The sequence below is a fragment of the Sphingomonas sp. BAUL-RG-20F-R05-02 genome, assembly GCF_022662305.1.
In the GTDB taxonomy this organism is placed as follows: domain Bacteria; phylum Pseudomonadota; class Alphaproteobacteria; order Sphingomonadales; family Sphingomonadaceae; genus Sphingomonas.
Genome location: NZ_JAKNQH010000016.1, coordinates 1 through 55,427 on the forward strand (window position 1 = coordinate 1; position 55,427 = coordinate 55,427).

At 67.9% G+C, this 55,427-nt stretch carries 41 protein-coding genes and 1 pseudogene; 23 read left to right on the forward strand and 19 right to left on the reverse strand.

Features of this window, described 5'->3' with window-relative positions:
* A partial coding sequence (locus tag L8F97_RS19205) for a DUF5110 domain-containing protein (RefSeq protein WP_242153903.1) occupies positions 1-210 on the forward strand: 210 nt, incomplete at its 5' end.
* A 96-nt stretch (positions 211-306) separates the two neighbouring features.
* On the opposite strand, the gene L8F97_RS19210 is transcribed toward L8F97_RS19205, so the two are convergent.
* Genes L8F97_RS19210 through L8F97_RS19220 form a run of 3 tightly spaced genes read right to left on the reverse strand, consistent with a single transcriptional unit; the run spans position 307 to position 6,175 of the window.
* Complete coding sequence (locus tag L8F97_RS19210; protein ID WP_242153905.1) at positions 307-1,728, reverse strand: efflux transporter outer membrane subunit; 1,422 nt, start codon at positions 1,726-1,728, stop codon at positions 307-309.
* The gene (locus tag L8F97_RS19215) at positions 1,725-4,916 is read right to left on the reverse strand and encodes an efflux RND transporter permease subunit (protein ID WP_242153907.1); all 3,192 of its coding nucleotides are present in this window, start codon (positions 4,914-4,916) and stop codon (positions 1,725-1,727) included. Before L8F97_RS19215 ends, L8F97_RS19210 begins: the two co-directional genes overlap by 4 nt.
* A complete protein-coding gene (locus tag L8F97_RS19220) occupies positions 4,913-6,175 on the reverse strand; it encodes an efflux RND transporter periplasmic adaptor subunit (RefSeq protein WP_242153909.1) in 1,263 nt (420 codons plus the stop codon). Before L8F97_RS19220 ends, L8F97_RS19215 begins: the two co-directional genes overlap by 4 nt.
* A gap of 89 nt (positions 6,176-6,264) precedes the next feature.
* Here L8F97_RS19220 and L8F97_RS19225 point away from each other — a divergent pair, with 89 nt between their 5' ends.
* Both L8F97_RS19225 and L8F97_RS19230 read left to right on the forward strand, forming a co-directional pair.
* Positions 6,265-6,939, forward strand: coding sequence for a response regulator (locus tag L8F97_RS19225; protein ID WP_242153911.1), 675 nt, complete (start codon positions 6,265-6,267; stop codon positions 6,937-6,939).
* Between the two features lie 10 nt (positions 6,940-6,949).
* Positions 6,950-8,263 carry a sensor histidine kinase gene (locus tag L8F97_RS19230; RefSeq protein ID WP_242153913.1) on the forward strand — a complete coding sequence of 438 codons (1,314 nt, stop codon included), beginning with the start codon at positions 6,950-6,952 and terminating at the stop codon, positions 8,261-8,263.
* A gap of 15 nt (positions 8,264-8,278) precedes the next feature.
* Here L8F97_RS19230 and L8F97_RS19235 read toward each other — a convergent pair whose 3' ends face one another.
* Both L8F97_RS19235 and L8F97_RS19240 read right to left on the reverse strand, forming a co-directional pair.
* Positions 8,279-10,024, reverse strand: coding sequence for a hypothetical protein (locus L8F97_RS19235; RefSeq protein WP_242153915.1), 1,746 nt, complete (start codon positions 10,022-10,024; stop codon positions 8,279-8,281).
* A complete protein-coding gene (locus L8F97_RS19240) occupies positions 10,021-11,526 on the reverse strand; it encodes an NAD(P)/FAD-dependent oxidoreductase (RefSeq protein ID WP_242153917.1) in 1,506 nt (501 codons plus the stop codon). The genes L8F97_RS19235 and L8F97_RS19240 overlap by 4 nt, the downstream gene beginning before the upstream one ends.
* A 115-nt stretch (positions 11,527-11,641) precedes the next feature.
* Here L8F97_RS19240 and L8F97_RS19245 point away from each other — a divergent pair, with 115 nt between their 5' ends.
* The 5 genes from L8F97_RS19245 to L8F97_RS19265 all read left to right on the forward strand — a co-directional run bounded on the left by L8F97_RS19245 (position 11,642) and on the right by L8F97_RS19265 (position 16,439).
* Positions 11,642-13,243, forward strand: a complete 1,602-nt coding sequence (locus L8F97_RS19245; protein WP_242153919.1) for an alpha-amylase family glycosyl hydrolase — start codon at positions 11,642-11,644, stop codon at positions 13,241-13,243.
* A 2-nt stretch (positions 13,244-13,245) separates the two neighbouring features.
* The gene (locus L8F97_RS19250) at positions 13,246-14,256 is read left to right on the forward strand and encodes a glycosyltransferase family 4 protein (RefSeq protein ID WP_242153921.1); all 1,011 of its coding nucleotides are present in this window, start codon (positions 13,246-13,248) and stop codon (positions 14,254-14,256) included.
* A 159-nt stretch (positions 14,257-14,415) separates the two neighbouring features.
* Positions 14,416-15,402, forward strand: coding sequence for an SDR family oxidoreductase (locus tag L8F97_RS19255; RefSeq protein ID WP_242153922.1), 987 nt, complete (start codon positions 14,416-14,418; stop codon positions 15,400-15,402).
* A gap of 11 nt (positions 15,403-15,413) precedes the next feature.
* The gene (locus L8F97_RS19260; protein ID WP_242153924.1) at positions 15,414-15,929 is read left to right on the forward strand and encodes a DUF4142 domain-containing protein; all 516 of its coding nucleotides are present in this window, start codon (positions 15,414-15,416) and stop codon (positions 15,927-15,929) included.
* A 243-nt stretch (positions 15,930-16,172) separates the two neighbouring features.
* A complete protein-coding gene (locus tag L8F97_RS19265; RefSeq protein WP_242153926.1) occupies positions 16,173-16,439 on the forward strand; it encodes a hypothetical protein in 267 nt (88 codons plus the stop codon).
* 127 nt (positions 16,440-16,566) lie between these two features.
* Here the strand turns inward: L8F97_RS19265 and L8F97_RS19270 are convergent, their stop codons facing one another.
* From L8F97_RS19270 to L8F97_RS19290, 5 genes are all read right to left on the reverse strand, one after another.
* A complete protein-coding gene (locus L8F97_RS19270; protein WP_242153928.1) occupies positions 16,567-17,424 on the reverse strand; it encodes a serine hydrolase in 858 nt (285 codons plus the stop codon).
* A gap of 377 nt (positions 17,425-17,801) precedes the next feature.
* Positions 17,802-18,236 carry a pyridoxamine 5'-phosphate oxidase family protein gene (locus L8F97_RS19275; RefSeq protein WP_242153930.1) on the reverse strand — a complete coding sequence of 145 codons (435 nt, stop codon included), beginning with the start codon at positions 18,234-18,236 and terminating at the stop codon, positions 17,802-17,804.
* A 114-nt stretch (positions 18,237-18,350) separates the two neighbouring features.
* A complete protein-coding gene (locus L8F97_RS19280; protein WP_242153932.1) occupies positions 18,351-19,559 on the reverse strand; it encodes a hypothetical protein in 1,209 nt (402 codons plus the stop codon).
* A gap of 196 nt (positions 19,560-19,755) precedes the next feature.
* Positions 19,756-21,354 (reverse strand): DUF389 domain-containing protein, encoded by a 1,599-nt coding sequence (locus L8F97_RS19285; protein WP_409929064.1) that lies wholly within the window; start codon positions 21,352-21,354, stop codon positions 19,756-19,758.
* On the reverse strand, positions 21,344-22,306 hold the full coding sequence (locus L8F97_RS19290) for a mechanosensitive ion channel family protein (RefSeq protein ID WP_242153936.1): 963 nt from the start codon (positions 22,304-22,306) through the stop codon (positions 21,344-21,346). Before L8F97_RS19290 ends, L8F97_RS19285 begins: the two co-directional genes overlap by 11 nt.
* A gap of 246 nt (positions 22,307-22,552) precedes the next feature.
* Between L8F97_RS19290 and L8F97_RS19295 the strand changes: the two genes are divergently transcribed.
* Together L8F97_RS19295 and L8F97_RS19300 are read left to right on the forward strand one after the other, a co-directional pair.
* Positions 22,553-25,597 carry a ligand-binding sensor domain-containing diguanylate cyclase gene (locus tag L8F97_RS19295; RefSeq protein WP_242153938.1) on the forward strand — a complete coding sequence of 1,015 codons (3,045 nt, stop codon included), beginning with the start codon at positions 22,553-22,555 and terminating at the stop codon, positions 25,595-25,597.
* Positions 25,598-25,677: 80 nt separating this feature from the next.
* Entirely contained in the window at positions 25,678-26,505 is an 828-nt protein-coding gene (locus tag L8F97_RS19300; protein WP_242153941.1) for a protein phosphatase 2C domain-containing protein, read from the forward strand.
* Here L8F97_RS19300 and L8F97_RS19305 read toward each other — a convergent pair.
* From L8F97_RS19305 to L8F97_RS19320, 4 genes are read right to left on the reverse strand one after another with little or no spacing between them, the layout of a single operon-like run.
* A complete protein-coding gene (locus L8F97_RS19305; protein ID WP_242153943.1) occupies positions 26,502-27,506 on the reverse strand; it encodes a serine hydrolase domain-containing protein in 1,005 nt (334 codons plus the stop codon). The genes L8F97_RS19300 and L8F97_RS19305 overlap by 4 nt on opposite strands.
* Positions 27,503-28,996 carry a permease gene (locus L8F97_RS19310; RefSeq protein WP_242153945.1) on the reverse strand — a complete coding sequence of 498 codons (1,494 nt, stop codon included), beginning with the start codon at positions 28,994-28,996 and terminating at the stop codon, positions 27,503-27,505. The genes L8F97_RS19305 and L8F97_RS19310 overlap by 4 nt, the downstream gene beginning before the upstream one ends.
* 9 nt (positions 28,997-29,005) lie before the next feature.
* A complete protein-coding gene (locus tag L8F97_RS19315; protein WP_242153947.1) occupies positions 29,006-30,262 on the reverse strand; it encodes a dipeptidase in 1,257 nt (418 codons plus the stop codon).
* Positions 30,259-33,303: a TonB-dependent receptor plug domain-containing protein gene (locus L8F97_RS19320; protein ID WP_242153949.1), complete on the reverse strand. Its 3,045-nt coding sequence runs from the start codon at positions 33,301-33,303 to the stop codon at positions 30,259-30,261. Before L8F97_RS19320 ends, L8F97_RS19315 begins: the two co-directional genes overlap by 4 nt.
* A gap of 298 nt (positions 33,304-33,601) precedes the next feature.
* Here L8F97_RS19320 and L8F97_RS19325 point away from each other — a divergent pair, with 298 nt between their 5' ends.
* The 7 genes from L8F97_RS19325 to dacB all read left to right on the forward strand — a co-directional run bounded on the left by L8F97_RS19325 (position 33,602) and on the right by dacB (position 43,214).
* Entirely contained in the window at positions 33,602-35,983 is a 2,382-nt protein-coding gene (locus L8F97_RS19325) for a penicillin acylase family protein (RefSeq protein WP_242153981.1), read from the forward strand.
* Entirely contained in the window at positions 35,980-37,569 is a 1,590-nt protein-coding gene (locus tag L8F97_RS19330; RefSeq protein WP_242153951.1) for an N-acyl-D-amino-acid deacylase family protein, read from the forward strand. Before L8F97_RS19325 ends, L8F97_RS19330 begins: the two co-directional genes overlap by 4 nt.
* A gap of 92 nt (positions 37,570-37,661) precedes the next feature.
* Positions 37,662-38,699, forward strand: a complete 1,038-nt coding sequence (gene dgcN, locus L8F97_RS19335) for an N-acetyltransferase DgcN (RefSeq protein WP_242153953.1) — start codon at positions 37,662-37,664, stop codon at positions 38,697-38,699.
* On the forward strand, positions 38,657-39,649 hold the full coding sequence (dgcA, locus tag L8F97_RS19340; protein WP_242153956.1) for an N-acetyl-D-Glu racemase DgcA: 993 nt from the start codon (positions 38,657-38,659) through the stop codon (positions 39,647-39,649). Before dgcN ends, dgcA begins: the two co-directional genes overlap by 43 nt.
* Positions 39,646-40,893 (forward strand): dicarboxylate/amino acid:cation symporter, encoded by a 1,248-nt coding sequence (locus tag L8F97_RS19345; protein WP_242153957.1) that lies wholly within the window; start codon positions 39,646-39,648, stop codon positions 40,891-40,893. The genes dgcA and L8F97_RS19345 overlap by 4 nt, the downstream gene beginning before the upstream one ends.
* Positions 40,894-40,905: 12 nt before the next feature.
* On the forward strand, positions 40,906-41,790 hold the full coding sequence (locus tag L8F97_RS19350) for a LysR family transcriptional regulator (RefSeq protein WP_242153959.1): 885 nt from the start codon (positions 40,906-40,908) through the stop codon (positions 41,788-41,790).
* The gene (dacB, locus tag L8F97_RS19355) at positions 41,787-43,214 is read left to right on the forward strand and encodes a D-alanyl-D-alanine carboxypeptidase/D-alanyl-D-alanine-endopeptidase (RefSeq protein ID WP_242153961.1); all 1,428 of its coding nucleotides are present in this window, start codon (positions 41,787-41,789) and stop codon (positions 43,212-43,214) included. Before L8F97_RS19350 ends, dacB begins: the two co-directional genes overlap by 4 nt.
* A gap of 6 nt (positions 43,215-43,220) precedes the next feature.
* Here the strand turns inward: dacB and L8F97_RS19360 are convergent, their stop codons facing one another.
* The 4 genes from L8F97_RS19360 to L8F97_RS19375 form a co-directional block, all read right to left on the reverse strand.
* Complete coding sequence (locus L8F97_RS19360; RefSeq protein ID WP_242153962.1) at positions 43,221-43,949, reverse strand: GntR family transcriptional regulator; 729 nt, start codon at positions 43,947-43,949, stop codon at positions 43,221-43,223.
* A 6-nt stretch (positions 43,950-43,955) separates the two neighbouring features.
* The gene (locus L8F97_RS19365; protein ID WP_242153964.1) at positions 43,956-44,846 is read right to left on the reverse strand and encodes an N-acetylmuramic acid 6-phosphate etherase; all 891 of its coding nucleotides are present in this window, start codon (positions 44,844-44,846) and stop codon (positions 43,956-43,958) included.
* 15 nt (positions 44,847-44,861) lie between these two features.
* The gene (locus L8F97_RS19370) at positions 44,862-46,427 is read right to left on the reverse strand and encodes a sodium:solute symporter family transporter (protein WP_242153966.1); all 1,566 of its coding nucleotides are present in this window, start codon (positions 46,425-46,427) and stop codon (positions 44,862-44,864) included.
* Between the two features lie 73 nt (positions 46,428-46,500).
* Positions 46,501-49,212, reverse strand: a complete 2,712-nt coding sequence (locus L8F97_RS19375; protein ID WP_242153968.1) for a TonB-dependent receptor plug domain-containing protein — start codon at positions 49,210-49,212, stop codon at positions 46,501-46,503.
* Between the two features lie 214 nt (positions 49,213-49,426).
* Between L8F97_RS19375 and L8F97_RS19380 the strand changes: the two genes are divergently transcribed.
* Genes L8F97_RS19380 through L8F97_RS19395 form a run of 4 tightly spaced genes read left to right on the forward strand, consistent with a single transcriptional unit; the run spans position 49,427 to position 52,645 of the window.
* Positions 49,427-50,476 carry an SIS domain-containing protein gene (locus tag L8F97_RS19380; RefSeq protein WP_242153970.1) on the forward strand — a complete coding sequence of 350 codons (1,050 nt, stop codon included), beginning with the start codon at positions 49,427-49,429 and terminating at the stop codon, positions 50,474-50,476.
* Positions 50,473-51,618 carry an N-acetylglucosamine-6-phosphate deacetylase gene (gene nagA / locus L8F97_RS19385; RefSeq protein WP_242153972.1) on the forward strand — a complete coding sequence of 382 codons (1,146 nt, stop codon included), beginning with the start codon at positions 50,473-50,475 and terminating at the stop codon, positions 51,616-51,618. The genes L8F97_RS19380 and nagA overlap by 4 nt, the downstream gene beginning before the upstream one ends.
* On the forward strand, positions 51,615-51,782 hold the full coding sequence (locus L8F97_RS19390) for a hypothetical protein (protein WP_242153974.1): 168 nt from the start codon (positions 51,615-51,617) through the stop codon (positions 51,780-51,782). The genes nagA and L8F97_RS19390 overlap by 4 nt, the downstream gene beginning before the upstream one ends.
* Complete coding sequence (locus tag L8F97_RS19395; protein ID WP_242153975.1) at positions 51,779-52,645, forward strand: BadF/BadG/BcrA/BcrD ATPase family protein; 867 nt, start codon at positions 51,779-51,781, stop codon at positions 52,643-52,645. The genes L8F97_RS19390 and L8F97_RS19395 overlap by 4 nt, the downstream gene beginning before the upstream one ends.
* A gap of 30 nt (positions 52,646-52,675) precedes the next feature.
* Here L8F97_RS19395 and L8F97_RS19400 read toward each other — a convergent pair whose 3' ends face one another.
* The gene (locus L8F97_RS19400) at positions 52,676-53,560 is read right to left on the reverse strand and encodes a LysR family transcriptional regulator (protein ID WP_242153977.1); all 885 of its coding nucleotides are present in this window, start codon (positions 53,558-53,560) and stop codon (positions 52,676-52,678) included.
* Between the two features lie 106 nt (positions 53,561-53,666).
* Here L8F97_RS19400 and L8F97_RS19405 point away from each other — a divergent pair, with 106 nt between their 5' ends.
* Positions 53,667-54,533, forward strand: a complete 867-nt coding sequence (locus L8F97_RS19405; RefSeq protein WP_242153979.1) for an SDR family oxidoreductase — start codon at positions 53,667-53,669, stop codon at positions 54,531-54,533.
* 293 nt (positions 54,534-54,826) lie between these two features.
* Positions 54,827-55,427: pseudogene (locus L8F97_RS19410) on the forward strand (transposase); the annotation flags it as partial.

The following is a 55,427-nucleotide window of genomic DNA, read 5'->3' on the forward strand; positions in this document are numbered from 1 at the left end:
CTGGAGAGCATCCGCGTCTATCCCGGCCGCGACGCGAGCTTCACGCTGTACGACGATGACGGCGTGACCAACGCCTATCGGAATGGCGGCGGCACATCCGCGACGCTGCATTGGGACGATGCGACCAAGCGGCTTACCGCGTCGGGACGGCTGCCGACCGGTCAGGACGCGGCAAAGCTGGTGCAGGTGGTCCAGCCAGACGCCCGCTGAGGCGAAGCGGCCGGCGACCGCCGGCGTGTCGAGCGCAAGATTGTGAGCGGCAGGCGGCGGCTCGAGGTGCGTCGATGGCCGATAGGCCAACGCCGGTCAGCGGCTCCCCACGCCACCGCCTGCCGCCTGGAACAACGCGACCGTATCGGTCAGCCGCGCCGCACGCGCCTGGATCACCAGCGAGCGTGCCTGTGCGTCGGTGCCGGTCGCGTTTAACAGCGCAAGCGTGCCGACATCACCAAGCGCCAGCTGGCGGCGAATGAAGGTGAGCGCGCGGGAAGAAGCATCGCCCGCGTGCGCCGCCGCGTCGAGTGCATCCGCGTCCGTGCGCAAGCCGGTCAGTGCGTCCGAAACGTCGCCGAACGCCTGCAACACGGTCGCGCGATACTGCGCCTTCGCGCCATCGAGCGCGGCCTCCGCGGCGTGCTGCTGATGCCGCAGCGTGCCGGCATGGAAAATTGGCTGAGTCACGCCGCCGAGCAGCGCCCAGAACGGATTGCCGCTCTGGAAGATGTCGAACAGGTGCTGTGCCGCGCCGCCGGCCTGCGCGCTCAGCTGGATCGCGGGCAGCCGTGCCGCGATCGCAACACCGACATCGGCGGCAGCGCCTTCCAGTTGGGCGCGGGCCGCGCTCACGTCGGGCCGCCGCGCCACCAGATCGGAGGGGAGCAACAGCGGCAGGTCGTGCGGCAGCGTCAGTGCGGATAGCGCCGGCAGCGGCGGCAGCGGCGTTCCGGCCGCCCGCCCGATCAGCGTGCCGATCACGACGCGCTGGTGCGCCTCGGCACGGATCAGGGCCGGCAATGCGCTCTGCGCGGTGGCGAGCGCCGCCTGCTGCGTGGCGATGTCGGCGGCACCGACCGCGCCGAGCTGCTGGCGCCGCAGCAAGGTCGCGAGGATATCGCGATTGACCGCCACGCTGGTCTGTCCGGCGGCGATCTGATCGGCTAGCGCGGCGCGCTGGATCACCGCCTGGACGAGGTTGGCGATCACGGTGGTGCGGGCCGCGTCCAACCGGTGCCGCGCAACGTCCGCCGCCGCGCGGGCCGAACGGATGCGCGCACCTGTGCCGCCGAACAGATCGGGATTGTAGCTGACCGTGACCTGTGCGGTGTGGAGCGTGTAGAGCTGCTGGTTCTGGTCGGCGACAGCGGGCGACAGCGCGTTCGACACCCGCACGCGCTGCGCCTGATAGCTGAGATCAGCCTGCGGGAGCCGACTGCCTGCGGTTCCGGCCGCCTGTTCCCGCGCCTGCCGGAGCGTCGCGTCGGCGACCGCGATATCCGTGGCGTGCGTCTGCGCCTCCGCGACAAGCGCGTCGAGATCGCCGCTGCCGAAGCTGCGCCACCACTCGGCGGGGACCGGCATCGGTCGCGCGACCTGCTCCGGCCCCTGCGCCGGCGCGAACGCCTGCGGCGCGGTGACCGGCGGGAGGGTGACGGGCGGCAGCGGGTTGCGCGGACCGAGCGTGCAGGCGCTCGCCGACAACGCGAGCAGGCTGGCAAGAGGACGCTTCATGCCAGGATCTCCCCGGTGTCGGGTTCGTCATGCGGATGATGCCCCACGTCGCGGCCGTGTGCGCCGCGATCCTCCGGCGGCACCCGTCGCGAGAAGATGTCGATGAGCACCGGCAGCACCAGCAGGATCAGGATCGGCGCGAGCGTCATCCCACCGACCACGACCAGCGCGAGCGGCTTCTGCACCTGACTGCCGATGCCGTTCGACAGTGCGGCGGGCAGCAGCCCGATCGCGGCGACCAGACAGGTCATCACCACCGGGCGCAGGCTGTGCTTCACCGTCGTGGCGAGCGCGCTCTGACGGGTGTTGCCCTCGTCGATCGCATGGTTGAACGTGGTGACGACGAGGATGCCGTCCATCACCGCGATGCCGAACAGCGCGACGAAACCGATCGCCGAGGAGATGCTGAACGCCGTGCCCGACACCGCCAGCGCGAGCACGCCACCGATGATCGCCATCGGGATCGCCGAGAATGCCAGCAGGCTGTCACGGATCGAGCCGAAGTTGCCGTACAGCAGCAGCAGGATCAGCAGCAGGCTGATCGGCACCACCACCTCGAGCCGGGCGACCGCATTGTTGAGGTTGTCGAGCTCGCCCGCCCATTCGAGGTGATAGCCCGACGGCAGATGCACGCTGCGGGTGATCTCCGCCCGCGCCTGCTCGACCGCGCCGCCGAGATCGCGCCCGCGCACCGAGAACTTGATCGGGATGTAGCGCTCCTGATGCTCGCGGTAGATGAACGACGCGCCAGACGTCAGGCGCACGTCCGCGACTTCGGAGAGCGGCACCTGGATCGTGCCGGTGCCGTTCGGGGCCGGCGCGCCGATGGTGATGCGGCGGATCGCATCGATGCCGTCGCGCTGTTCCGGGCGCAACCGCACCACGATCGGGAAGTGGCGGTCGGTGCCCTTCTCGTACAGGTCGACGGTGGATTGCCCGCCGATCGCGGCGGCGACGGTCGCGTTGACGTCATCCGGCGTCAGACCGTAGCGCGAGGCGCGCGCGCGATCGACGTCGATCCGCACCGTCGGCTGGCCGAGCGACTGGAACACGCCGAGATCGACGATACCCGGCACCTTGGCCATGCGGTTCTTGATCTGGTCGGCATATTTCTCCAGCGTTTCGAGATCCGGGCCGAACAGCTTGATCGAATTGGCGCCCTTCACGCCCGATGCGGCCTCCTCCACGTTATCTTCGATGATCTGCGAAAACGAGAAGTCGACACCGGGAAATTTCGCGGACAGCCGCTTCGACATTTCGTCGGTGAGCGTTTCCTTGGTCACGCCCGCCGGCCAGGTGCCGAAGGGTTTGAGCGGCACGAAATATTCGGCGTTGAAGAAGCCGGTCGAATCGGTGCCGTCATCCGGGCGGCCATGCGCGGACAGTACCGCCTCGACCTCAGGATAGGTGGCGATGATGCGCCGCACCTCATTCACCACCGGCTGACCCGCCTCCAGACTGATCGAGGCGGGCAACGTCGCGCGGATGTACATGTTGCCTTCTTCGAGGTGCGGCAGGAACTCGATACCGAGCGTGCGCATGCCCAGCATCGCCGCCCCCAGCAGCAGCAGCGCGCCGCCGACCGCAAGCACGCGGTTGCCGAGCGCGAAGGCGGCGGCGGGCTCGTACGCGCGGCGCAGGCGCGCCACCACCCGCGTCTCGACCTCGGACAGTTTGTCGGGCAGCAGCATTGTCGCCAGCACCGGCGCAACCGTGAAGGTCGCGATCAGGCCGCCGCTGATCGCATAGGCATAGGTCTTCGCCATCGGGCCGAAGATGTGACCCTCCACGCCCGTGAGCGTGAACAGCGGCAGGAAGCTCGCGATGATGATCGCGGCCGCGAAGAAGATGCCGCGGCTGACCTCGCTGCTCGCCCCCAGCACCGCCGAGAAGCGCGTCGCCATCGTGTAATGGCCGCGCCCGCTTTCGACATGGGCGGAGCGTTCGACCATGTGGCGGAAAACGTTCTCCACCATGATGACGCTGGCATCCACCACCAGCCCGAAATCGAGCGCGCCGACCGAGAGCAGGTTGGCGCTCTCGCCCTGGATCACCAGGATGAGGATCGCGAAGGCGAGCGCGAACGGGATCGTCGCGGCGACGATGATCGCGCTGCGCAGATTGCCGAGGAACACCCACTGCAGCACGAAGATCAGCACGATGCCGGCGACGAGATTCTCCAGCACGGTATGGATGGTCAGCTCGATGAGGTCGGAGCGATCGTAAATCCGGTCGAGGTGGACGCCCGGCGGCAGGATGCCGGAATCGTTGATGTCGGCGACTTCCTTCTGCACCGCCTTGATCGTCGGCATCGACTGCGCGCCGCGCTGCATCAGCACGATGCCCTGCACGATATCGTCCTGATCGTTATAACCCGCGATACCGAGCCGGGGCGCGTTGCCGATCACGACATGCGCGACGTCCTTGATGAGGATCGGCTGCCCATTGGCGGTGCCGACCAGCGCGTTCTCGATTCCCGCAACCGACTGGATCAGGCCGACGCCGCGCACGATCGCCGCCTGCGATCCGAAGTTGATCGTCTGCCCACCGACGTTGCCGTCGCTCTTGGACAGGGCGGCCAGCACCTGCGGCACCGTCATGCCGTGCGCGGCCAGCCGGTCGCTGTCGATCACCACGTCATAGGCGCGCAGCTTGCCGCCCCAGCCGGTCACGTCGATCACGCCGGGGATGCGCTTGAAGCGACGTTGCAGCACCCAGTCCTGCAAGGTCTTGAGGTCCATTACCGAGTATCCCGGCGGACCGGTCAGCTTGTAGCGGTAAATCTCCCCGACCGGGCTCGTCGGCGACAGCGTCGGCTGCGCACCGCCCTGTAGCGGCGGGAGCTGCGACAGGCGGTTGATGACCTGCTGCTTGGCCTGATCGTTGGTGAAATCGTAGCTGAACTGGATCTTGATGTCGGACAGGCCGAACAGCGAGATCGCGCGGATCGCGGTGAGGTGCGGGATACCCGCCATGCCGACTTCGATCGGGATGGTGACGTTGCGCTCCATCTCCTCGGCGGAGAGGCCCTGCGTCTGGGTGATGACCTCGACCATTGGCGGCACGGGGTCGGGATACGCCTCGATGTTGAGGTTGTAGAACCCGATGCCGCCTGCCAGCAGCATGGCGGCGAAGATGCCGACGATCAGGACGCGCGATCGCAGCGAGAACGCGACGATGCGGTTCACGCGCCCAGCCCCGCCTCGTTGACGAACAGCGCGCCGGTCGTGACGATCCGCTCACCCGCGCTCAGTCCGCTCTGGATGACGACCTGTCCGTCCTGCTCGTCGCCTGCGACGACGCTGCGCGACTGGAGCAGGCCATCCGGCCGCACCACCCACACACGCGCCGAATCACCTTCATGGATCACGGCGGCGGCCGGCACACGCAACGCTTGCCCCGCCTGCGGCCGCTGGATCGAGAAGCTGGCGAACATCTCGGGCTTGAGCGCGCCACCAGGGTTGGCGATGGTCGCGCGCACCGGCAGGCGGTGCGTCTGCGGGTCGAGCGCCGCGCCGATCAGGTCGATCGTCGCGTGGAAGCTGCGGCCGGGGAGCGCCGGCGTCGTCACCGTCACCTCGTCGCCAAGGTGAACCGCGCTGGCGTCTCCCTCCGCGACCTGCGCGATGAGCCACACGCGCGAGGGGTCGGTGATCGTCATTACCGGTTTGTCGCCGCCCTGCGAGACGAACTGCCCGGCCGACACGTCGCGCGATGCGATCAGCCCCGCGATCGGCGCGTGCAGCGTGGTGCGGTCGTGGATGCCCGACACCTCGCCCGCGCCCTCGAGCTTGTCGATCTCGCCGGCCGACTTGCCGAGGATCGAGAGCTTGTCGCGCGCCGCGCCCAGTGCCGCGGCGGCGGTGCGAGCGGTCGCCTGCGCGGCGATCAGGTCGGTCTGCGCCTGCTGATAATCCTTCTGCGCGCCGCCTGCCGTCTCGAAGATCTGGCGCTGGCGTTCAGCATTGCGCGTCGCCGTGGCGAGTTGCGCCTGCGCGTTCTGGAACGCGGCCCGCGCCGAGAACAGCCCGCTGCGTGCATCGACGAAATCGCCGGTCTTGATGAGCAGCAGCGGCTGGCCCTGCTTCACATATTGCCCTGCGTCGGCCAGCACCTGAACGACCTGCCCGGAATAGGGCAGCAGCACCGGCGTGCTGCGATCGCCATCGACACTGATCGCGCCGCTCGCCAGCAGATGCGCGTCCGATGCCTGATAGCCGACCCGGATCGTCGCCATGGCCGCCATCTGGTCGTGCGTCGGGCGGAAGGTGCCCGGCGGCGTCGTGACCGGCACGACCGGCGCGGGGCGGGTCAACGCGGCGACGATCATCCAGACGATGGAGATCGCGACCACGGCGCCGACGACGATGCCCAGCCAGCGCAATTGGCCGGCGCGGGACAGGGTTGGAGCAGCGGGCAAGGATTGAGGCGTTGGAGAAGCGTGCATCGGTCGCCCTGTTCGGGATGGACTCGCGCCGCTAGGCCGACTGGCTTACAGCACGCTTACATTTTATGAAGCGTCACGAAATCGACCAAATGCGGATCCTGCTTATCGAAGATGAAGAGGCAGTGGCGGCGGCGCTCGGCGCGGCGCTGTCGCGGCGTGGCATCGCGGTCGACCGGGCGCGGAGCGCAGCGGAGGCGGAGGCGTACCTCGCCGCGATCGACTATGCCGCCGTCCTGCTCGACCTCGGCCTGCCCGACGCGGACGGCATGGATCTGCTCGTCCGCATGCGCGCGCGCGGCGATACCCGGCCCGTGCTGGTGCTGACCGCGCGGGGCTCGATCGACGCGCGCATCCTCGGCCTGACCGAGGGCGCCGACGAGTACATGGTCAAGCCGTTCGATGTCGACGAACTCTACGCCCGGCTGCTGGCGGTGCTGCGGCGCCGCGACGGCTATATCGGGCGTTGGCTATGCTGTGGGGGTCTTCGCTTCGCGGTCGACAGCCGAGTGGCGTATGTCGGCGAGACGCCGCTGTCGCTATCGGTGCGCGAAACCGAACTGCTCGAACTGTTGCTGCGCCGCGCCGGCCGCGTCGTGCCCAAGCGAATCGCGGAGGATCAGTTGTTCGGCCTCGACACCGATCTCGGCTCCAACGCAATCGAAGTCTATGTCCACCGCCTGCGCAAACGGCTGGACGAAGCGGCGACCGGAACCCGCATCGAGACGGTGCGTGGCCTCGGATATATGATCGTCCCCGCATCATGAAGGCGGCCCGATGAGGATCGCCGCACCGCGATCGCTGCTCGCGCAGTTCGTGGTGCTGCACGTCGCGGTGGCCGTGGTGGCCACGGTCGTGCTGCTGTGGAGCGCGACGACGTTGCTTCACCAGACCGCCGACCATTTCCAGCGCAACCTGCTGCGCCAGCAGGTCGAGATCGTCGCCGCCGCCCGCCAGCGCGGCGAACGGATCATCTCGCCCACGGTGTTGAGCGCCGGCATGGCGGTCACCGTGATTGACCGTTATCGCCATATCGATGGCGCCAGCGGGCCGGCGCGACCCGACGTCCTCGCCGCCGCACCGCTGAGCCACCACCCGCGCTTCTTTCGGCACGGTGATGTCGAAGGGTTCAGCCAACCGGTGGGCGGCGGCTGGATCGTCGCCTCGCAGGACGACACCGATCCGCAGGTGGTGACCGACGATATCGTGCGCAGTTTCCTGAAGCGTTTCGCGCTGATAACCGTGCCGATCGCCGCGCTGGTGCCGCTGATCGGCGTGGTGCTCGCCCGCCGCCTCACGCTGCGCATGCGCAGCGTGTCCGCGATCGCCGCCGCGATCGGGCCGTCGTCTTCCGACATCCGCCTGCCAATCGGTCTGCTGCCGCTGGAGGCAGAGCCGCTGGCGGAGGCGACCAACGCCGCGCTCGACCGGCTGGCCGACGCGTTGCACGTGCAGACAGCCTTTGCTGCCGACGTTGCGCATGAGCTGCGCACGCCACTTGCCGTGATCCGCCTGCGCGCCGACGCGATCGAAAACCGCGCTGTGCAGGGCGAGATGATCCGCGCGGTCGATCGCGCCGCGCGCGTCATCACGCAGTTGCTGGTGCTTGCCGAACTGGAGCAGCCATCGGCGCTCGGCATGACGCCGGTCGCGCTCGATCGCCTCGCCGAAAATGTCGTGGCAGACCGGGCGCCGGCGATCTTCGCGGGGCAGCGGACGATCGCGCTTGAGGCAGCGGCAAACGTGCCGCCAATCGAAGGTTACAGCGAGGCTATCGCACTCGCGCTTCAGAACCTGATCGACAACGCCACCAAATACACACCCACCGGCACCGCGATTGTCGTGTGTGTCGGGCCGGGCGCGCAGTTGAGCGTCAGCGATGATGGGATCGGCGTACCCGACGCGCACCTGAGCCGCCTCAAGGACCGCCTCTGGCGCGGCAGCCCGGAGCGCATCGAAGGCTCCGGCATCGGCCTGTCGATCGTAGACCGGATCGCGCGGGCCCATGGCGGCGGTCTTGCGGTGGAACGCGGACCGGGCGGTACGGGTCTCACCGCCCGCATCACGCTCTTCGGCGAGCCGGCGGCCTGATCCGGCGTAGCGACGCTATCTGACCACTTTCCAGACCAGCACCGGCGAGTTGCGGATGACGACCGGGCGCAGCCAGGGGAAGGTATCGCCCCGTTCTAGTCTTGCCCAAAATCCGTTCGGGGCGAACTGCTTGTACATTTCCGTCTCGTTCGGCCCCGGACAGCCGACCACGTAGGACGCGCCGCTCTCCAACACCCAGCGGTGCGCCGTTGCGGGATCGGCCATGAACGTCGCCATCGCCCGCTCAATCGCGGCAAGATTGCGGTGGTATCCGCCCGCGATCGCGCTGTGCGTCGTCGTGGCGAGGATTTGCGGGGTGATATCGACGGGGGCGAACAGCCTGGCGGTGGGAAGCGCGGCGAGATCGGCAATCTCATGGAGTCCATCGCAGGGCGGGCGCGTCAGCGCGGCCGAAGGTGCCCCGCGCACCGTGGCAGCGGGCGCAAACCCGAACAGCGCGGCCGCCGCCAACCCGGGGGTCGCCGCCAGCAATGCGCCCGCCGTCGCCGCGATCCGCTTCGGCAGCATCCTTACTGCGCGCGCGCGCGTCAGCATCGCATGCAGCGCCCATGCGCCACCCGGCAACGCCAGCGCGTTGGCGGTCGCGCCGGTCCGGATCACCAGCAGCGACAACGCGAAAGTCGAAGCCGCCAACGCCAGCAGCATGGTCCAGCGGATCCGCGCCTCGCCCGTGCTTGCGCGCCACGCGAGCACGCCCCCGATCAGGCCGGTGATCGGGAAGCCTACCGTCATGGCCGCCCAGGATGGAACCTGCTTCCAGACCGGCAGGCCCTCCGCCACATTCTCATACCAGAAGCGCCGAACGAACGGGTCGAGCCCCGCGAACGGCCCCCTCAGACATTGCGGGCTGATCGCAGCCAGCGTCGCCAAAGCGGCACCACCCGCCGCGGCCAGCATGACGAGGCGCACGATCAGCGGCATGCGGTACGGCAGCATCGGCACCGTCGATCCGATCGCGGCGATGGCCAACGCGGCGATCCAGGCGGGTGCGATGGCGTCACACGCGGGGCTGAACATCGCCGGCCCGCGCGTCGCGACGTGGAGGAGCAGGGTCAAGCCGGCCAGCGTCCAGATCGCGACCAGCGCCTGCTCGCGGCGGGCGGGCACGAGCGCACCGGCAAGCATCGCCACGCCGAGGATCGCGGCGGTGACCGGCAGGCCTTCCAGCGAGATGGTGAGGAGGACCGCCAGCGCCAGCCCCATCACCGCGCCGGACCGCCGGTCCGGTCTGCCGACCAGCGCGACCACGGCGAGCAGCGCGAACGCGATCTGCCAGCCGTGATGGTCGATCCGCAACGGACGAAGCTGATAGAGGAGCGGCACCGACAGCGGTGCCAGCAGAACGGCGGATTTCGCCTGCTCCATGCCGCTCAGCCGTCGGGTGAGTTCCGCGCCGAGCGCCATCACCGCCAGCAACGTCAGCAGCGGCACCGTCGTAGCCGTGATGCGGGTCGACAGCGCCTGCCCGAAGACCGGGTCGAGCAATACCATCATCAGCGCGAGCGGCAGATCGACCAGCCGCGACCAGTGCATCGCGAAATGCCCGTCCCACAGCCGGCGCTGGCTGACATCCCACCAGCTCTGGCCGCCAAGCCAGTCACGGACCTGCGCCAGCCGCATGGCGTCGTCTGGATCAGGGAACCACAGGTGCGCGATCGCGCGGGCCGACACCAGCACCAGCACCGCCGCCGCCAGCGCCCAGCCGGCGAGGACCACCGGCCAGAGCCGTTCCCGCGTCATGCCGCGCGGCGGGCCGGAACGTGCCGGACGCTGGCCAGCGCGGCGACCGCGCCCTCGTTGCCGGATTCATGATATTCGGCGTCTTCGTTGACGTTCCAGATGTCGTAGACGCGCGCGCCGTGCGCAATGTTCTTGACCGTCAGCATCGCGGTCATCATCGCATGGTCCTGGTTGTTGTAGCGGTGCATGCCGTTGCGTCCGACCATGTGGAGCGTGGGGTAGCGATCCTCCAGATCCCGGCGCAACGCCTCGACGTTCTCACGATAGGCGTCGTCATAGACCGGATAGGCCTTCTCCTGCCGTACCACTACGCCGCCGGTCACCGTCTCCGGCTTGGCCAGTCCGAGCTGATCGAGTTCCCGCGTGGCGAGCGCGACGAGGTCCGCGTCCGACGCATTCCACAGCCCGTCGCCCTCGAAACAGAAATATTCGAGGCCGACGCAGGCGATGGTGTCGTCCGGCACCATCTCGGGCGACCAGCTCCGGAAGTTCTGTACGCGACCGACCTTCACCCCCTCCTCGTGGATGTAGATCCAGTTGTCCGGGAACAGGTCTTCGGACCGGATCATGAGCGCGACCGTCAGGAAGTCGCGGTAGCTCAGGTCCATCGCTGCCGGGATGCTCGCCGGGGTGGGCTGGACACGCGCCGCCAGTTCCCGCATCGGCGCGGAGGAGATGACGTGGGCGGCGTTGATGGTGACGGTCTGGTCCTCATGCGTCGCCTGCACGTTCCAGCGCTGCGTCGCGTCGTCGAACCGCAATGCCTTCAGGGCATGGCCCATCAGCACGCGGTTGCCGCCCGCGACCACCCGGTCGCGCGCCGCGTCCCACATCATGCCGGGGCCCTTGCGCGGGTAGCGGAAGCTCTCCAGCAGCGTCTTGGTCGCCATGCCGTCATTCGGTTTCTTGTTAAGGCGCAGCGACCGTTTCAGGCCGTCGATCACAGCCTTGCCCAGGCTCAGCCCCTTGATCCGCTGCGCGGCCCAGTCCGCCGACATCTCGTCGCACGGCATGCCCCACACCTTCTCGGTATAGGTCTTGAAGAAAATCGAGTAGAGCTTGTGGCCGAACTGGTTGACCACCCAGTCCTCGAAGCTTTTCACGTCCTTCTTCGGCAGCAGCCGCGCCTTGGCATAGCTCGCGATGCACAGCGTCGAGGTCCAGATGCCGAGATTGAACAACGCCTCGAACGCGCGCAGCGGATAGCTGTAGAATTTGCCGCCATAGAAGATGCGGCTCATCCGCGGCCGCTCGATAAAATCGTCCGGCAGGATCTCGTTCCAGAGATCGACCACTTCCCGCGACTTGGAAAAGAAGCGGTGTCCGCCGATGTCGAAGCGGAACCCCTCGTGTTCGACGGTACGGCTGATGCCGCCGACATAGACCGGGTCCTTCTCGATCACGACCACCGAGAAACCGAGCTTGGTCAGCTGATAGGCGGCAGTCAGCCCGGCCGGCCCCGCGCCGATGATCGCCACGTCGACAGCATGGTCGCGGTGCATGGAACGCCGTCTCCTGTGTGAAACCCACGTGCGGCTATGCCAACCAAACCCTAAACTGCGGTTAACCACAGGCGCCGCAGGTGTGCGAACCCGCAAAACCGCGTAGGACACGCCGATGCAGCGACAGCGGACCGATTGCCCATGGTGGCAGCGCGGGGTGATCTACCAGATTTACCCGCGCTCTTTTCAGGACAGCAATGGCGACGGCGTGGGCGACCTCGCCGGTATCGAGGCGCGGCTGGATTATGTGGCGACCCTGGGTGTCGACGCGATCTGGCTGTCGCCGGTCTTTCCTTCACCGATGGCGGATTTCGGGTATGACGTGGCGGATTACTGCGGGATCGAGCCGATGTTCGGCGATCTTGCCGCGTTCGACCGCCTGCTTGCGGGCGTGCACGCGCGTGGGCTGAAGTTGCTGCTCGATTTCGTGCCGAACCACAGCTCCGACCAGCACCCGTGGTTTGCAGAAAGCCGCGCCTCACGCGACAGCGCGAAACGCGATTGGTACATCTGGCGCGACCCGGCGCCGGGCGGCGGGCCGCCCAACAACTGGATCAGCGATTTCGGCGGGTCGGCGTGGGAATGGGATGCGGCGACCGGGCAATATTACCTGCACGCCTTCCTGAAGGAACAGCCCGACCTCAACTGGCGCAAGCCGGCCTTGCGCGCAGCGATGATGGATGTGCTGCGCTTCTGGCTGGATCGCGGCGTGGACGGCTTCCGGATCGACGTGCTGTGGCACATCGTCAAGGCGGAGGGCTTCCCCGACAACCCCGTCAACGTCGACTGGACGCCGGACCGGACCGAGCGCGACCGCCTGATCCAGCGGCATTCCACCGATCAGCCGGAAGCACACGCCATCTCGGCGGATTTCCGCGCGCTTGCCGACAGCTATGGCGAGCGGGTGCTGGTCGGCGAGATCTTCCTGCCGAACGATCGCCACGCGCGCTGGTTCGGCACGCCCGAGCGCCCGCAGGTCCACCTGCCCTTCAACTTCCAGCTCATCGAGAACCGGTGGAACGCCGCCGTGCTGCGCCGGGTGATTGCGGACTACGAGGCGTCGTTGCCGACACATGGCTGGCCGAACTGGGTGTTCGGTAGCCACGACGCGCCGCGCATCGCCGCACGAATCGGCGATGCGCAGGCCCGTGTCGCGGCGATGCTGCTGCTCACGCTGCGCGGCACGCCCACACTGTACCAGGGTGACGAGATCGGCATCGGCGACGTCCCGATCCCGCCGGAGCGCGTCCGCGATCCGCAGGATCTGCGCCAGCCCGGCCTCGGCATCGGTCGCGATCGGTCGCGCACCCCCATGCCGTGGGACGGATCACCCTTCGCCGGGTTCAGCGCTGTCGAGCCATGGTTGCCGCTCAACGCGGACTGGCCGACGCGCAATGTCGCCGCACAATCGGACGATCCGGATTCGCTGCTGACGTTGTACCGATCGCTCCTGACGCTGCGCCGCGCGCAGGATGCGCTTTCGATCGGGAAGTTTGCGCTGGTCGACGCGGACGAAGACGTGCTCGCGTTCGAGCGGTGGCATGGTGACGACCGGTTGCTGGTCGCGCTCAACCTCGGCACGCAGCGGCGGCGCCTGCCGCTGCCGGCGCACGGCGCGATCGGCGCGGTGCTCGCCTCGACCTTGCCGCCGCGCGTGCTTGACGGATCGCTCGCCCCCGACGAAGGGCTGGTCCTGCGGCTGGAGGAGGCACGCTGACCATGCGTATCGCAATGCTGGCGCCGATCGCATGGCGCACCCCGCCGCGCCACTATGGCCCGTGGGAACTCGTCACCAGCCTGCTGACCGAGGCGCTGGTCGCGCGCGGCGTGGACGTGACGCTGTTCGCGACGCGCGACAGCGTGACCGCCGCCACGCTCGACGGGGTCGTCCCCGCGCCGTACAACGACGATCCGTCGATCGACGCGAAGGTGTGGGAATTCCGCCACCTCGCCCATCTGTTCGATCAGGCGGACCGGTTCGACCTGATCCACAACCAGGCGGACTTCCCGGCCCATGCCTTCGCGGGGCTGGTCCGCACGCCGATCGTGACGACGATCCACGGGTTTTCGTCAGACCGCATCCTGCCGATGTATGCGCCGTACCAGGACCGGGTGCACTATGTCGCGATCAGCGATGCCGACCGTCATCCGGCATTACGCTACGCCGCGCGCATCTACCACGGCATCCCGATTGGCGATTTCCCGTTCGATCCGGTCGGCAGCGACGACCTGTTGTTCTTCGGACGCATCCACCCCGACAAGGGCGCGGCCGAGGCGATCGCCGCCGCCCGCGCGAGCGGTCGCGCGCTGCATCTCTACGGCATCGTCCAGGATGCCGGCTATCACGAACGCGAGGTTGCGCCGGCGCACGACGGCGCCACCATTTGCTATTACGGCGCCGTCGGCGGCGAAACGCGTGTACGCGCGCTCGGCCATGCCCGCGCGTTGCTGCACCTCATCAATTTCGACGAGCCCTTCGGTCTGTCGGTGATCGAAGCCATGGCCTGCGGCACACCGGTGATCGCCACCCGGCGCGGGTCGATGCCCGAGCTGATCGAACACGGCGTAACCGGCTTCCTCGTCGATGATGTCGCGGGTGCCGTCGCCGCCATCGACCGGATCGGCGAGATCGACCGCGCCGCCGTCCGCCGCGCCGTTATCGCGCGCTTTTCGGTCGAGCGGATGGCGGACGATTATCTCGCCCTGTACCGGCAGATCCTCGGTACATAGGCGCCAATTTTCCGGTCGGTGTGTGGGCTGAGCAGTCACCCGTCCTCGCGTGATCCGACCGTCCGGTTCCATGATCAAAGTTATTCGCGGCTCCCACCGCCAGCCGCGCAACCGACCCGCAAGCACGTCGTTGTTACCGGTAACTTGAGGGATGCTGCCATGACCGATACGACGAGACGCCAAGTGATGAGCGGGGCCGCAGCGCTTGGTGCCGCAGCAACCATTGCCGCACCAGCCGCTGCACAGGACGCGGCGAAACCGCGTGGCGGCAAGCAGGACCCGCGCAGCAAATACCCCAAGCCCCCCTTCAAGTCGCAGTCGCAGCCCTGGCCGGGACTCGCCAGCCGGATGGACCCGCGACCGGACCACGGTGAGACCAGCTATGTCGGCAGCGGCCGGTTGCGGGGGCGCAAAGCGCTCATCACCGGCGGTGATTCCGGCATGGGTCGCGCCGCCGCGATCGCCTATGCGCGGGAAGGCGCGGACGTCGCGATCAATTACTTGCCCGAGGAAGAGCCCGATGCGCGCGAGGTGGTCGACCTGATCCGCCGCGCCGGCCAGAAAGCTGCGCCGCTGCCCGGCGATATCCGCTCGGAGGCGTTCTGCAAGCAACTGGTCGACCGCGCGGCAAGCGCGCTGGGCGGCCTCGACATCGTGGTCTGCAACGCCGCGCGGCAGCAGTCCATCCCCTCGATCCTCGACCTCACCAGCGAGGAATTCGACCGGACGATGAAGACCAACATCTACGCGCCGTTCTGGATCATCAAGGCGGCGTTGCCGCATCTCGAACCCGGTTCGGTCATCATCGGCACCACGTCGGAGCAGGCCTACGATCCCTCGCCCGATCTTTACGCCTATGCGCAGACCAAGGCTGCGACGATGAACTATATCAAGTCGCTCGCCAAGCAACTCGGACCCAAGGGCATCCGTGTGAACGGCGTCGCACCCGGGCCGATCTGGACGCCGCTGCAAATCTCGGGCGGCGCACAACCGGGCAAGGTCGTGACGTTCGGCGCAACCGCACCGCTCGGCCGTCCCGGCCAGCCGGCGGAGCTTGCCGGCATCTACGTCCGCTTGGCCGAGGATGACGGCAGCTACACCACCGGCAATATCTACGGTGCTGGCGGCGGCCAGGGACAGCCATGAGGAGCATCGTTATGCGAACCCCCGCCATGCTTGGCGCGGCGACGCTGGTCATGTTCGCCGCTCCGGCCGGCGCGCAGGCATCGGGCTCGGCGCAGACGCGCAACTACGTCGCCGCCGCCGGCCAGTCGGATGCGTTCGAGATGCTGGAGGCGGACACGGCGCTTGCCCAGAGCAAGGACCCCAAGGTTCGCGCGTTCGCGCAGCAGATGCTGAAAGATCATGCTCAGCTCAGCCAGACACTCGGTCAGGCGGCCGCGAGCGCGGGTGTGGCGCCCCCGCCGATGATCGTAGGCGCCGATCAGGCGCCTCTGCTTGCGGCGCTGCAAAGCCTGAACGGTGCCGACTTCGACCATGCCTATTGGCAGCATCAGGCGCTCGCGCATCGCTCCGCGCTGACGGTGACGCAAGATTATGCGACGACCGGCGACAACACGTCTGTGCGTCAGGCCGCCGCGTCCGCAGTGCCGATCATCACCGCGCATCTCGCCATGGCCAAGCAGATGGAAGCGCAGTCCGGGGGACAATAAGATGTCCTGGCGAGCGCCGTTGATATGGCGCTTGGCAGGCCGGAATGCCTAGGCGATCGGCGGCGCTGCGTTCGTGCCGGTAATCTTCCTCCTCGCCACAGTAGCGGGCAAGGCGGTGCTTGCGCAGGCGTAGAGTACAGCCATCTGTCTCGCGGAACTGGGCGTACTGCTGGATGCGAGCGGCATCAGGTCGGCATGCGGCTGGACTGACCGGCATGCGTTGAAAGCCGCTGGAGACCCGACATGACAGAGACGACCGTATTGCAGCTTGGCATCCGACGATCAGCGGAGATGGCCGCACTGTTCATGATCGGCGACGGGCTGTTGGGTTTGCTGCAACCGGAACGTCATGTGGACCTCTGGAGATCCGACATCAGCGCCGTGGACGTTCTGGTGCGCCCGTTTGCCGGCCACCCTACACGCCGCCGTGCCTACGGGCTGCTACAGATCGGCGCAGGTATCCTCCTTGCATCCGCCCTGACGCGGCGGGGAAGCGATGCCGACGGCTAACTTGGGCTGACCTCCATCGTTGCCAAGGCGGGCCGCCGTTTGTAGCTGCGATTATGTACGCACGCGTCGCCCGGCCGGCCGCGCCCGCACGGTTCGCCTGCCGATCAGCGAGACGACCCGGCACCCATCACCGCATTCGCATGAAGAACGACAGCGCGCTGCGGGCGCTGTCGGCAAAACTGTCGTAGATCATGCGAGAAACCTCGGCGATGCCGGGCTGGCGGTCACGTCCACCACGCGCGAACACCGCGACCGCCACGCGGTGCCCGTCCGGCATGGTGATGAACCCGACGTCGTTGGTGACCCCGTCGAGCGTGCCGGTCTTGTCCTCGACCAGGGTACCGGCGGGAAGCAGGGCGCGGATGCGGCGCGTACCCGTTGCGCACCGGCTCATCAGGTCGAGCAGGAAGCTGCGGCTCTGCGCACTGAGGACAGTGCCGCTGCTGAGCTTGTTCAACAGCGCGACCATGGCGACGGGCGTGGCGACATCCCTGCTGTCGGCAAGATGGCCGTGTTCGCGCAGCAATTGCGCGATCGTCCGGTCTACCCGGATGCCGGTCAGCCCGTGCGAGGACAACCACTGCTGGACGACGACCGGCCCACCCACCGTGGCGAGGATCTGATCAGCCGCGTAATTGTTACTGTGCACGATCATCTGATCGAGCACTTGCGCGGCGGGGCGGCCGGAGATCATGTCGGCGAGGCTGCGTCGGCCCTGATCGACCTCGGTGAGGTAAGCGGCCGCGATGGCGAGCTTGACCGTACTCGCCATCGGGAACGGGACCTCGCCGTTGACCGCGACGATCGAGCCGTCGCGAAGATCGAGCGCGGCGATGCCGTATTCGCCGGAGCGCCCAGCCACCAGCATGCTCAGCTCGCGTTCGAGCCCGGTCAGATGTGGAGAACTTGCCGCCGCCGGTGCCGGAACGAGGAGGCTTGCCGCCATACCGGAAAGAAGCAGGCGGGAAAGCAGCGGTACGCGCATCAATCGTCCTCGAGTATTGCCCTTCAGCGACGTACTTATGATAGCTCGAAAACGTGAACACGTCATTTGCATGCCACCGAAGTGCGACCAACCGTTGGTCGCAGGCCTGTCCGACAGACAGGGCTATGCGCCCCATTATACCGAACACCGCGTGGCCATCGCACGACGATCAGAAACAGGCGCTGTCTCGTGCCGATGCCGAGCATCCGCAGTGACCGTCAGGCGCAGAGCAACGCTGGCATGCACTCGCTGCTCATCACCGGCGTCGAGGATTGCCGATGGTGAAGCACCCGCGCGATCAGAATTTGGTCGGGATGCTGGTTCGTGATCGGCGCAACGGACTTCCGCGACACCACGCGAAAGTCCGTTCAGGGCCTCTAGATGGCGATTTCGCCCTCGTCGCCGCCGTCCCAATAGCGGATCGCCTTCGCTTCGACACGGATCATCACCACGCCCGGTGTATCGATGCCTTGCGGGAAATACCGATCGAGGTCCTTGGTCCAGTGATCGGCGAAAGCCGCCTTGTCGTCGACCAGCGCTGCGGTCCCCGAGACAGTCACGAACAACGGAGGGCCGCCGAGCATGCCAGCCGCGCCGGTGTAGCTTAGCGTCACCTGCGGGTCGGCGCGCAGATCGGCTACTTTGCGCGACGAATCGTAAGCGAAGAAGTAGCTGTCGCCGCGATATTCGACATCACCGTTGTTGCTCATCGGACGAGCCGTCATGGTCCCATCCTGCGAGCGGGTCGCCATCATCGTGAAATCAAGCTTCGCCATCTTCTTGGACAGATCGTGCAGGCTGAGGTCCGACATCGGCGGCTCCTTTGGTTTGACAGGTCGGCTTGTACCGGGAAGGTATAACGTCCGGACCTGCGGATCGGGCGCATGGTTCGTCGGCAGGACGCCGGTCTCCGAGCGCCCGCAATCTCAGCCCTCGGCCGGTGCGCCCACGAAAACCGCCACCAGACAGATCAGGCCGATAACGACGAACCCGGCCCGATGCGCAAACGTGCCCGCACCACGCTTGAGCGACACGAGCACGGCGAGCAGGCATTGCATCGCGTAGAACAAGGCAAACGCCCGCGACGACAGGGCAACGACCTGGAACGGATCGGTCAGCCACACCACGAGGACGGCAAGCGCACCGGCAAGCGTGAACGCCAGCGGGACGCTGATCTTGCGGTGCGAGACCTCGTTGACCAGACCGCCCGACCCGATCGAGTCCGCGACCGCCGCGCTGAGCTGGCTCGACACCGCGCCGATCAGCACGAACACGCCGAGTGCGGGTGCGATCAACGCCATGATATCGAGAATGCCGGCAACCCCCTCGGTCGCGGCAGCGCGCGACAGGAAGGGCGTGAGCAGCGCAATGAACGCGAGGTAAATCGCCGACGCGATCCACTGTGCGTGCCGCATCGTCTTGATCCGCAGCTCGGGCGGATAGGCATGGCCGAGATAGCGTGAGGTTTCGAAACCCTGCACCGTGATAATAAGACCGAGCAGCATCGGAATACTTCCCCAGGACAGCCGCACCGGTGGCAGTTCGCCCGCCATGCCGCCCGTCGCCCAGGCGATCCCCAGCGCCACCAGCAGCCCGGCGATAATCCCGATCTTGATCGACACCGTACCGTGCGCAAGATGCTCGACGCGACGCAGGCTGCCGCCGAGCGCGAGCAACGTCATTAGTGCGATCAGGACGGTGACGATGACGTTGGCGGCGAGCGGCTCCCACGCGGGATCGATCGCGATCGGCTTCAGCGAAAACTCGGCGAGAAGTTTCAGGTAATAGGCGACCGAGACGGCGTAGGCGAGCGCTAGCACGCCTTGCGTGATCCGTGCCGTCCAGGCGATCGGATCGTTGAACGGGGCCTGCGCGAGATGGTTCTCGACATGCACGATGTTGAACCGGATCACCCAGCCTGCCGCATAGGCGATGGCGAGTAGCGCCGCCATCGCCAGCAACGCGGCGCTGCCGAACTCCCGAGCGAGCAGCGGCCCGCAGATCAGGAACCCGGAACCGATGATCGATGCAAGCGGCGTGACGGTGGCGCGCCACCCGTCGCTGCGTGCGAACCGCCCAAAGGTCAGCGCAAGCGTCACGACGAGCGCGACGATCAGGGCAATGGCGACGATCATGCGGTTTCTCCGATACAAGCGGGCCCGTCGCGCAGCCGCCTTTCCTTATCCGTGGTGGCGAACCGGTCGCACAGTTTGTCGACACACCGAAGTACCATGACGCGCGGGACATCGCCCACTGCGATGTACGTCGCGGCGCGCGTCGGGTTCGGCGGTGCAGCGCCAGGAGGCGCGGAGGTAGATAGCCTCCGGACGTTCAAGGGTTCACCGCCGCGCCCGGGATGAGCGCGAAACGCTGCCCCGCCGATGGTGTTGCGATTGGGACGATACCCTGCGCCTTGAGTAGGGTCGCGATCGCAAGTGCCCGGCGCTGCGAAAGGTTGGGCCGTGCCGGCGGTTCGCCGGACGGCAGCCCGGGAACCCCAAGCGCCGGCATGTTCCAACGCTTTGCCGCCCAGATCGAGGTGGCGACCGCGTCATGCGCGGCTGGATCGAGCGTGTCGACATTGTCGGCAAAGGCGATTTGAGGAAGCCCGGACTGCGGCGGCACGACCGATACGCTCCAGCCCGCATCTTCTGCCGCTATGCGCGTTTCGAGAACCCGGTAGGTGTCGAGCGCGGCTCCGGGCAGCGCCGCGGCCGCCGCAGTGACGCGGTGGTGATCGCGATCAATCGTCACGTCGTCAGCGGCGACGCCGGTGACGAGTTCGACCATGCGCGCAAGTGAGGCGCTGCGCTCCGTCTCCTGCTTGGCGAAGTCTCCGGCTTGACGCAGTTCCTCACGCTGCGCCTCCAGTGCACCAGCACCGGGCTCCAGCATGATCTGATCGAGGTTCAGCCTCACCGGGCGGCCAAGACGGCTGGACAACGCGCTTTGCAGTGCCGCAACCTTCTGCATGGCTGCTCGGGGTGCGATGACGACCGCGCGGATCAGCAGCGGGTCGGCGGAAAAATCCAGATCGAGCTGCGTCACCCGCGCTGTTGCGCCGAACTTGTCGTTCAGCAGCGTGCGGGTCTGCGACGTCGCCAGCGCTTCGCGTCCGATCCGGTTCAGCGAAATGCCAAGCGGCACCGCCATGATCGCGAACACCATGAAGAGGAGGACCGTCTGCGTCAGGCTCTGGCGGCGCGACAGATAGTGACCGAAGCCGTAGAACCGCGCCATCGCCGTGGCCGATAGTGCGATCGTGATGAAGTTGGTGACGAACAGCGCCAGCGCCCCTGCCCCGACGGGGAGATTATGCGTGGCGAGACCGTAACCGACCACCGCGAGCGGGGGCATCAGCGCCGTGGCGATAGCGACGCCGACGATGGTCTCGCCGCGCCCGCGTATGATCGCAAAGGTACCGGCGAGCGCCGCGAACAGCGCCACGGCGAGATCGAACAGATTGGGCCTGGTCCGCGCGACGATTTCCGCAGTCGGAGCCTGAAGCGGTGAGATCAGCACGATCAGGGCGGTAAAGATCACCGCGGCGACCGACCCGATCGCAAGCGCCTTCAACGATCGCCGAAGCTCCCGAAAATCGAACAGGGCAAGGCTGAAGCCAAAGCCGAGGATCGGGTTCATCAACGGCGAAATCAGCATCGCACCGATAACCACGGCCGGCGAGGACAGCAGCAGGCCAAGCACGGCGATGCCCGCCGACATCATGGTCATGAACGCGAACCGGGGAGACCAGCCGCTGTCTTCGACGATGCGGGCCACGACCGCTTCGTGATCGATGTCCGCGACGATGGCGCGACGCCACCAGCGATAGAGCGCCAGTTGCGCCAGTCGAGGACTGAGGTCGCCGTCGATGGCAGCTGCGTCAGGCTTCGTGGTCACCAGCGCCTCGCAACCGTCATCAACCGTCATCGCCGGAGCGCACCGAAGCACGTGCGCGCGGCGGATGGGAGCCGGCCGGCCATCCCTCGCGCTGCCGGGTACGGTCGCCGTCGGTCTCTTCGGTCTGGTCGTGGAACAGGATCTGCTGCGTCGGGAACGGCAGGTCTATGCCATTCTCCGCTGCGGCGTGCCAGATCGCCAGGATCACGCGGGCGCGCAGGTGGACGATATTGGTGCGCTTGGACTGCGACCACCACCGCGCGCGCAATGTCACCCAATTCGCATCCAGGCCCCAAGGCAGCACCTCCGGTGCGGGATCCACCTCCACGCCGTCGACCTTGGCGATCGCTTCAGTGAATATGGTGATCGCGCGATCGGGCTTGTCGCCATAGCCGATGCCGATATCGAACTGGTCGCGGCGCACCGGAAACGCGGTGTTGACGGTAACCGGCGAGGTATAGACGTCGGAATTGGGGATGATGACGCGCCGTCCGTCATAGGTCTTGATGAGGGTCGCGCGACTTTGGATGTGCTCCACCGTGCCCTCGAAATCCTTGACGACGATCTGGTCGCCGCGCCGGTAGGGCCGGTTGACGAGCAGCAGGATGCCCGCGAGCAGGTTCTGCAGGATATCCTTGAAGGCAAAGCCGATCGCGACCGAGCCGATGCCGAGGCTGGAGATGATCGTCGCCGGCTTCACGCTTGGGAAGATGATGACCGCTGCGATCATCACCGATGCGGCGACCACCAGGCCAAACGTCAAGGATGCAAGCACACCGCCGAGATCGATCAGGTTCTTATGGTGGAAGGCCCTGCGCACACCGGCCGCCACCAGCTTTCCGACAAACCACGCAAGCACTACAAAAAGCAGGCCGCCGACGATGTTGGGCAACTGCAGGAAGAAGTCGTTCGATACGACGTGCAGCTTAGCCGTGATCAGGTCGATCGGGTTTTTGGCCGGCGGTGGCGTGACAGGTTGCATGATCCGCGAACGGGTTGCCCTGTGGGTTTGTTCCGGTGCTGTCATGAACCAGCCGTCTAATCGCGACGCTCGGATGAGCTACGGATCGTGGCGCGACGGCTTGTATGGAGCTTCATCGGACATCAGCCAACCGGTGCGGGCGACGCCAGGTTGCAGGCCTGTACGTTCATCCTCTCGAATCGCGCCGATCCGCCCATCACGACACAGCTTAAAAGATCTTCAACATGCGACTGTTATAGGATGGCGATGCGGTGGCTGCGATATGGTCTTGGATGGATGTTGATCGCCGCCGCAAGCGTGCTTGGCGCCGCCGCGGTCCATCCCGATCGTCCGCATCCTCTCGCTCCGGCCCCATCTGTTTTCACGGTTGCGGCACATGATCCCTGGCGATCCGTCGCCGACCTGTTCTTCAAGGTCGCAGCGCGGGATGCTGCCATCCCCGATGCCGGATTGCCGCGCGCGGTGGCGCAGGACGGGCAAGGCTTCATCTGGCTGGCGACGGACGGCGGGCTTGCGCGTTGGGACGGGGTCGGGTTCAAGTCCTATACCACCGAACCCGGCCCGGCGACCGGCGCACTGCCCGAGCTGATGGTCAGCACGCTGTTCGCGGATCGCGGTGGGCGACTGTGGCTCGGCATGAGCGCCGAAGGCCTGTTGTGGCACGACGCCGCTACCGAGACGTTTCGCCGGCCTGCCAATCGCACCGCGCTGGATCACGCCCACGTGCAGGCGATCGATGACGACGACGCAGGCAATCTGTGGGTGGGAAGCGATCGTGGTCTCGCGGTCGTTCGTGGTCCCGACCATCACGTCACGATGGTTGCGCCAGGCAGCGCGAGCGGTCTGCCTGCTGGTACGGTCCGCGCGGTGATGGCCGACCGCCACGGTGCGCTCTGGGTGGCGAGCGGGGTACGTCTGTTCCGGCGCGAGCGGGGCAGCCGCCGCTTTACGGAAATCGCGCTCGGCCTGACGACGGGCACGATCGAATCCCTGGTCGAGGATCGGCAGGGTCGGGTGTGGGTCGCGACCGATACGTCGGGTCTGGTGGTGGTCGATCCGGCAGGCGGCTCCCGTCGCTTCGGCATCGAGCAGAATGGTCGCGCGCCGGTGGTGACGTCGATGATCGACGCCGGGGACGATCAGCTATGGGTCGGATCGCGGGACGGGGTTGTGGAAGTCGACGCTTCGTCCGGACACGTGCGGCATCTGACCCATGATCCCGCCATCCCCGGCAGCTTGCCTGAAAACGGCCTCAACCACCTGTTCCGCGACCGTTCCGGGATGATCTGGGTCGTGGGAGACGCCACGTTATCCTACGTCGATCCGGTTCCGCACCGTGTGCTCGGTCTCGTCAGCATCCTGCGTCCGCGCGCCGACATTGCCCCCGAGGCGGCATGGTCGGTCGGTGCGGCACCGGACGGCAGCATCTGGTATGGATCGGCGGATGCCCCGGCCCGACGCCTGACGCCGAACCGGAATGCGCCCGGCTCGCCGGTGCGGCAATCGACGGTGCCCGGCGCGCGGCGTGGCGTCACCGCCTTCGCCTTCACGCCGGGCGGCGGCGCGTTCACCGCGGGTGAGGACGGGCTGTTCTTCACGCCCGCGAACAGCCGCCCGCCGATCACGCTGTCGTCCGCGCGCTGGTCGCGCCTGCTGCTCGACGGCACGACGCTTTATGTCGGCGGCGATGGCGTTGGGGCGGTCGACGTGCGCCATCCGACGACGCTCATACACGTGGCATGGTCAAAGATGTTGAGCGACCCTCGCGTCCGATCGATGGCGACCACGCCGGACGGCGCCTTGTGGATCGGAACGGCGCGCGGACTCAACCGCGTCGATCTGGCGAGCGGCAACGTCACTGCGTTCCAACCCCATTCCGCCGCCGCACCGGAGTTGCAGGCCAACTACATCAGCACGTTGCTCGTCGATCATCACGGACGGTTGTGGGCGGGGACGCTGGGTGGCGGGATAACGATCTTCCAGCGCGACGGCGCAACATGGCGCTCGGTTCGTCACCTCGGCCGATCCGACGGATTGCCGCACGATACCATCGACAAGCTGCTCCGCGTGCCAGGCGCTGCGATCTGGGCAAGCACCGATGGTGGCATCGTCAGGATCGATCCCGATACGTTGACGGTCACCCCGCTCCGGGCTGCCGACGGCGTTCCCTTCGTCGCCAACTGGACCGGAGCCGGAGACGTTCTGCCCGACGGCCGGCTGGTGTTCGCCAGCTTCGGCGGACTGGCCCTGGTCGACCCGGCGGTCCCGGCGCGCCCCACCGTCGCCGCGCCGCTGCGGTTCACCGCAATCGATGCGGGCGGTCATGCCGTTCCACCGCCACAGCCCGGCGCTGTGCTGACCATCGCCTCGGCCGAACGCGGCGTAACCGCCGAATTCGCGCTGCTCGATTACGCGGGCCGGGATCAGACCTTCGCCTACCGGCTGTCGCCGCTGGAACAGGACTGGACGCGGGTCGACGCGCAGCACCGCGTGGCGCGCTACACCAATCTGCCGCCGGGCACGTCGACGCTGGTGGTGTGGGCACTTGCCCCGTCTGCGGGCGGCAGGCTGCGGCCGGTGGGCACGCCGCTGGTGCTCAAGCTGGAGGTGCAGCGCAAGTGGTTCGAGACGACCGTGTTCCGCGTCTTCGCCGTCCTCGCCCTGATTGCTGCCGTCGTCGCCCTGTTCCAGTTGCGCATGCGCGCTGCCCGCAGCCGCCAGCGGAGACTGGAACACCTTATCGCGCAGCGCACCGCCGAACTGCTCGTCAGCCAGACGGAGCTGGAAAAGCTCGCCTATACCGACACGCTCACGGGTCTCGGCAACCGGCGGCGCTATGGCGAGGTTGTCGGCCGACAACTCGCGCAGGCACGCCGGCAGCCGTTCGCCCTGCTGCTGATCGATCTCGATCGCTTCAAGCAAGTCAACGACGAACTCGGCCACGACACGGGTGACGCCTTGCTGGTCGCGGTCGCCGATCAGTTGAGCGATGCCATGCGACAGCGCGACACCATCTTCAGGCTGGGCGGTGACGAATTCGCGATCGTCGTTGCGGATGTCGCCGATGCGCACGCCGTCGGGGAGGTGTGCCGCCGCCTCTACGCCACCTTCGCGGACCCGGTTTCGGCGGGCGCGCACAGACTGCGCGTTGCGCTCAGCATCGGGGCGGTCATCGTCGACCGTGACGAGCAGGCGATGGAGGTGGTGTACCGCCGCGCGGATCAGGCGTTGTACGAAGCCAAGAACGCCGGACGCGGCACGTGGCGCATCGCGTCGCCGGCCGTACCCTGATCCGCTCATCGGCCGCCGATCCGGGTTGACTTCCCGTACCGCCACGCCGATCCCGCCATCACGGTCTGAGGGAGAGCGACATGCTGCATTTCGATCTCGTGCAGTCGATCAGCCTCTCCGGTAGCGCTGCCGTCGCCAACGACGATCGCGCCGGCGCGGGCATGCGGCTGGCGTGGGTGATCGACGGGGCGACCGATCTCGCGCCGCCCGGACTGCTAGGCGAACAGGGTGGCGCCGCGTGGATCGCCGCCATGGCAGACCGCGCGTTCGCCTCCTCGCCGGCGGCCGCGCTGCCGGACATCGTCGCGGGCGTGTTCTCCTCGCTGCTGGACGCCTTCCACCGCGCTCGCCTTCGCGAGCCGCTGGAACGGTGGGAACTACCCAGCGCCGCCTTCCTGTGCGTCGCGCTTGAGGAAACACGACTGAACGTCGCCTGGCTTGCCGACTGTGCCTGCCTGCACCTGCGTGGCGATTTGGTACGGCGCCTCGGTCCGCAGCCGAGCCCGGCCGAAACGCAGGAGGCGGAGGCGATCCGCGCCGCCGGATTCGCGCTGCTGCCGGCCCGCAGCGCGCCGACGCTCGACCACTTGCGCCGCCACCGTGCCCGCGCCGAACGGCGCATCCTTGGCGTGGAGCCGAACCATGCCGAAGCGGTCCACTATGATGCGGTCGTCGTCGCGCCCGGCGACGAACTGGTGCTGATGACCGACGGCCTCGCCGCGCTGATCGACGATTACGGCCTGCCGGCGGATGACTTCGCCCGCGCGCTGCGCCGCGATGGTTTGCACGGTCTCGCGACCCGGCTGCGTGCGATCGAGGGGGACGACCCTGATGGTACCCGGTTCGCCCGCTTCAAGCCGTCCGACGACGCGACCGGCCTGTGGCTGAGCATCGCCGGAGCGCCCTAAGCCGCCGCCGCGATCACCGCATCGCCGACCGCCGGGCGCAGCGTGAAGATGCCGCTGTCGCGGTGGCGGGTCGGGTGGACGCGATTGGTAAGCAACGTCCAGGCAAGCCCCCGCTCCGGATCGATCCACAGGCCGGTGCCGGTGAAGCCGGTATGCCCGATGGTGGCGGGCGAGCAGCGCTGACCACCCGACCAGTCGGCATGGCGAACCTCCCAGCCGCAGGTGCGCGGGCCGTTCACCGGCGTCAGGATTGCGCCAAGCGCCGCGGGTGACAGGCCGCTGCCGTCCAGCACCCGCTGCGCGAAGCCGAGCACCCCCGCGACGGTGCCGAACAGCCCGGCATGTCCGGTCGCCCCGCCCATCGCCGCGCAATTCTCGTCATGCACTTCGCCCTTCAGCACACGCCCGCGCCAGGCGCACCGCTCGGTCGCGACCGCAGGCCCTGGCGGCGGCCCGAAGGAGAGATCCGGCCCCAGCGGCCAGTCTGCCAGCGAAGCACCGGTGATCCGTTCGATCGCGATGCCGAGCAGGATAAAGTTGATGTCCGAATAGACCGCCGGCCCATGCCGCCATTCGCGTTGCAGCACGAACGCGCGCAGCCGCGCGGGATCATCGCCATAGGTGTAGATCGGCTCCACCGCCGGCAGGAAGGTGCGGTGGACCAGACAGTCGCGGAACGTCAGCCGCCGCTCGGCCGCGTTTGCGACGTCATACTGGCGCAGGTCGGGGATCGCGTCGGTCAGCGGCCGGTCGAGGTCGATGCGACCCTGATCGGCGAGCGTGAGGATCATGCTGGTGGTCGCGATCACCTTGGATACGGACGCGAGATCGAACCAGTGCGCCGCCGTCAGCGGCTCCGCTTCCGGCTCTTTCTGCGCCAGCCCCGCCGTCCGCGTGGCGATGTGGCCGTCGCGGGTGACCACGCCCAGCGTCGCGCCGGGGATCTGCCCGGCGGCAACGGCGGCGGCGGCAGGCGCAAAGGCGGCATCGATGTCGATCATGGTGTCTCCTCGTCGCGCGGCCGGACGCCGGCGATCACCGGCAGGAACAGTACCGCCGCCAGGCTAAGCGCGCCGGACAGCCAGAAGAAGCCGTCATAGCCAATGCTCTTGACGATATCGCCGCCGGCACCTTGCAGCAGCCGTGGCAGCAGGAACGCGAAGCCGGACAGGAACGCATATTGTGCGCCCGCGTAGCGCGGGTTCACCAGCAGCGACAGGTAGACGACGAAGATCGCGCCTTCCATGCCGTGCGCGAATTGGTCGACGGCGGTGGCTGTATAGATCGCCACCGGGTTGGGCGGCACATGCCACAGCCACACGAAGATCCAGTTGCCGAGCGCAGATCCGATCGCGCCCAGCGCGAGCGCGCGGCTCATGCGCAGCCGCACCGCCAGCGCCGCGCCGACCACCACGCCCGCCATGCTCGACGGCGTCGTCACGAACCCGTCGGCGATCCCCATGGTGGTAAGATCATAGTGCGCGGCGATTTCGAGCGGCTTGACGCCCCAAAGGGTCAGCACGTCCCCCATCCGGTAGAAGGTGACGAAGCCGAGCAGCGGCAGCACCCGGTAGCCGAACCGCCAGAAGATGTTGACGTACGGCCCCAGCCAGGTGGAACGCCGCGCCCAGGCCGTCGCCGGCAACCGCACGATCTTCGGCAGCGCGATCGCCATCAGCACGAATGGCACCAGGCACAGCAACAGCACCGCGACGGTGGCGTTGCTCTTCGCGGTGACGCCGGCGGCGGTGGCGAGATGCAGCGCGACCCAGCCGAGCGCACCGAACACGACCAGCGTTCCGGCCAGCAACACCACCACCGCCGCCAGCCCCGCCGCCAGCGCGCCCGCGCGCTGGCGGGCGTCACGCGCGGCCGGCGTGAGGCCGAGCAGCAAGGGCAGCGGCAACGCCGCGAGCAGCGCGACGGCGAGGTAGCTCCACACCCAGCCGGCGCGATCCGCCACCGTCAGCCCGACCAGCGACGAGGCGGCCATGGCGGTGCGGTACCCCCACAGGTTCGCGGCGGCGAGCGGCCCCTGCTCCGCCGCGGTTGGCGCGAGTTCGATGCGCCAGCCGTCGGCGGCCACCTCCAGCGTCGTCGTCCAGAAGGCGAGCAGCACCGCGAGCAGCGCGACCAGCGGCAGGTTGGTATCGGCGGAGGTGTAGGCCATCGCCACCATCGCCGCGACGATCCCGATCTGCGCGGTGATGATCCAGCCCATGCGCTTGCCGTAGAGCCGCGACAGGCCCGGCACGGGAAAGGCATCGAGCAGCGGTGCCCAGGCGAACTTGAAGGTGGGCAGCAGCGCCACCCACCCGAAGAAGCCGATCAGGACAATATCCAGCCCATGTTTCGCCAGCCGCGCCGACAGCACGGTCGAGAACATGTAGAACGGCAACCCCGCCGAAAACCCGAGCAGGACGAAGATCGCCATCAGCCGCCGAGCCGGGCGCGGCGGGGCGTCGGCGGGCGCGGCGACCGTCACAACCATCGGCCCGCGCTAGCGCGCACCACGGTCCGTGGCGTCGTCCGCCGGCAGGTTCGCCATCGATGCGGCCACCGCCTGTGCGCGGTCCAGCACGCGCAGGATGTTGCCGCTGGTCAGCTTGGCGAGGTCGGCGTCGCTCCAGCCCCGGCGGGCGAGTTCCGCGATCACCTTGGGATAGCCGTCGACACCGTTCATCCCTTCGGGCGCGGTACCGTCGATCCCGTCGAAATCCCCGCCGAGCCCGACATGGTCGTGCCCAGCGACTTTGGCGACATGCTCGATATGATCGGCCACCGTCGCCACCGTGACATGCGGCATCGGGTGCGTCCGGTCCCATTCGACCAGCGGCGCGGCGGCGCGCGGGCCGTACACGTCGCCCGGCACGCCGAGGGTTTTGGCATAGGCGGTACGCGCCACGTCCCATTGCTTCCACGCGTTGGACAGGAACGCCGGGTAGAAGTTTACCATCACCACACCCCCGTTCGCGCCGATCGCGGCGAGCAGATCGTCGGGGATGTTGCGCGGCACGCCCGCCAGTGCACGGGCGGAGGAGTGCGAGGCGATCACCGGCGCCTTCGATACCGCGAGCGCGGCGCGCATCGTCGTATCCGCGATGTGGCTGACGTCGACCAGCATGCCGATCCGGTTCATCTCGGCGACCACGCGCTTGCCGAACGGCGACAGCCCGCCCGCCACCGCATCGTCGGTGGAGGAATCCGCCCAGTCGAGGCTGCGCGTGTGGGTGAGCGTCATATAGGCGACGCCGAGCGCGCGGTAGTCGCGCAACACCGACAGCCGCCCGTCGATCTGGTGGCCGCCCTCCACCCCGATCAGGCTGGCGGTGCGACCGCTCGCCGCGATCCGCCGCACGTCGGCGGCGGTAGTGGCGAGCGCGAGGCGATCCGGATTGGCCGCGACCAGCCGACGCACCACGTCGATCTGCTCCAGCGTCATCTCGACCGCCTTGGGGCCGGTCACGTCCGCCGGGATCCACACCGACCAGAATTGCCCGCCGACATGGCCGGCTTTCAACCGCGCGAGATCGGTCTGGAGCGGGCGCGGCAGGTCCGCGCCATTCTCCCGCACAACCGCGACCCGACCGCCATTGTAGTGCGCGATCTCCCAGGCGAGATCGTTGTGCCCGTCCACCACCGGCGCGCGGGCGAGCACGCGTTCGGCACGCGCCACGTCGGCCTGCCCCGGCGCTGGCTCCGTCTGCGCCGCCACCGGCGCGGCGAGCGCCAGCGTGGCGAATAGCAGTTGCCTCATCGCGTCTGCACGCGAATGCCGACGCGGAAGGCCCGCCCGAGCAGGTCGGAATAGGTGCTGTTCGCGGCGAGCCCGGTCTCCGGCACGAGCAGCGGCGCGCGGTTGAACACGTTGGTGACGTTGACGAAGAATTGCGCCTGCACCTTGTCGGCGACGGTCACGTTCTGCGTCACGTTCACGTCGGCGTAGAACAGCCCCGAGACCTGATTGTTGTCATAGGTCGGCGCGTTCGTGGTCGAAAGCGGACAGCTCGTCTGGCACTCGATGCCCGTGCTCGCGTACCGCCCCGCGCTGACGCCGCGGCCGACCACGGTGATCGAGGTGGTCGGCAGGTCGAGCGTCGCGCTGCCCCGGAAGATCCAGGTCGGCGTCGTCGACTGCCCCCCGTTCACGCCCACCGTATTGACGACGACCGCACCCTGCACGCCGGTGTCGAGAATGTTGTCGAGATACCGTGTCGCCTCGCCGCGCAGGGTCAGCACGGTCTTGCCGGAAAGCGGCAGGCGGTAGCTGGTGTCGAAATCGATGCCGCGCGCAAGCTGGTTGGCGGCATTGAACGGCTGGGTGCGGATCAGCAGGTAGGGCTGGCCTGGCGTTGAGCGGGACTCATCCCGGGTGATCGCATCGCAGAACTGCTGCTGCCCCAGGCTGCACAGATTTTCGATGTCCTGTGCGCTGAAGCTGGTGATGCCCTGCGCGATCTTGATCCGCCAATAATCGATCGAGGCGTTGAACCCCTTCAGGAAGCGCGGCGAAATTACCGCGCCGATCGTCCAGGAATTCGCGATTTCCGGCCGCAGGTTCGGGTTGCCGGTCGCGATCCCCGAATAGCTGTAGCTGGCGGGACCATGGGTGCCATCGGCGGTGAACAGCGGGTTGCGCACCGCATCGCTGTTGGCCGAGCCCGCCTGATACAATTCGTTCAAATTGGGCGCGCGGATGTCGCGGGAGCGCACCACGCGGAAGCGGATGTCCGGGATCGGCTGCCACGTTCCGCCCAGCTTCCACGTCGCGACGCTGCCCGAGGTCGAGTAGTCCGTGCCACGCACCGCGCCGTTGAACTCCAGCCCGAGGCCGAGCGGCACCACCGTTTCGAGATACGCTTCCTTGACGTTGTAGCGGCCGTTGGTGGGCAGGTAGTTGCCGACCGACCAGGTGTTGGTCACGGTCGGCCGGCCTTGCGCGTTGACGGTCGAAACCGGCTGGAACTGCTGCGGCACGTACCCGCGGATACTCTCCTCGCGCCATTCGCCGCCGATCGCGACGCTGACGTCCCCCGCCCAGGTGCGGAACGGCGAGGCGCGCAGGTTGAGGCCCGCCGTCTTCTGCTCGGTCGTCTCGTCGCGGTACGGCGCGCCCAGCACATAGGCGATCGCCGCTGGATCGGCCACGCCGATGCCGAGCCGGTTGAGCGGCACGCACGCCTTGTCGTCATTGGCGGTGCCCGCATCGACGTTGATGGCGCACTGGATCGATCCCGCCGCATAGCCGCCGGGATTGCCGGCCGGTGCGGTGACGGCGGCAGTCGCGTTGGCGATGCGCGCGATGTTCTGGACGTTGCGGAGCTGCTCGCGCAGGTCGGCGCGGCCATATTGCCCGTAAACGTCCCACGCCACCGATTTGCCGAACAGGTCGAACTTGCCGTCGGCGCCGATCTGATACCGCTGCACCGCGCGGCGGTTATCGACGATCCGGTACGGCAGATCGACCGAGGTGGTCGCCAGCGTCACGCTGCTGATGCCGGCCAGCCGCGAAGCGCCGAGCGCCGCGACAAGGTACGGGTTGGTCGCGGCGATGGTCAGGCCGGTCTGGAGGTTCGGGCCGGCGTTGAACAGGATGTGCTGCCGGTTGTACGACGCCTCCGCATACACTTCGACCTGATCGGCCACGTCGTAGCTCACCCGCCCGAACACGCCGTAGCGATCGTCCTGCGGGTCGAGGCCGATATTGCGACCCGAATCGTTGACCTGCCAGCTTCCGCCCTGCGTCAGCGTGGGCGCGGCGCTGCCGGTCGGCGACGGGAAGGTCAGCCCGCCATATTGGAACTGCTGCGGCTGGCCGCCCGACGTGAAGTAGATGCCGCGCAGGCTGTTCGCAGCGATGCCGCGTCCGGCAATCGGTGTGCTGCCGGTGATGAGGCCGCCGGGCGCGGAGTTGGCCGCGCCGATCTGCCGCTGCGTGGTGATGAACTGCGGCGTGGTGCTGTTCGCGGTCCAGTTCGGGTCCTGGATGCGGACATAGCCGGTCGCGTTCCAGTCGCGATCGACCTGGAAAATGCCGTCGCGGTGCGCGTATTCGCCCTCCACCTCGATATGGCCGCGACCATCCGCGAAGCCGGTACCCGCCGTCAGCGTCGCCGAATAATTGTGGCCGTCGCCATATTGGGTGATGCCCTGATCGGCGGTGACGCGGAACCCGTCGAACTTCTTGTCGAGGATGAAATTGACGACGCCCGCCACCGCGTCCGACCCATAAGCGGCGGATGCGCCCCCGGTGACGACCTCGACGCTTTTCACCAGCCCCTGCGGGATGGTGTTGACGTCGACCAGCCCAGTAATCGTCGAGCCAACCGAGCGGTGGCCATCGACCAGCACCAGCGTGCGGATCTCGCCAAGGTTGCGCAGGTTGAGCGCATTGATGCCGGCCTGACCGCTCGACAGGTTGAGGCGCGAGTTCGACGGGCGGGTCGATCCCGCCAGCGCGGGCTGCTGGTTGACGAAATCGGCGATATTGTTCGACGGCGACTGGTTCTGGATTTCGGCCTGGGTCAGCACCGTCAGCGGGGACGGCGACTGGAAACCGTCACGTGCCACGCGCGATCCGGTGACGGTAACCTCCTGCGCTTCGTCACCGGTCTGATTTTCCGTCTGGAGGTCCGCACGGTTCGACGGTGCAGCCTCTTGCCCCGACGCGCCCGCCACGGGGGGCGTGGTCGTCTGCCCCGCAGCGGGAACAGCCGACGCGCCCGCCAGCACCAAGGCCGCGAGGCTGCACCCGACCGTCATCGCCATCCGGCGCCGGGCCTGATCCGAAGTCGTCATATCTGTTCCTTCCCTGACCGGTCCCGCAGCCGTGGCGCGTTTCTCGACGCTTTCCATCACCTGTGAACTTCGGCTGTTGTACCCCCGACCTCTGTGGGTCAGTTCCACCTGCTTCAATGCGGGAGGTTGAGCGGTCTTGTGCGAGGGCGTCAAGAGCCGGATAGTCACTCCCCCATAGCCTGCCTCTATGGGCGGCATGCCATAACTTATCGCTATGCCTTAGCCAGTGCTATTCATGCCCCCGCACCGCAGCACGCGGCTAGCCTTACGGCTTCGCGTGAGCCAGGAAAGCCCCATGATGATTGACCGCCGATCCTTTCTGCTGCGTTCGGTCGCAGTCGCCGCGCTCGCCGCCGGCCCGGCCTGCCACGCGGCAGAGGCAGGCGTGCGACGGACGGGCGTGCGCGGGCTGACATCGGCGATCGAGATCGTGGACGATGTCTACGGCGTGCCGCATATCCGCGCGCAGTCGATCCCCGATGCGTTCTTCGGGCAAGGCTATGTCGTCGCACGCGACCGGCTGTTCCAGATCGATTTCGGGCATCGCCGCGAACTCGGCCGCATGGCGGAGGCATTCGGCGCGGAGTTCGTGGCGCATGACGCGCAGGCCCGGCTGTTCCATTATCGCGGCGATCTCGATGCGGAACTCGCCCGCGTGCCCGCCGATGTGCTCGCCTGCGGCCGCGCGTACATCGCCGGCATCAACGCGCGCATCGACGAGGTGACGGCGGACCCGACGCTGCTGCCGCTGGAGTACCGTATCCTCGGCGTCGCGCCGATCCGCTGGGATATCCGCGACATGGTGCTGGCGCGCGGTGCGGCGTCAGGCAACACCGACGACGAGGTCCGCCGTGCGCAACTCGCAGCGCTCGGGCTGCTCGATCTCGACGCCGTGATCGCCCCCTTGATGCCCGCCCACCCGCTCAGCGTGCCGGACGGGCTCGACGTGTCGAAGGTGTCGGACGACGATCTCGGCGTACTGAGGCTCGGGCGGCTGCCGTTCGGGCCGAACACGCCCGTCACCGATCCCGACGAGCGCTCCGGCCGACTGGAGCGCGCCAATGCCGGCAGCAACGCCTGGACCGTCGCGCCGTCGCGTACGGCGAGCGGGCGGCCGATCCTCGCCAACGATCCGCATCTCGGCATCGGCGGGTTCGGTCCGCGCCATGTCGCGCACCTCATGGCGCCCGGACTGGACGTGATCGGCGGCGGCGCGCCGGGGCTTGCCGGGATCATGCAGGGCCATACCGACCATTTCGCGTTCGGTCGCACCAACTTCCATATCGATCAGGAGGATTTGTTCGTCCTCGAACTGCACCCGAGCGACCCCGAACGCTACCGGCATGCAGGACGCTGGGAACGCTTCACCCGCGTCGAGATCAGCATTCCGGTCAAGGATGCCGCACCGCATACCGAGGTGCTACGCTACGCGGTGCAAGGCCCGGTCGTGTCGCACGATCCCGCCCGACGCCGCGCCACCGCGATCGCCTCGATCGCGATGCAACCGGGCGGCGGCGGATCGTTCGCGATGATTGCGATCAACCTCGCGCGGGACTGGGCCGGGTTGCAGGAGGCTTTCAAAATCCACCCTTCGCCCACCAACTTCCATTATGCGGACACGGCGGGCAACACCGGCTGGCAGGTTATCGGCTTCATGCCGGTGCGCAAGCGTGGCGAAGGGCTGATGCCGGTGCCCGGCGACGGTCGCTACGACTGGACGGGGATGCGCGACCACCGCGCGCTGCCACACGAATACAATCCGGCGAAGGGCTGGTTCGCCTCCGCCAATCAGGACAATCTGCCGCCGGATTGGCCCGCCGACCGCATACCCGCATTCGATTTCCGCGACCCCTATCGCTACCAACGCGTTGCCGACGTCCTCTCGCACCAGAACCACCACACGCTTGCCGACAGCGTTGCGCTTCAGCACGACACGCTCTCCACGCCCGCGCGCCAGCTCGTCGCTTTGCTGCCTGCGGCCGCTTCCGACGCGGCGCGCCCGGCGGTGACGATGCTGCGCGGCTGGGACTGTCGCCTCGACGCGGCGAGCGGCGCGGCGGCATTGTTCGAGATTTTGTGGCGCGAGCTTGGCCACCGGATGCTTGACCTGATCGTGCCCGAGCGGGCGAAGGCAATCGTGACGTCGATCGGGCCATCGGTGCTGCTCGGCCTGCTCGCCCACCCCGACGCACGGCTCGGCGCCGACCCGGCTGCCGCGCGCGATGCGATGTTCGATGCCGCCCTCGTCGCCGCATGGCGCTCGGCCCAGGCGCAGCTCGGCACGGATCCGGCGCAGTGGCGCTGGGGCACGCTGCATACCTTGCGCATCCAGCACCCGCTCGCGCGCATCCCCGCGATCGCCGCCGCCTTTCCGCCGATCGAGGTCGGTCCGACCGGCGGCGACAGCTATACCGTGCAGGCGCGCTGGCTCGGCAACGGTCCCGGCTGGTCGGCGGGAGGCGGCGCGAGCTACCTGCAGGTGATCGACGTAGGGGCATGGGACAATTCGCTGATGCTCAACCTGCCCGGCCAGTCGAACGACCCGCGCTCGCCGCATTATCAGGATCAGGTCGCGACGTGGAGCGTCGGCCAGCTTCAGCCGATGCTGTACAGCCGCGCCGCCGTCGCGGCGCACGCGGTCGCCCGCCTCACCCTCACCCCTGAAGGATCCCGACCATGACACGCCTGCCCATTCTCGCCGCGCTGCTGCTGGTCGGTGCTGCGCCGTCTACGCTGGCGAAGGTCGATGTCGTGATCCGGGGTGGCACGATCTACACCGGCGCGCAGACCCCGCCGATGACCGGACAGGTCGAGATCGCGGGCGACCGCATCGTCTATGTCGGCCCGGCCCGACGCACCGCCGCTGCGAGCGTGATCGACGCAACCGGCAAGATCGTCGCGCCCGGCCTGATTGACGCGCATACCCACCCGGACACGTACATTCGCTCCAAGGATGCCAAGGCCCGGCTCAACCTGCCGTGGCTCGCGCAGGGCGTATCGACCGTCATCACCGGCGTTGACGGTGGCGGCACACCCGACGTGGCGGCGGATGCGCAGACGCTGCAAGCGAGCGGGATCGGTACCAACGTCGTCCCGTTCGTCGGTTTCGGCGCGATCCGCCAGCGCGTGCTGGGCGAGGCCGATCGTGCCCCCAACCCCGCCGAACTGGCGCAGGAAAAGGCGCTCGCCGCCAAGGGCATGTGCGAAGGCGCGCTGGGCCTGTCTACGGGTCTGTTCTACGCCCCGCAAAGCTACGCCACCACCGACGAAGTCGCGGCCGTCGCCGCCGAAGCCGGCAAGCGCGGCGGGCTATACGACACGCACCAGCGCGACGAATCGGATTACACGATCGGCCTGATCGCCAGCACCAAGGAAGCGATCGAGATCGGCCAGCGCGCGCACATGCCGGTCCATATCGCGCACTTGAAGGCGCTCGGCGTCGATCTGCAAGGCCATGCCCCCGAGCTGATCGCCACCATCGAGGCCGCGCGGGCCGCCGGACAGGACGTGACGGCGGATCAATATCCCTGGCTTGCCTCCGGCTCCAGCGTGGATGCGTCGCTGGTGCCGCGCTGGGCGGTTGCGGGTGGTTACAAGGCGATGCTCGCGCGGTTTGCGGACGCCCCGACGCTTGCCCGAATCAAGACCGAGATGACCGAGAACCTGCGCCGTCGCGGCGGCGCGGAGTCGCTGCTGCTCACCTCCGAGGGCGTACCGTGGACCGGCCGCACGCTCGCACAGATGGCGACGCAGTGGCATGTCTCCCCGATCGACGCCGCGATCCGCATCCTCGAGACGCCGGACGCAGCAGGCACCGGCCCCTCCGGCGTCGGCGTTGCCAGCTTCAACATGGCGGACCGCGACGTCGATCTCATCATGAAGCAGCCGTGGGTGGTGACCAGTTCGGACGGGTCGGACGGCCACCCGCGCCAATATGCGACCATGCCGCAGAAATACCGGGTGTACGTGCAGCAGCGTAAGGTCATTACGCCGGCCGAATTCATTCGCCGGTCGAGCGGGCTGACGGCGGACATCTACCGGATCGACCATCGCGGCTATCTGCGCCCCGGCTATTATGCCGACGTGGTGGTGATCGACCCCGCCCGCTACGCGCCGCGCGCCGATTATATCCACCCGCGCGTGACGAGCGTCGGGGTGACAGCGCTGTTCGTCAACGGCAAGCTCGCGTTGCGGGACAGCGCCGCGACCGGCGTCGCGGCGGGTCGCGTGCTGCTCCGCCCGCGCCCCGCCGGCTGCGGGGCATAGCCGGCGGTTATGACCTGCCCCGCGCGTGTTAGTTGGCGGATCGGCGCGCGGGTGTACACCGGACGCACCACCCCGTTTCCCACAGGACCGCGATGATCCCCGGACCCTTCCTGCTCTATCTCGGGCACTCCGACGACGATGTCGGCATCAAGACCTCGCGCGGGCTCGCCGCCTTCCGCCGTGATGACTGCGTGGGCGAATGGCGACACGACGATTGCCCGCTCACGCTCGGCCTGCCGCGCATGGACGCCGCCGCCGGACATGCGGCAGGCGCACGCACGCTGGTGCTCGGCATCGCCAATGCGGGCGGTCGGTTGGAGGAAGCGCTGATCGCGGACGCGCTGCTCGCCATCGCTGAGGGCATGCACGTCGCCTCCGGTCTTCATCAGCGGCTGCGCGACGAACCCCGGCTGGTGACTACCGCAGCGCAGGCGGGCGTGCAGTTGTTCGACGTGCGCGATCCCCCGGCGACGCTCCCGGTCGGCACCGGCAAGCGCCGCGCGGGCAAGCGTCTGCTCACCGTCGGCACCGACTGTTCGGTCGGCAAGATGTACGCCACGCTGAGCATGCGCGACGCCTTGCAGCGCCGAGGCGTCACCGCCGATTTTCGCGCTACGGGGCAGACCGGCATCCTGATCGCCGGCGAGGGCGTGCCGCTCGACGCGGTGGTGGCCGATTTCATCTCGGGCGCGATCGAGATGCTCACCCCGCCGCGCAACGACGATGGCTGGGATCTGATCGAGGGCCAGGGATCGCTGTTCCACCCCTCCTTCGCCGGCGTGTCGACCGGCCTGCTCCACGGCGCGCAAGCCGCGGCGATCGTGCTGTGCCACGATCCCTCGCGCGCGCGCATGCGCGGGCTGCCGCATTACCAGCTTCCCGATCTTGCCGAATGCCTCGCCGCCAACCTCCAGGTCGCGCGGCTCACCAGCCCGGATGTGCAGGCGGTCGGCATCGCGCTCAACACGGTCAAGCTGGATGAGGATACCGCGCGCCGGCTGTGTGCCACGACCGGTGACGCACTCGGCCTGCCATGTACCGACCCATATCGCTTCGGCGCCGAGCCGATCGTTGATAGGCTGCTGCAATGCTTCGCACCCTCGACGCCCGCCACGACCGCTTCGGCCTGAGCGCGCCCTTCCGCATCGCGCGGGGCGTGAAGACGGCGGCGGATGTCGTCACCGTCACCGTGCGCCAGGGCGACCTCATCGGGCGCGGCGAAGGCGTACCCTACCCGCGCTATGGCGAGACGATCGTGGATGCGCTCGAGCAGATCGCCGCCGCCACCGACGCGATCGAGGCGGGTGCAAGTCGGGATGATCTTGGCGCGCTGCTCACGGCGGGCGCTGCGCGCAATGCGGTGGACTGCGCGCTGTGGGATTTGGAGGCACGCCTCGCCGGCACCACCGTCGCCGCACTCGCCGGGGTGGCCGCACCCACCCCGGTTGCCTCGGCGATCACCATCGCGATCGACACGCCCAATGCCATGGCCGCCGCTGCGGCTCGCGCCGCGCGCGTGCCGCTCCTCAAGGTGAAGGTCGATCGCGGGAGCGCGGCCGATCAGATCGCCGCCGTCCGCGCCGCCGCGCCGCACCCGCGCCTGATCGTCGACCCCAACGAAAGCTGGACGATCGCCGAGTTGGAACGCTGGCACGATCTGCTGGTCGAGCACCGTGTCGACCTGCTCGAACAACCGCTGCCGGCGGGCGAGGATGCAGCGCTGGCGGGCTTCGCCAGCCGGGTGCCGTTGTGCGCGGATGAGTCGCTCCACACCCGCGCCGATCTGGCTGGGCTTACCGACCGATACCAATACGTCAACATCAAGCTCGACAAGACCGGCGGGCTGACCGAGGCGCTCGCGCTCGCCGATGCGGCACGCGCGCGCGGCTTCGAGCTGATGGTCGGCTGCATGGTGTGCTCCTCGCTCGGCATCGCGCCGGCGATGCTGCTTGCCGGCAACGCCGCGTTCGTCGATCTCGACGGCCCGCTGTGGCTGAGCGAGGACCGACCAGGTAGGGTGATCGACCGTGACGGCGTACTCGACCCGCCGCAGCCCGGCTTCTGGGGCGCAGCCGCTTGAGCATCGTGCGCCGCTGGTTTGCCGTACCATTGTGGCAACGCGTGATCGGCGGGCTGGTGCTGGGCGTGATCCTCGGTGCGGCATGGCCCGCCGGCGCGGACGCCATTGCCATCGTCGGCGATCTGTTCGTGCGGCTGATCCGGATGCTGGTCGTGCCCGTCGTACTGGTGACGATCGCCGCCGGCATCGCCGCGCTCGGCGATCCGCGCCGGCTCGGGGCGATCGGCGGGCGCACGGTGCTGGTGTTCGCGTTCACCACCATCGTCGCCGTGACGATCGGCATGGCGACCGGGTTGCTCGTCCGCCCCGGAGCGGGCGTCGTGCTGGCCGGCGTCGCGCCACATGCGCTCGGGCCCACCGTGTCCGCCGCCGATCAGTTGCGCGACATCATTCCCGTTAACATCATCGACGCGCTTGCACAGGGCAACATGCTCGCCGTCATCTTCACCGCCGTCCTGCTTGGCACCGGCGCGGTGGCGGCGGGGGAAGCCGGGCGGCCGGTGGTGGCGCTGTTCGAAGGGCTTGCCGCCGTACTGCTCCACATCGTGCGGATCGTCATGGAGGTGACCCCGTTCGGCGTGCTCGCGCTGATCGCGCGCGCGGTGGCGAGCGGTGGTGCTGCAGTGTTCGTCAACATCGGCGCGCTGGCGCTGTGCGTCGTCATCGCTTCGCTGGTGCAGATGCTGTTCCACGGCGCACTGATCGCGTTCATCGCGCGACTGTCGCCGCTGGGCTTCTTTCGCGGCATCCTCGATGCGCTGGTGGTCGGCTTCTCCACCGCATCCTCCTCGGCGACGCTGCCGGTCGGCCTGCGCGTGGCGGAGGACAATCTCGGCATCGCCTCTTCGGTTGCAGGCACGGTGCTGCCGCTCGGCACGAGCATCGGCAAGGACGGCACCGCGATGTACGTCGGCCTGATGGGTCAGTTCGCGCTTCAGGCGCTCGGCATCGCGCCCGATGGCGGCATGCTGGTCGTCATGCTGCTGACCGGCGCGCTCGCCGCGTTCGGCACCGCGCCGGTGCCCTCCGCCTCGCTGTTCATGCTGGCGGCGATGCTGTCGGCAGTGGGTGTAGCGCCCGAGCAGACCGCGCTGGTCGTCGGCCTCGTGCTGCCGTTCGACCGGTTGCTCGACATGACGCGCACCACGCCCTCCGTCTCCGCCAACCTCACCGTCGCCACGCTGGTGGCGCGCCGCGCGGGCGCGCTCGACACGGCGGTGTTCGCCGCGCGGGCACCCGGCTAGGGTGGCGCGCTGATGAACCTGCGCCATATCGAGATCTTCCACGCCGTCTACGTCAACGGCTCGGTCAGCGCCGCCGCGCGCGCGTTGAACGTGTCGCAGCCGTCCGTTTCCAAGACGCTGCGCCACGCCGAATCCCTGCTCGGCTTTGAACTCTTCCAGCGCAGTGCCGGCCGCATGGTGCCGACCGAGGATGCGCACGCGATGTTCGGCGACGTCGCCGACATTCAGGAACGCGTGCGGGCGCTGCGCGAGGCCGGGCGCAACCTGCGCACCGGCGGCGGCGCGACGCTGCGCATCTCCGCGTTGCCGAGCCTCGCCTTGAGCGCGCTGCCCACCGCCGTGTCGCGCTTCCTCAAGACGCATCCGGGCGTGCGCTTCGATCTCCAGACGGTCCACCACGACGATGTGCTGCGCAAGCTGTACGAGCGGGAGACCGAGATCGCGATCGGCTATCAGGCACCGCGCGGCGCGCCGCTCGGACAAATCTGGCTTGGCGAGGGCGAGCTGGTGATGCTCTACAACGAAGCCGAGCTACCGGATGCGCCGCCCCGGCTGGACCTGGGCGAGCTTGCCGGCAAACCGTTCATCACGCTCGCTGCGAGTGGCCCGGTCGGCCACCTGTTCACCACCGAGGTCGAGCGGATCGGGCTGGAGCTGGACGAGATCGTCTCCGCGCGTACCTTCTACATCGCGGCGGCGCTGGTGCGCACGGGCGTGGGGATGACGGTGGTGGACAACCTCACCGCCGAGGCGTGTCTTGCCCCCGGCATGGCGATGCGCCCGCTCAAACCCTCGCTGACGTTCGACATCAATGCGATGCACCTGCTCGACCGGCCGCCGAGCGCGCTGGCGAGTGATTTCCTGGCGGTGCTCGGCACCGTGATCGAGGCCCCATGACGCCGATCCTGCTCGCGCTGCTGCTCGCCGCCCCCGCCGCGCCCCAATCCCTGACCCCACCCGACCCGGTCGCCACCGCGATCGCGCGCGCCGCACCGGGCACACGGATCGGGCTGGTGGTGGTCGACGAGACCGGCCGCGAGATCGTCGCGGTGCGGCCCGACGAACGCTTCGTACCGGCTTCGAACACCAAGATCTTCACCACCGCCGCCGCTTTCGCCACGCTCGACATGACCGCGCCCGACGGCGGCGGCGGCGCGGAGGTGCGGCTGGAGGGGCGCGACGTGGTGCTGAGCGGCCATGGCGACGCCCGCCTGTCGAGCGCCGCCGATTGCCGCAGCGACTGCCTCGCCGACCTCGCCCGGGCGGTCGCCGCGCGCACCCGCATTGTGCATGACGTGATCGGCGACGACAGCGCCCTTCCGGACGAACGCTGGCCACAGGGCATGAGCTGGAACAATCAGGTCGGGCGCTACGGCACTGCGATTTCGGCGTTGACGATCGACGACAATGTGGTCGCGCTGTCGGTCACGCCCGGCGCGGCAGGCGCGCCGCCCGCGATCACCGGCGACGGGTATTACGAACTCGAGAACCGGGCGACCACCGTTGCGGGCGGCAAGACCGCGCTGGAGGAGACGCGTCAGCCGGGCAGCCCGGTTTTGCGGATCGGCGGCTCGGTCGCCACCGGGGCGCCGGCACGAACCGTGCTGGTCGGCATCGACGATCCGGCGCACCGCGCGGCGTGGCGACTGGCGCAGATGCTCCGCGCCGAGGGCGTGCGCGTTAGCGGGGCCGTGTCCGTCCGCCACCGGCCGCCCTCACCTTCGGACGATCCCGACCAGCGCGGCGGGGCACCCGCGCCGCACGCTCCTACCCCGCCCACCGCGCTCGCCCGGCTCGCGCCGCCGCCGCTCGGCGAGGATGTGCGCCATACCAACAAGGTCAGCCAGAACCTCCACGCCGAACTGCTGCTGCGCCGCGTCGGCGCGGTCAGCGGCAGCGGCTCGGTCGCGGATGGCCGCGCTGTCGTGATCCACATGCTGGGCAGCATCGGCATTCCGCGCTGGCAGTATGAGTTTGCGGATGGGTCGGGCATGTCCAACTACAACCGGGTCACGCCCCGCGCCACCGTCGCGCTGCTGCGCTGGATCACCGCGCGACCGTGGGGCGCGGCATGGCGGGCAACGCTGCCGGTCGGCGGGGTTGACGGCACGCTGGCGTCGCGCTTCCACGCCACCCCGCTCGACGGGCGGCTGTTCGCCAAGACCGGTTCACTCAACGCGACCAGCGCGGTGTCGGGCTATCTCACCGCCGCCAGCGGGCATGTGCTGACCTTCTCCGCCTTTGCCAACGATGTGCCGGGCGATGCCTCGGCCACGGCGGCGATCGACCAGGCGCTGCTCGCGGTGGCGGCGACGCACTAGCCCGCGCTAGAAGTCGGCGAGCGGCGTCACGATCTCGTAGCGGTCGCCGCGATACACCGAGCGGGTGAACTCGACGAACCGGCCGTCCGGAATTTGCGTCAGCCGCTCGATCCGCAACACCTCGGAGTTCTGCCGCACGCTCAGTATGCCGGCCTCGGTCGGCGTCGCCAGCGAGGCGCGGACGCGTTGCGTGCCCGCGGTCGGGCGGAAGCCGTGCGTGTCGAGCGCCTGATACAGCGAGTCGCCAAGGCTCTCTAGATCGGGCAGGAACGTGGCCGGGATGATGGCATGTTCGATCGCCAACGGCTCGCCGCCGGCCAGCCGCACCCGGCCCAGCCGCGCGACCTGCGCGGTGGAGGTGATGTGAAGCGCCGCCGCTTCCTCCTCGGTCGGCTGCGCGTAGGTCTTGTTGATCCACACCACGCCCGGCGCTTCGCCGCGCGCCCGCGTCTCGTCGCTGAAGCTGCTGAGCTTGCTGCCGGCGGTCTCGATCCGCCCCGCGACGAACGTGCCGGATCCCTGTTTGCGCAACAGCACGCCCTCGCCGACGAGTTGCTCGATTCCCTTGCGCACCGTCACCCGCGACAGGCCCGCCATTTCGCTGAGATCGCGTTCGGAGGGGAGCGCGCTGCCCGGATCGATCCCGCCGCTGCGGATATGCTCGCGCAGGCTGCGCGCGAGTTGCAGGTAAAGCGGCGTCCCCTCCTCGGGCGTTGTCCAGGCAATGTCCCGCATCGTCGCTCAGTCCCGCGCTTCCAGCGCCATCAGCGCGCGGCGCAAGTCGCCGCCGCTTGCGTCCAGCAACAGCTTAGCATCGGCGATGGACGTGCCAAGCGCGACGAGCACGCCTAGGCGAATGTCGTTGTGCGTGGTTTCGAGCGCACGCGCCGCCGTGTCGACATCAAGGCCTGCGATCTGCGCGACCATATCGCGTCCGCGCGCCAGCAGCTTCGCGTTCGAGATCCGCATCGCCACCATGCGGCCATCGTACACCAATCCGCGCCGCAGCATGATCGCGGTGGAGAGCATGTTGAGGATCGCCTTCTGCGCGGTACCCGCCTTCATGCGCGTCGATCCGGCCAGCACCTCGCCGCCGGTGACCGCGCAGATCGGATGTTCGGCCGCATCGAGCAGCGCGGAACCGGCATTGTTGGCGATCGCGATGGTCAGCGCGCCCGCCGCGCGGGCAGTCTCAATGGCGGCGAGCGTATAGGGTGTGCGGCCGCTCGCCGCGACGCCGATCACCACGTCGCTGGCACCCACCGCTGCCGTGTCGATCTCGGCGCGCGCGGCCGCCGCGTCATCCTCCGCGCCTTCATAGGCTTGCGTCAGCGCGCTGCTGCCGCCGGCCATCAGGAACACGAGGCGGTCCGTCGGCCAGCCGAAGGTCGGGTGCAGTTCCGCCCCGTCCTGCACCGCCAGTCGGCCCGAGGTGCCCGCGCCGACGAAGACCAGCCGACCGCCGTCGCCGAGCCGCACCGCCGCCGCCTCGGCAGCCTGCGCGATCGCGCGGGTTTGCGACTGGATCGCGGCGATGGCGGCCATCTGCCCTTCCAGCATGGCCTCCACGGCCAGTTCGGTCGGCCAGCGATCGAGATCGCGATAGCGGGGGTCGAGCGCTTCGGTCTTCATGGGTCTGTCCTGAATTCAAGCTGCGGTGGCGGCGATCGTCCGTCCGGACCCGGCGGGCGCGACGCAGACGATGAAGGCGACCAGCGTGGCGATGCACAACTGGAACGGAAACGACAGCGCGCACAGCACGGCCGGCAGCCCGACCGCGGCGGCGATCCTCGGCTGCAGCGACAGCACCGTGACGAACCCGACGATCAGCGCGGCGATTACCGAACCCGTCGTGCCCCGCCCGGTAAACAGCGCGGTGAAATACACGCCGAGCAACCCGGCATAGGTGAACACCATCACCTGCAGCGCGAACTCCAGCAGCCCCATGCTGCTGTAGCGCTGCCAGTAATAGGACACGACCGCCATCGCGAACATGGCCACGCCGATCACCCCCATGCCGACGCGCCCGGCCTGCACGTAATGCTGCTCCGCCGCATCGCCGCGCCGTTCGCGCCACGGGCGGTAGAAATCCTGCACCAGCACCGACGACATCGCGTTCAGCGCCGAGTTGGTGGTCGCCACCGCCGCCGCGCAGATGCCGACCGTCACCAGCCCGCGCAGGCCGCCGGGAAGCTGGGTCAAAATATAGTGCATGAAGATGCTGATCTTCTGATCGCCGAAGCGGCTGCCCGCCACCGCCGTCGCGCCACCCATCAGGTCGGGCCGGTCGTAGAACACATAAAGCAGCAGCCCGATCACGATGAACATGCCGACCACCGGCACCGTCGCCAGCACCGACAGGTACAGGCTGCGCGCACCGGTCTTGGCATCCTTGCATGCCAGCAGGCGCTGCGTGGTGTCCTGATCCATCCCGGCATTGGCGATGTAGAGCAGCGCAAGCCCGGTGACGATCGCCAACAGCGAAAACGGCTTCGACAGATCCAGCGAGAGATCGAACAGCCGCAGTTTGTCAACACCCTCGGGCGTATGCGCGAGCCCTGCGAGGATCTCCGCGTTCGAGGCCGGGATCGACAGCCGCAGGAACACCAGCACCGCGATCGCGGAGCCGATGTAGACGGCGAACTGGATCAGGTCGTTCCACAACACCGATTTCAGCCCGCCGACGAAGGTGAACAGCACGCTCGCCACCACCAGCACCGCCGCCGCGATCATGATGCCTCCCGCATCGACGCGGCCAGTGATGACCATCGCCAACGCGATCGCCGCGAGATACACCCGCGCGCCGCCGGCAAACACGCGCCCAACCAGGAACATGCCCCCTGCCCAGCGCGTCGCATTCGCGCTGAACCGTAGAGTGAGCAGTTCGTACGCCGTGGTCGCGCGGATCGCGTAGAAGCGCGGGATCATCACATGCGCCACGAAGATCGCGCCGATCAGCCCACCGATCGTGCCGCTGAGATACGTCAGGTCGCCGTGATAGCCGTAATCCGGCCCGCCAAGGAACGTCGCGGCGGATTGCGTAGCCGACAGCACCGAGATCGCCGCCAGCCACGACGGCACGGTGCCACCGGCCAGGAAATACTCGCGCGCGGACGTGGTCTTGCGCGGCGTGAAGATCCAGCCGCCCGCCACCAGCAGCAGCAGATAGGCCGCGATCACCAGCCAGTCCGCCGTCGAGAAAGGCAGTGTCATCGCACACCGCCTCCGGATCGTCGGCGATGCCTTGCCAGCCAGTTCGGCACGAACGTCCGGCGACGTGGCTTCCTCAAAGGTGCGCGCTCAGCGTGAAGCCGATCGTGCGGCCGAGGATATCGTAGGTATCGGGGAAGGTGTTGAACACGCCACCGCTGGAAACGCGCGGTGGGTCCTTGTCGAGGAGATTGTACAGGCCCGCGCTCATCGTCACCGCATCGGTGAAGGTGTACGACGCCGACAGGTCGAAGGTGTTCTGTGCGGCGATCGCCTCGGTCGACCCCACCGTGCTGGAGCGCACCTTGCCGATGCGGTTCCAGTCGAACTGGATCACGCCCTTGTCGAACAGCCAGCCGATGCCGGCGGTGTGGCGGTAATCGGGCTGCACCAGCGTGGTGCCGTCGCTCGAACAGGTCGCGCCGAACGTGCCCTTGCACTGCACCGCGCCGACCGTCGGGTTCGCCTGAATCTCATATGAGGTGACGATATTGCCCTGATAGCTCAACCGAACGCCCGCACCCGGCAGCCAGTCCCGCCGCAACGTGTAGCTCGCGGTGATGTCGAAGCCGCGCTGCAACAGCCGGCCGAGGTTTTGGTTGTTGACGAAGGCGTCGGCGAAGGTGCCGTTGGGGTTGCGGGTGACGAGCGCGCACAGCGGATTGCCGGCGGTCGGGTTGGTTACGTAGCAACTGGTGATCGCCGCGATTGGCTGGATCACGCCGACCGCGCCCTTCAGGTCGAGCTGATACCAGTCAACCGTCACGTTCAGGCCGGGCACGAACGTCGGCGTGAACACCGCGCCCGCGGTGGTGGTGAAGCCGGTCTCCGGCTTCAGATCGGGGTTGCCGCCGTAATAATAATTGCCGGTCAGATAGCTGGCCGAGGTCGAGTTGGTCGATCCCGCCGCCGGTGCGCCGAACCGCGCGCACTGCGCCTGATTGCCGGTGCCGAGCACGCACGGATCGCCGCCATAACGCGGCTTCAGGCGATCCACCGTGACGAGGTTGCTGAACGGCAGCGACGACACCCCACCGGCGAACTCACCGAAATTGGGGGTGCGCAGCACACGCTGATAGGTGCCGCGCAGGCGCAGGCTGCGATCGACCTCCCAGTTGCCCTCAACCTTCCAGGTGCCGTGGGTGCCGAACAGATTGTAATCAGACAGCCGGTACGCGCCGCCGATGTCCAGCTTGCGGATCAGCGGCAGGTTGTGCAGCACCGGGATCAGCACTTCGCCGTACAGTTCCTTCACGTCGAATTCGCCGCTGTACGCCGCCTGTACGCCCTCGCGGTAGGTGTTGCCGGTGAGCAGCGCGCTGTCCTGGCGGATGTCGGCGGTTTCGCGGCGATACTCGCCACCGACCGCAAAGCCGATCGGCCCGGCCGGCAGTGAGAACAGCTCCTCCAGCGAACCGCTCAGCGTTGCCGCCGTCACGAACTGGTCGCGCTTGCGGTTGAAGCCGTTGATGTCGCTGCCGAGCGCCCCGGCCAGCGCGGTCTGGTTCGGCCCGAAGATGTTCACCGTGTTGACGATCGACGCGAAATTGTTGGCGCCGCTCGCATTGGCGACGAGCCCGTCACCGCTGATGACGGTGTTCTCGGTCGAGCGGCCATATTGCGCGTAGATGTTCCACTTGATCTTGTCGGTCAGCGGGCCGCGCAGGCCCGTCTGTGCCTGGAAGGTGTTGCGCTCGGTCGCGTAGTCGATGAGGCCGAGCTCGGCGAGCGAACGCGACACGTTCACCTGCGCCGCGCCGTTGACGAAGGTGAGCTGGCCCCGGATCGCGTCGGTCAGGAACGGGTTATTCTGCGCGATTAACACGGTGCGGCTGACCGAGGCCGGGGTCGCGCTGGGCGTCCCGGTCTCCTGCGTGCGTGTGTTGGTGTACATCACGCGGCCATAGATCTCGACCGCAGGCGTGATCTCATACTTGTAGAGCGCAGCCACGTTGATGCGCTTGAGCGGCGAAACCAGCGGGTAGCGGTCCGAGATGTTCGACGTCGCCGACGGATTGGTGCTGAAGGCGCCCTGATCGGAGAAGCCGAACCTGCGCCCGCTCGCCACATCGGTAAACACGCCGCCGATGCTCGGGATCGTCTGGTTCGGCGTCGCCGCCCAGTCGCGCTGGCCGGCGCGGATCAGGTCGCGCTGCGTGTAGTCGGCGGCGATGACGATGTTGCCGCGATCGCCAAGCCCCGCCCCCAGCATGAGCGAGCCGCCATATTGCGCCCCGCCATGTTCGGACAGGCGGGTCGACGCGGTGCCCCGCAGCCCCTTGAAATCGTCGTTGAGGATGAAGTTGACCACGCCCGCCACCGCATCCGCACCGTAGACGGCGGCGGCACCGCCGGTCAGCACGTCGACGCGCTTGATGAGCGAGGCGGGGATCGCGTTGACGTCCACCGAGTTGCGGAAGCTGAACGGCGTGCCGCGCGTGCCGTCGATCAGCACGAGCGACCGGCTCTGGCCGAAGTTGCGCAGTTCCAGCACCTGCGCACCGAACGCATCGCTGCCCTGCGACCCCTGCCGCACGCCGCCGGAAAGCTGCGGGATTTTGGTAGAGAAATCCTCGATGGTCAGCGCCGACTGAAGCCGGATCTGCTCCTGGTTGGTGGTGGCGACCGGGCTGCTCGACGTCAGGCCGGCCAAGGCGATGCGGGTGCCGGTGACGACGATGTCACCAGCCCCGGCCGTTTCGTCGGCGGTCTGGGCAAAGGCGGGCGCGTGGAGGAGAGCGGCGGCAAGCGCGGCAAACGCCACGGTGCTTTTGTGTAACGTAGCCATAGCTTTCCCTCCGTTCGCCTTGTCCCTGAACAGCTCCGCCGGCTAGCGCCGTGGTTGTCTTGTGCAGCACTAGATGCCCTCAGAGAGTAGACATTGTAAAGCACCGGTAGCTTAGTGGTATGGCTTTTCCACGTCTCGCTGTTTGATAGGCGATCCTTACCGTGTTGACAGCAATACCAGTTGAACATTTCTGCTGCAGTGGTATCTCAATCGCATGGCCACACTGGATCGCCTCACCACCAAGATGGCGCAAGAAGCACGCGAGGCTCCTGTCAGAGCCGCAGAGCAACTCCGCCGCAATGCCGATCTGGTTCGTGCCGCAGGGCAACGTCTTCGCGCCCTTTCACCACCGTTCGCCGCAACCCTTGCGCGCGGCAGTTCGGATCAGGCGGCGGCGTTCGCCAAGTTCCTGCTCGAAACCCATGTCGCGATGCCGACGCTCAGTCACGCACCGTCGATCGGCTCACTCTACCATGCCACCTCACCGCGTTTCGACGGCGTGCCCCTCATCGCGATCTCGCAGTCCGGCCGAAGCCCGGATCTGCTCGCCGCCGCCGAGGACGCGCGCCGGCAAGGCGCCGTGGTGATCGCGGTGGTGAACGACGTCGCATCGCCGCTCGCCGATCTCGCCGAGATCGTCATCCCGGTCCACGCCGGTGCGGAGACGAGCGTCGCCGCGACCAAGAGCTTCGTGTGCACGCTGGTCGCACTCACCCATCTCGCGGCGGAGTGGAGCGGCGATGCGGCGCTGCTCGCCGCGCTGCAAACGACCGGCGACGTGCTCGAACAGGCGGCAAACGCCGACTGGACGTCGGCTGTGCCGCTCCTGCGCGATGCAAAAACGATGCTGGTGCTGGGCCGCGGCCCGACGCTGCCGATCGCGGGCGAGGCGGCGCTGAAGCTGAAGGAAACCTCCGGCCTTCATGCCGAGGCGTTCAGCAGCGCCGAAGTCGCGCACGGTCCGATGCGGCTGGTCGGTGCGGGCGATCCAGTGCTGGTGCTCGCCCCGCTCGACGTGTCGCGCGCGGGGCTGGTCGAGCGGCTGGCGGATTTTGCGAAACGTGGCGCCGAACTGATCGTGGCGGGTGTACCGGACGGGGTGTCGCCTGCGACCGTGCTGCCCTTCCACACCGACGTGCATCCGGTGCTGGGCGCGATCGCGCAGATCCAGAGTTTCTACGGCCTTGCCGAAGCGCTCGCGCTGGCCCGTGGCCTCGACCCGGACCACCCACCCCATCTCAACAAGGTGACGAGAACGCTATGACGATGACCGCGCTGACCGGCGCACGCATCGTGCTGGCCGACCGGATCGTCGATGGGCAGGCGCTGATCGTAGACGGCGCGCGGATCGTCGGTCTCGCCGCCACCGTACCGGATGGCTGCGAGCGCCACGATCTTGGCGGCGGCTGGCTGCTGCCGGGGTTCATCGACACGCAGGTCAACGGCGGCGGCGACGTGCTGTTCAACGACATGCCGAGCGTCGCCGGCATCCGCGCGATTGCGCAGGCGCACCGGCGTTACGGCACCACCGGCCTGCTGCCGACGCTCATCAGCGACCGCGCGCCGGTCGTCGAAGCGGCGATCGCCGCGGGTGAGGATGCGATCGCGGGCGGCGTGCCGGGAGTGCTCGGCGTGCACATCGAGGGGCCGCACCTCAACCCGGACAAGAAGGGCATCCACGACGCCGCGCGCTTCAGCGCCATCGATCCCGAAGCGCTCGCACGGCTGACCGCCCCCACGCGCGGGCGCCGCATCGTCACGCTCGCCCCCGAACTGGCGCCGGCCGGTGCGGTACGTGTGCTTGCCGAGGCGGGGGTGTTGGTCTGCGCCGGCCATTCGCTGGCGGATTACGACCAGACCCGTGCCGCGCTGGTGGACGGTTTGGCCGGCTTTACCCACCTGTTCAATGCGATGACGCAGTTCCTCAGCCGCGATCCCGGCATGGTCGGCGCGGCACTGGAAGACCGGGCGAGCCACTTCGGCCTGATCGTGGACGGATTGCACGTCCACCCCGCCACGCTGCGCGTCGCAATGCTCGCGCGTGGGGTCGAGGGGATCATGCTGGTCACCGACGCGATGCCGCCGGTAGGCGGGCGGCGCGATTGCTTCACGCTGATGGGGCAGGATATCTCCGTCGTCGGTGGCACCTGCCGCGGACCGGACGGGACGCTGGCGGGTTCGGCGCTGACGATGGCGCAGGCGTTCCGTAACGCGATGGAACTGATGGGGTGCGACATCATTGCCGCCTCCCGCATGGCGAGCGGTAATCCGGCCAGATTCCTGCGCCTCGACCAGCAAACCGGCACGATCGCCCCCGGTCTGCGCGCCGATCTCGTCCACCTCGACGACGCACGCAAGGTCACGGCGACGTGGATCGGCGGCGCGCGCGCGGATCATCCCGAATGAGCGTGCCCCGCTGCCCGGAACCTAGCCTGATCGAAGCGCGCTTCGGCCTTCGGGAGGTGACGGAACGCGGCCTAATCGCGCCGACGGGGGCCACCGCCGGTCACCGCTTTTACCGCTATGGCAACACCGTATATCGCGGGCTGGCGACGGGAGATGCCGCATGACCTACTATCTCGGCATCGATGCGGGCGGCAGCAATTGCCGGGCGCGGCTGATCGATGAGGGTGGCACGGTGATCGGCGAAGGTCGCTCCGGCCCGGCCAATGCACGGGCAGGCATCGAGGCGCTCTACGAAACGCTGGAAGAGACTGCTGGCCAAGCGCTCGCCCACGCTGCCGTTACGGCGGAGCAGCGCGCCGCCATCCATGCGGGAATGGGGATCGCGGGGATCAGTCGCCCCGGCGTTCTGGACGCGCTTACCGACCTCGACTTCGGGTTCGCCAGCGTGACCTACGCAACCGATGCGCAGATCGCGAACCTGGGCGCACACGCCGGGCAGGACGGCGCGATCCTCATCATCGGTACGGGCAGCGCGGCGCAGCTCCGCGTACAAGGCCGTGACTTCACGATCGGCGGCTACGGCTTTCCGATTTCGGACGAAGGCAGCGGCGCCGCGCTCGGCCTGTCGGCGATGCGGCATGCCTTGCGCGCGCTCGACGGTCGTACCCGCAAGACGCCGCTCAGCGCCGCCGTGACGGAGCGCTTCGATCACGATACCGCGCAGGCGATCGCCTGGATGGATCAGGCCACGCCGCGAGACTATGGCATGCTCGCCCCGCTCGTGATGGAATATGCCGAGGCCGACGACGTGATCGCCCGCTCCATCGTCGAACATGCGGCCAACCATATCGAGCGGTTCATCGAAACGATCTTCGAACGTGGCGCGACGCGCTGCTCGCTCGTCGGCGGGCTTGCACCGCGCATCCGCCCGTGGCTGCGCGCGCGCACCGTCGAACGGCTGAGCGACGCAGTCGGCGATCCGCTCGACGGGGCGTTGCGGCTGGCGGGGTATCAGGCGCTCGGTTGAGACGCGCCGCATTGCCTCATTTCTATGCGCTTATGCGTCAAGATAGGCGGCGAGTTCCTCTGGCGCCGCTTGTGGAAAGGATTGCCGTAGCAGGTCGAGGAACGCGGATACCCTCGCGTTGAGCAACCTGCGCGACGGATAGAGCGCCCACAGCGCGACGTCCGATCCCGGAACGTCTCCCCAGTGCACCAGCCGCCCGTTGGCGATGTCGCGGCTGACGAGCGACAGCGGCAGCCGCGCCGCCCCGGCCCCTGCGCGCACCGCATCGCGGATCATGACGAGCGACGACAGACGCAGCACCGGATCGACCGCGAGTTTCATGGTCGTTTCCGACGTGGTGAGCGTCCATTCTTGCGCGCCGTCACCGCCACGGACGACGGCAGCGACGGGGCCGCCGTCCAGACGCTTATCGATGGCGGCCACGATCACCAAGCGATCGTGCAGGAACGGGCGGCCGACCAGCGCCTCGTCCGCCGCCGGATCGACCCGGATCACGAGATCATACCCCTCTTCGATCATGTCGACCGCGCGATCGTCTGCGGTCACCTCCAGCCGCACTTCAGGATAGCGGCGCGTAAATTCGGCAGCCAGTCGGCCCATCGACATCTGCGCGAACAGCAGCGGCGCGCTGATCTGAAGACGACCACGCACCCGCTCGCTGCCCGAGGCGATCACCGCAGCGGTCTCTTCCAGTTCGGTCAGCAACGCGCCGGCGCGCTCGAACAACGCGCGCCCCTCCTCGGTCAGCTTGAGGTCGCGCCGGCCGCGCTCGAACAGTCGCAGGTCGAGCGCCGCTTCCAGGTCCGCCACGCGTCGGGACAGTGTAGCCTTGGGTCGACGCGCGGCCCGCGCCGCCTTCCCGAAGCCGCCGTGGCGGGCGACGAGCACGAAATCGGCAAGCGCGAGCAGGTCCATATCGTTCCACCAGTGAGACGCGGCGTCCAGATTGCGCGTCTATTTGCAACGCGGTGGATCAACCATCTTCTCCTCGTCAGCAAGAGCAAACGAAGGAGTGAACACCATGACCATTCTCGTAATCGGAGCCACCGGCCGCGTCGGCCGCCATGTCGTCGACCAGCTTCTGCAGCGTGATGCACGCGTGCGGGTGTTGACCCGCGACCGCACCAAGGCTGCCTTCCCTGCCGAGGTCGAAGTCGTGCAGGGTGACCTGCTCGACATCGCCGCGCTGCGGGCCGCCTTCTCCGGCGTCAGCACGGTGTTTCTGCTCAACGCGGTGACGGGTGACGAATTTACCCAGGCGATCATCACGCTCAACGTGGCGCGGGAGGCAGGCGTGGACCGGGTCGTCTATCTGTCGGTGTTCGGAGCCGAACGCGCCGTCAACGTTCCGCACTTCGCGGTGAAGTCGGGCGCCGAACGGATGCTGGAACAGATGGGCTTCGGCGCAACCATCCTGCGGCCGACCTATTTCATCGACAACGAGGTGATGGTGAAGGACGTCATCCTTCAGCACGGCGTCTATCCCATGCCGATCGGCGGCCAGGGCGTGGCGATGGTGGACACGCGCGACATCGCCGAGGTAGCCGCGATCGAGTTGATCCGGCGGGATAGCGCGGCGGGCAATCTGCCTAGCGAGACGATCAACCTCGTCGGACCGGACACGCTGACCGGTGAGGACGTGGCGCGAATCTGGTCAGACGTGCTGGGCCGTCCTGTCGTCTATGGTGGCGATGACCCCAGTGGGTTCGAGCAGACCATGGCGACCTTCATGCCGCAGTGGATGGCGTATGAAATGCGGATCATGGCCGAACGTTACGTGAGCGACGGCATGGTCCCTGAAGACGGCGACCGCGAGCGCCTGACGACATTGCTCGGCCGGCCGCTGCATGCCTACCGCGAAACCGCCGCAAGCATCGTCGCCGTCTGAGCTAACAGCCACCCATCACTACGCCCACCTGTCGCCTGTTACGGCCGACGACAGGTGGGCCGATTCCACATGCTTAGACTTCATCGAGATGATTGCGAGCGCTTGTAAGCTTTACGCGTCTCAACAAACATCTCGCGATGCCTCATGCCATAGTGCCAGAACATCGGCAGTTCGGCGAGGCGCGGACTTTGTGTGCCATTACCTCGTCTCTGCTCCCGATGACCAGTTGCCAAGTGACGTGCTCCCCAGAATTCATGCCATTGGTAAGTTAGCTCGTCAGATGGAGACGAGTGATTCGGCGAAGCCGATTTACCGAAGATCAGATCATTAGGGTGCTGCGGGAGCATGAGGCGGGCGTGAAGACGGCCGATCTGTGTCGGAAGCACGGGATCAGCGATGCGACCTTTTACACCTGGAAGTCGAAGTACGGTGGCCTGACGGTGTCCGACGCTGCGCGGTTGCGGGCGCTCGAGGACGAGAACCGGCGGCTGAAGAAGCTGCTGGCGGAGTCGATGCTCGACGTGTCGGCGTTGAAGGATTTGCTGGGAAAAAACTGACCCAGTCTGTGGAGCGCTACGCTGCGGTGGAGAAGTTGATGGCCGATCACGGCTTCTCCGAGCGTCGCGCCTGCAGGCTGATCGGGGTCAATCGGTCGGCGTGGCAATATGAGCCGCTTCGCGGGAAGGACGATGCTGTCCGCGAGCGGATGTGCGAGATCGCCAATGAGCGCCGTCGGTTCGGCTACTCGGCGGCTGTGGCGATCCTGCGCAAGCGTGGTGGCCGCAAGCGCGCGCTGGGGACGCGAGCGCCGATCGCGATCCCGCAGGAACCCAACCAGCGCTGGTCGCTCGACTTCGTATCGGATGCACTGGCCTGCGGCCGGCGGTTCCGTAT

Bases quoted from the DNA above. Each gene is read 5' to 3' on its own strand.
- L8F97_RS19210 (WP_242153905.1), bottom strand. From the start codon at position 1,728: ATGAAGCGTCCTCTTGCCAGCCTGCTCGCGTTGTCGGCGAGCGCCTGC.
- L8F97_RS19220 (WP_242153909.1), bottom strand. From the start codon at position 6,175: ATGCACGCTTCTCCAACGCCTCAATCCTTGCCCGCTGCTCCAACCCTG.
- L8F97_RS19225 (WP_242153911.1), top strand. From the start codon at position 6,265: ATGCGGATCCTGCTTATCGAAGATGAAGAGGCAGTGGCGGCGGCGCTC.
- L8F97_RS19230 (WP_242153913.1), top strand. From the start codon at position 6,950: ATGAGGATCGCCGCACCGCGATCGCTGCTCGCGCAGTTCGTGGTGCTG.
- L8F97_RS19235 (WP_242153915.1), bottom strand. From the start codon at position 10,024: ATGACGCGGGAACGGCTCTGGCCGGTGGTCCTCGCCGGCTGGGCGCTG.
- L8F97_RS19240 (WP_242153917.1), bottom strand. From the start codon at position 11,526: ATGCACCGCGACCATGCTGTCGACGTGGCGATCATCGGCGCGGGGCCG.
- L8F97_RS19245 (WP_242153919.1), top strand. From the start codon at position 11,642: ATGCAGCGACAGCGGACCGATTGCCCATGGTGGCAGCGCGGGGTGATC.
- L8F97_RS19250 (WP_242153921.1), top strand. From the start codon at position 13,246: ATGCGTATCGCAATGCTGGCGCCGATCGCATGGCGCACCCCGCCGCGC.
- L8F97_RS19255 (WP_242153922.1), top strand. From the start codon at position 14,416: ATGACCGATACGACGAGACGCCAAGTGATGAGCGGGGCCGCAGCGCTT.
- L8F97_RS19260 (WP_242153924.1), top strand. From the start codon at position 15,414: ATGCGAACCCCCGCCATGCTTGGCGCGGCGACGCTGGTCATGTTCGCC.
- L8F97_RS19265 (WP_242153926.1), top strand. From the start codon at position 16,173: ATGACAGAGACGACCGTATTGCAGCTTGGCATCCGACGATCAGCGGAG.
- L8F97_RS19270 (WP_242153928.1), bottom strand. From the start codon at position 17,424: ATGCGCGTACCGCTGCTTTCCCGCCTGCTTCTTTCCGGTATGGCGGCA.
- L8F97_RS19275 (WP_242153930.1), bottom strand. From the start codon at position 18,236: ATGTCGGACCTCAGCCTGCACGATCTGTCCAAGAAGATGGCGAAGCTT.
- L8F97_RS19280 (WP_242153932.1), bottom strand. From the start codon at position 19,559: ATGATCGTCGCCATTGCCCTGATCGTCGCGCTCGTCGTGACGCTTGCG.
- L8F97_RS19285 (WP_409929064.1), bottom strand. From the start codon at position 21,354: ATGACGGTTGATGACGGTTGCGAGGCGCTGGTGACCACGAAGCCTGAC.
- L8F97_RS19290 (WP_242153936.1), bottom strand. From the start codon at position 22,306: ATGCAACCTGTCACGCCACCGCCGGCCAAAAACCCGATCGACCTGATC.
- L8F97_RS19295 (WP_242153938.1), top strand. From the start codon at position 22,553: ATGCGGTGGCTGCGATATGGTCTTGGATGGATGTTGATCGCCGCCGCA.
- L8F97_RS19300 (WP_242153941.1), top strand. From the start codon at position 25,678: ATGCTGCATTTCGATCTCGTGCAGTCGATCAGCCTCTCCGGTAGCGCT.
- L8F97_RS19305 (WP_242153943.1), bottom strand. From the start codon at position 27,506: ATGATCGACATCGATGCCGCCTTTGCGCCTGCCGCCGCCGCCGTTGCC.
- L8F97_RS19310 (WP_242153945.1), bottom strand. From the start codon at position 28,996: ATGGTTGTGACGGTCGCCGCGCCCGCCGACGCCCCGCCGCGCCCGGCT.
- L8F97_RS19315 (WP_242153947.1), bottom strand. From the start codon at position 30,262: ATGAGGCAACTGCTATTCGCCACGCTGGCGCTCGCCGCGCCGGTGGCG.
- L8F97_RS19320 (WP_242153949.1), bottom strand. From the start codon at position 33,303: ATGACGACTTCGGATCAGGCCCGGCGCCGGATGGCGATGACGGTCGGG.
- L8F97_RS19325 (WP_242153981.1), top strand. From the start codon at position 33,602: ATGATTGACCGCCGATCCTTTCTGCTGCGTTCGGTCGCAGTCGCCGCG.
- L8F97_RS19330 (WP_242153951.1), top strand. From the start codon at position 35,980: ATGACACGCCTGCCCATTCTCGCCGCGCTGCTGCTGGTCGGTGCTGCG.
- dgcN (WP_242153953.1), top strand. From the start codon at position 37,662: ATGATCCCCGGACCCTTCCTGCTCTATCTCGGGCACTCCGACGACGAT.
- dgcA (WP_242153956.1), top strand. From the start codon at position 38,657: ATGCTTCGCACCCTCGACGCCCGCCACGACCGCTTCGGCCTGAGCGCG.
- L8F97_RS19350 (WP_242153959.1), top strand. From the start codon at position 40,906: ATGAACCTGCGCCATATCGAGATCTTCCACGCCGTCTACGTCAACGGC.
- dacB (WP_242153961.1), top strand. From the start codon at position 41,787: ATGACGCCGATCCTGCTCGCGCTGCTGCTCGCCGCCCCCGCCGCGCCC.
- L8F97_RS19360 (WP_242153962.1), bottom strand. From the start codon at position 43,949: ATGCGGGACATTGCCTGGACAACGCCCGAGGAGGGGACGCCGCTTTAC.
- L8F97_RS19365 (WP_242153964.1), bottom strand. From the start codon at position 44,846: ATGAAGACCGAAGCGCTCGACCCCCGCTATCGCGATCTCGATCGCTGG.
- L8F97_RS19370 (WP_242153966.1), bottom strand. From the start codon at position 46,427: ATGACACTGCCTTTCTCGACGGCGGACTGGCTGGTGATCGCGGCCTAT.
- L8F97_RS19375 (WP_242153968.1), bottom strand. From the start codon at position 49,212: ATGGCTACGTTACACAAAAGCACCGTGGCGTTTGCCGCGCTTGCCGCC.
- L8F97_RS19380 (WP_242153970.1), top strand. From the start codon at position 49,427: ATGGCCACACTGGATCGCCTCACCACCAAGATGGCGCAAGAAGCACGC.
- nagA (WP_242153972.1), top strand. From the start codon at position 50,473: ATGACGATGACCGCGCTGACCGGCGCACGCATCGTGCTGGCCGACCGG.
- L8F97_RS19390 (WP_242153974.1), top strand. From the start codon at position 51,615: ATGAGCGTGCCCCGCTGCCCGGAACCTAGCCTGATCGAAGCGCGCTTC.
- L8F97_RS19395 (WP_242153975.1), top strand. From the start codon at position 51,779: ATGACCTACTATCTCGGCATCGATGCGGGCGGCAGCAATTGCCGGGCG.
- L8F97_RS19400 (WP_242153977.1), bottom strand. From the start codon at position 53,560: ATGGACCTGCTCGCGCTTGCCGATTTCGTGCTCGTCGCCCGCCACGGC.
- L8F97_RS19405 (WP_242153979.1), top strand. From the start codon at position 53,667: ATGACCATTCTCGTAATCGGAGCCACCGGCCGCGTCGGCCGCCATGTC.